This is a genomic window from Novosphingopyxis iocasae, assembly GCF_014334095.1.
GTDB classification, from domain to species: Bacteria; Pseudomonadota; Alphaproteobacteria; order Sphingomonadales; family Sphingomonadaceae; genus Novosphingopyxis; species Novosphingopyxis iocasae.
Genome location: NZ_CP060495.1, coordinates 2,542,501 through 2,598,723, shown reverse-complemented (window position 1 = coordinate 2,598,723; position 56,223 = coordinate 2,542,501). Strand labels below are relative to the sequence as shown.

Annotated in this window: 51 protein-coding genes, 3 tRNA genes and 1 pseudogene (1 of these 55 only partly in view); 22 read left to right on the top strand and 33 right to left on the bottom strand. The window is 64.4% G+C overall.

Annotation, left to right across the window (positions count from 1 at the left end; all coding sequences use genetic code 11):
- Both argE and H7X45_RS12435 read right to left on the bottom strand, forming a co-directional pair.
- On the bottom strand, positions 1-300 hold the beginning of the coding sequence (gene argE / locus H7X45_RS12440; RefSeq protein WP_187335160.1) for an acetylornithine deacetylase. The gene continues 861 nt to the left of window position 1, outside the view; the window shows 300 of its 1,161 coding nt (coding positions 1-300); the start codon lies at positions 298-300; its stop codon lies beyond the left edge, outside the window.
- The gene (locus H7X45_RS12435; RefSeq protein ID WP_187335159.1) at positions 297-1,400 is read right to left on the bottom strand and encodes a fatty acid desaturase family protein; all 1,104 of its coding nucleotides are present in this window, start codon (positions 1,398-1,400) and stop codon (positions 297-299) included. Before H7X45_RS12435 ends, argE begins: the two co-directional genes overlap by 4 nt.
- A gap of 313 nt (positions 1,401-1,713) precedes the next feature.
- On the opposite strand from H7X45_RS12435, the gene H7X45_RS12430 reads away from it, so the two are divergent.
- Both H7X45_RS12430 and H7X45_RS12425 read left to right on the top strand, forming a co-directional pair.
- Positions 1,714-2,478, top strand: a complete 765-nt coding sequence (locus H7X45_RS12430; RefSeq protein ID WP_187335158.1) for a restriction endonuclease subunit S domain-containing protein — start codon at positions 1,714-1,716, stop codon at positions 2,476-2,478.
- A complete protein-coding gene (locus H7X45_RS12425) occupies positions 2,468-4,336 on the top strand; it encodes a type I restriction-modification system subunit M (RefSeq protein WP_187335157.1) in 1,869 nt (622 codons plus the stop codon). The genes H7X45_RS12430 and H7X45_RS12425 overlap by 11 nt, the downstream gene beginning before the upstream one ends.
- 4 nt (positions 4,337-4,340) lie before the next feature.
- Here H7X45_RS12425 and H7X45_RS12420 read toward each other — a convergent pair whose 3' ends face one another.
- Positions 4,341-4,850: a DUF3833 family protein gene (locus tag H7X45_RS12420; RefSeq protein WP_187335156.1), complete on the bottom strand. Its 510-nt coding sequence runs from the start codon at positions 4,848-4,850 to the stop codon at positions 4,341-4,343.
- A gap of 54 nt (positions 4,851-4,904) precedes the next feature.
- On the bottom strand, positions 4,905-5,645 hold the full coding sequence (locus H7X45_RS12415) for a prolyl hydroxylase family protein (protein ID WP_187335155.1): 741 nt from the start codon (positions 5,643-5,645) through the stop codon (positions 4,905-4,907).
- A gap of 164 nt (positions 5,646-5,809) precedes the next feature.
- On the opposite strand from H7X45_RS12415, the gene H7X45_RS12410 reads away from it, so the two are divergent.
- Both H7X45_RS12410 and H7X45_RS12405 read left to right on the top strand, forming a co-directional pair.
- On the top strand, positions 5,810-6,292 hold the full coding sequence (locus tag H7X45_RS12410; protein WP_187335154.1) for a pyridoxamine 5'-phosphate oxidase family protein: 483 nt from the start codon (positions 5,810-5,812) through the stop codon (positions 6,290-6,292).
- 83 nt (positions 6,293-6,375) lie between these two features.
- Complete coding sequence (locus H7X45_RS12405) at positions 6,376-7,146, top strand: SDR family NAD(P)-dependent oxidoreductase (RefSeq protein ID WP_187335153.1); 771 nt, start codon at positions 6,376-6,378, stop codon at positions 7,144-7,146.
- A 22-nt stretch (positions 7,147-7,168) separates the two neighbouring features.
- Here the strand turns inward: H7X45_RS12405 and H7X45_RS12400 are convergent, their stop codons facing one another.
- The gene (locus tag H7X45_RS12400; protein WP_187335152.1) at positions 7,169-7,693 is read right to left on the bottom strand and encodes a GNAT family N-acetyltransferase; all 525 of its coding nucleotides are present in this window, start codon (positions 7,691-7,693) and stop codon (positions 7,169-7,171) included.
- 93 nt (positions 7,694-7,786) lie between these two features.
- On the opposite strand from H7X45_RS12400, the gene H7X45_RS12395 reads away from it, so the two are divergent.
- Positions 7,787-8,179, top strand: a complete 393-nt coding sequence (locus tag H7X45_RS12395) for a YkvA family protein (protein ID WP_187335151.1) — start codon at positions 7,787-7,789, stop codon at positions 8,177-8,179.
- Positions 8,180-8,195: 16 nt separating this feature from the next.
- On the opposite strand, the gene H7X45_RS12390 is transcribed toward H7X45_RS12395, so the two are convergent.
- A complete protein-coding gene (locus H7X45_RS12390) occupies positions 8,196-9,416 on the bottom strand; it encodes a polyhydroxyalkanoate depolymerase (RefSeq protein ID WP_187335150.1) in 1,221 nt (406 codons plus the stop codon).
- 227 nt (positions 9,417-9,643) lie between these two features.
- Here H7X45_RS12390 and H7X45_RS12385 point away from each other — a divergent pair, with 227 nt between their 5' ends.
- The 4 genes from H7X45_RS12385 (at position 9,644) to H7X45_RS12370 (ending at position 14,402) form a co-directional block, all read left to right on the top strand.
- Positions 9,644-11,428 (top strand): ABC transporter transmembrane domain-containing protein, encoded by a 1,785-nt coding sequence (locus H7X45_RS12385; RefSeq protein ID WP_187335149.1) that lies wholly within the window; start codon positions 9,644-9,646, stop codon positions 11,426-11,428.
- A gap of 52 nt (positions 11,429-11,480) precedes the next feature.
- Positions 11,481-12,533: a PAS domain-containing protein gene (locus H7X45_RS12380; protein ID WP_187335148.1), complete on the top strand. Its 1,053-nt coding sequence runs from the start codon at positions 11,481-11,483 to the stop codon at positions 12,531-12,533.
- 7 nt (positions 12,534-12,540) lie between these two features.
- The gene (locus tag H7X45_RS12375; RefSeq protein ID WP_187335147.1) at positions 12,541-12,921 is read left to right on the top strand and encodes a response regulator; all 381 of its coding nucleotides are present in this window, start codon (positions 12,541-12,543) and stop codon (positions 12,919-12,921) included.
- 116 nt (positions 12,922-13,037) lie between these two features.
- Complete coding sequence (locus H7X45_RS12370) at positions 13,038-14,402, top strand: serine hydrolase domain-containing protein (protein WP_187335146.1); 1,365 nt, start codon at positions 13,038-13,040, stop codon at positions 14,400-14,402.
- Positions 14,403-14,673: 271 nt separating this feature from the next.
- Here H7X45_RS12370 and H7X45_RS12365 read toward each other — a convergent pair whose 3' ends face one another.
- The 4 genes from H7X45_RS12365 to H7X45_RS12350 form a co-directional block, all read right to left on the bottom strand.
- Positions 14,674-15,120, bottom strand: a complete 447-nt coding sequence (locus H7X45_RS12365) for an ExbD/TolR family protein (protein WP_187335145.1) — start codon at positions 15,118-15,120, stop codon at positions 14,674-14,676.
- A 63-nt stretch (positions 15,121-15,183) separates the two neighbouring features.
- Positions 15,184-15,726, bottom strand: coding sequence for an ExbD/TolR family protein (locus tag H7X45_RS12360; protein WP_187335144.1), 543 nt, complete (start codon positions 15,724-15,726; stop codon positions 15,184-15,186).
- 96 nt (positions 15,727-15,822) lie between these two features.
- The gene (locus tag H7X45_RS12355; RefSeq protein ID WP_187335143.1) at positions 15,823-16,650 is read right to left on the bottom strand and encodes a MotA/TolQ/ExbB proton channel family protein; all 828 of its coding nucleotides are present in this window, start codon (positions 16,648-16,650) and stop codon (positions 15,823-15,825) included.
- A 74-nt stretch (positions 16,651-16,724) separates the two neighbouring features.
- A complete protein-coding gene (locus H7X45_RS12350) occupies positions 16,725-17,429 on the bottom strand; it encodes an energy transducer TonB (RefSeq protein WP_187335142.1) in 705 nt (234 codons plus the stop codon).
- Between the two features lie 307 nt (positions 17,430-17,736).
- On the opposite strand from H7X45_RS12350, the gene H7X45_RS12345 reads away from it, so the two are divergent.
- The 3 genes from H7X45_RS12345 (at position 17,737) to H7X45_RS12335 (ending at position 20,647) form a co-directional block, all read left to right on the top strand.
- The gene (locus H7X45_RS12345) at positions 17,737-18,612 is read left to right on the top strand and encodes a hypothetical protein (RefSeq protein WP_187335141.1); all 876 of its coding nucleotides are present in this window, start codon (positions 17,737-17,739) and stop codon (positions 18,610-18,612) included.
- A gap of 89 nt (positions 18,613-18,701) precedes the next feature.
- Positions 18,702-20,024, top strand: a complete 1,323-nt coding sequence (locus H7X45_RS12340) for a homoserine dehydrogenase (protein WP_187335140.1) — start codon at positions 18,702-18,704, stop codon at positions 20,022-20,024.
- Entirely contained in the window at positions 20,021-20,647 is a 627-nt protein-coding gene (locus H7X45_RS12335) for a DapH/DapD/GlmU-related protein (protein WP_187335139.1), read from the top strand. Before H7X45_RS12340 ends, H7X45_RS12335 begins: the two co-directional genes overlap by 4 nt.
- Before the next feature lie 16 nt (positions 20,648-20,663).
- Here the strand turns inward: H7X45_RS12335 and H7X45_RS12330 are convergent, their stop codons facing one another.
- Positions 20,664-21,089 (bottom strand): GFA family protein, encoded by a 426-nt coding sequence (locus tag H7X45_RS12330; protein WP_214645496.1) that lies wholly within the window; start codon positions 21,087-21,089, stop codon positions 20,664-20,666.
- Positions 21,090-21,223: 134 nt separating this feature from the next.
- Here H7X45_RS12330 and glpX point away from each other — a divergent pair, with 134 nt between their 5' ends.
- Together glpX and H7X45_RS12320 are read left to right on the top strand one after the other, a co-directional pair.
- Entirely contained in the window at positions 21,224-22,195 is a 972-nt protein-coding gene (glpX, locus tag H7X45_RS12325) for a class II fructose-bisphosphatase (RefSeq protein ID WP_187335138.1), read from the top strand.
- A gap of 39 nt (positions 22,196-22,234) precedes the next feature.
- Complete coding sequence (locus H7X45_RS12320; protein ID WP_187335137.1) at positions 22,235-22,387, top strand: peptide ABC transporter permease; 153 nt, start codon at positions 22,235-22,237, stop codon at positions 22,385-22,387.
- A gap of 3 nt (positions 22,388-22,390) precedes the next feature.
- Here the strand turns inward: H7X45_RS12320 and H7X45_RS12315 are convergent, their stop codons facing one another.
- Entirely contained in the window at positions 22,391-22,882 is a 492-nt protein-coding gene (locus H7X45_RS12315; protein WP_187335136.1) for a flavodoxin family protein, read from the bottom strand.
- Between the two features lie 95 nt (positions 22,883-22,977).
- Here H7X45_RS12315 and recJ point away from each other — a divergent pair, with 95 nt between their 5' ends.
- From recJ to H7X45_RS12300, 3 genes are all read left to right on the top strand, one after another.
- Positions 22,978-24,744, top strand: a complete 1,767-nt coding sequence (gene recJ / locus H7X45_RS12310) for a single-stranded-DNA-specific exonuclease RecJ (RefSeq protein WP_187335135.1) — start codon at positions 22,978-22,980, stop codon at positions 24,742-24,744.
- Between the two features lie 42 nt (positions 24,745-24,786).
- Positions 24,787-24,861: transfer RNA gene (locus H7X45_RS12305), tRNA-Glu, on the top strand.
- Positions 24,862-24,893: 32 nt separating this feature from the next.
- Positions 24,894-24,968: transfer RNA gene (locus tag H7X45_RS12300), tRNA-Glu, on the top strand.
- Positions 24,969-24,989: 21 nt separating this feature from the next.
- On the opposite strand, the gene H7X45_RS12295 is transcribed toward H7X45_RS12300, so the two are convergent.
- The 10 genes from H7X45_RS12295 to H7X45_RS12250 form a co-directional block, all read right to left on the bottom strand.
- Positions 24,990-26,234 carry a cation:proton antiporter domain-containing protein gene (locus H7X45_RS12295; RefSeq protein ID WP_187335134.1) on the bottom strand — a complete coding sequence of 415 codons (1,245 nt, stop codon included), beginning with the start codon at positions 26,232-26,234 and terminating at the stop codon, positions 24,990-24,992.
- Positions 26,235-26,243: 9 nt separating this feature from the next.
- Positions 26,244-28,007: a complex I subunit 5 family protein gene (locus H7X45_RS12290; protein ID WP_187335133.1), complete on the bottom strand. Its 1,764-nt coding sequence runs from the start codon at positions 28,005-28,007 to the stop codon at positions 26,244-26,246.
- Between the two features lie 25 nt (positions 28,008-28,032).
- Complete coding sequence (locus tag H7X45_RS12285) at positions 28,033-28,383, bottom strand: sodium:proton antiporter (RefSeq protein WP_187335132.1); 351 nt, start codon at positions 28,381-28,383, stop codon at positions 28,033-28,035.
- Positions 28,380-29,174, bottom strand: a complete 795-nt coding sequence (locus H7X45_RS12280) for an MnhB domain-containing protein (RefSeq protein ID WP_187335131.1) — start codon at positions 29,172-29,174, stop codon at positions 28,380-28,382. Before H7X45_RS12280 ends, H7X45_RS12285 begins: the two co-directional genes overlap by 4 nt.
- Complete coding sequence (locus H7X45_RS12275; protein WP_187335130.1) at positions 29,171-29,422, bottom strand: Na(+)/H(+) antiporter subunit B; 252 nt, start codon at positions 29,420-29,422, stop codon at positions 29,171-29,173. Before H7X45_RS12275 ends, H7X45_RS12280 begins: the two co-directional genes overlap by 4 nt.
- A complete protein-coding gene (locus H7X45_RS12270; protein ID WP_187335129.1) occupies positions 29,419-29,703 on the bottom strand; it encodes a monovalent cation/H(+) antiporter subunit G in 285 nt (94 codons plus the stop codon). Before H7X45_RS12270 ends, H7X45_RS12275 begins: the two co-directional genes overlap by 4 nt.
- Entirely contained in the window at positions 29,700-29,954 is a 255-nt protein-coding gene (locus H7X45_RS12265; protein ID WP_187335128.1) for a monovalent cation/H+ antiporter complex subunit F, read from the bottom strand. Before H7X45_RS12265 ends, H7X45_RS12270 begins: the two co-directional genes overlap by 4 nt.
- Entirely contained in the window at positions 29,951-30,418 is a 468-nt protein-coding gene (locus H7X45_RS12260) for a hypothetical protein (protein ID WP_214645495.1), read from the bottom strand. The genes H7X45_RS12265 and H7X45_RS12260 overlap by 4 nt, the downstream gene beginning before the upstream one ends.
- 121 nt (positions 30,419-30,539) lie before the next feature.
- Positions 30,540-32,696: a prolyl oligopeptidase family serine peptidase gene (locus H7X45_RS12255; RefSeq protein WP_187335126.1), complete on the bottom strand. Its 2,157-nt coding sequence runs from the start codon at positions 32,694-32,696 to the stop codon at positions 30,540-30,542.
- A 46-nt stretch (positions 32,697-32,742) separates the two neighbouring features.
- Positions 32,743-34,245: a S10 family peptidase gene (locus H7X45_RS12250; RefSeq protein ID WP_187335125.1), complete on the bottom strand. Its 1,503-nt coding sequence runs from the start codon at positions 34,243-34,245 to the stop codon at positions 32,743-32,745.
- Positions 34,246-34,552: 307 nt separating this feature from the next.
- Here H7X45_RS12250 and proB point away from each other — a divergent pair, with 307 nt between their 5' ends.
- The gene (gene proB, locus H7X45_RS12245) at positions 34,553-35,665 is read left to right on the top strand and encodes a glutamate 5-kinase (RefSeq protein WP_187335124.1); all 1,113 of its coding nucleotides are present in this window, start codon (positions 34,553-34,555) and stop codon (positions 35,663-35,665) included.
- A gap of 150 nt (positions 35,666-35,815) precedes the next feature.
- A complete protein-coding gene (locus H7X45_RS12240; protein WP_187335123.1) occupies positions 35,816-37,072 on the top strand; it encodes a glutamate-5-semialdehyde dehydrogenase in 1,257 nt (418 codons plus the stop codon).
- Between the two features lie 122 nt (positions 37,073-37,194).
- Here H7X45_RS12240 and H7X45_RS12235 read toward each other — a convergent pair.
- The 3 genes and pseudogenes from H7X45_RS12235 to H7X45_RS12225 all read right to left on the bottom strand — a co-directional run bounded on the left by H7X45_RS12235 (position 37,195) and on the right by H7X45_RS12225 (position 44,250).
- Positions 37,195-40,575 (bottom strand): annotated as a pseudogene (locus H7X45_RS12235) (amidohydrolase family protein).
- An 83-nt stretch (positions 40,576-40,658) separates the two neighbouring features.
- Positions 40,659-41,942, bottom strand: a complete 1,284-nt coding sequence (locus H7X45_RS12230; RefSeq protein ID WP_187335122.1) for a glycoside hydrolase family 130 protein — start codon at positions 41,940-41,942, stop codon at positions 40,659-40,661.
- A 40-nt stretch (positions 41,943-41,982) separates the two neighbouring features.
- Positions 41,983-44,250 carry a glycosyltransferase family 4 protein gene (locus tag H7X45_RS12225; protein ID WP_187335121.1) on the bottom strand — a complete coding sequence of 756 codons (2,268 nt, stop codon included), beginning with the start codon at positions 44,248-44,250 and terminating at the stop codon, positions 41,983-41,985.
- A gap of 354 nt (positions 44,251-44,604) precedes the next feature.
- Here H7X45_RS12225 and H7X45_RS12220 point away from each other — a divergent pair, with 354 nt between their 5' ends.
- Positions 44,605-45,612 (top strand): zinc-dependent alcohol dehydrogenase family protein, encoded by a 1,008-nt coding sequence (locus H7X45_RS12220; RefSeq protein ID WP_187335120.1) that lies wholly within the window; start codon positions 44,605-44,607, stop codon positions 45,610-45,612.
- A 144-nt stretch (positions 45,613-45,756) separates the two neighbouring features.
- On the opposite strand, the gene ileS is transcribed toward H7X45_RS12220, so the two are convergent.
- The 8 genes from ileS to H7X45_RS12180 form a co-directional block, all read right to left on the bottom strand.
- Entirely contained in the window at positions 45,757-48,915 is a 3,159-nt protein-coding gene (ileS, locus tag H7X45_RS12215) for an isoleucine--tRNA ligase (RefSeq protein ID WP_214645494.1), read from the bottom strand.
- Between the two features lie 97 nt (positions 48,916-49,012).
- Complete coding sequence (locus H7X45_RS12210; protein WP_187335119.1) at positions 49,013-50,365, bottom strand: ABC1 kinase family protein; 1,353 nt, start codon at positions 50,363-50,365, stop codon at positions 49,013-49,015.
- Between the two features lie 20 nt (positions 50,366-50,385).
- Positions 50,386-50,631: a hypothetical protein gene (locus tag H7X45_RS12205; RefSeq protein WP_187335118.1), complete on the bottom strand. Its 246-nt coding sequence runs from the start codon at positions 50,629-50,631 to the stop codon at positions 50,386-50,388.
- Positions 50,632-50,652: 21 nt separating this feature from the next.
- A complete protein-coding gene (locus tag H7X45_RS12200) occupies positions 50,653-52,155 on the bottom strand; it encodes a CoA-acylating methylmalonate-semialdehyde dehydrogenase (protein WP_187335117.1) in 1,503 nt (500 codons plus the stop codon).
- 145 nt (positions 52,156-52,300) lie between these two features.
- On the bottom strand, positions 52,301-53,137 hold the full coding sequence (gene fghA / locus H7X45_RS12195) for an S-formylglutathione hydrolase (RefSeq protein WP_187335116.1): 837 nt from the start codon (positions 53,135-53,137) through the stop codon (positions 52,301-52,303).
- A 3-nt stretch (positions 53,138-53,140) separates the two neighbouring features.
- Entirely contained in the window at positions 53,141-53,524 is a 384-nt protein-coding gene (locus H7X45_RS12190; RefSeq protein ID WP_187335115.1) for a VOC family protein, read from the bottom strand.
- Positions 53,525-53,570: 46 nt separating this feature from the next.
- Complete coding sequence (gene purU, locus H7X45_RS12185) at positions 53,571-54,404, bottom strand: formyltetrahydrofolate deformylase (protein ID WP_246449899.1); 834 nt, start codon at positions 54,402-54,404, stop codon at positions 53,571-53,573.
- A 41-nt stretch (positions 54,405-54,445) separates the two neighbouring features.
- Entirely contained in the window at positions 54,446-55,552 is a 1,107-nt protein-coding gene (locus H7X45_RS12180) for an S-(hydroxymethyl)glutathione dehydrogenase/class III alcohol dehydrogenase (RefSeq protein ID WP_187335114.1), read from the bottom strand.
- Positions 55,553-55,780: 228 nt separating this feature from the next.
- On the opposite strand from H7X45_RS12180, the gene H7X45_RS12175 reads away from it, so the two are divergent.
- Together H7X45_RS12175 and H7X45_RS12170 are read left to right on the top strand one after the other, a co-directional pair.
- Positions 55,781-55,857: transfer RNA gene (locus H7X45_RS12175), tRNA-Arg, on the top strand.
- Positions 55,850-56,065 carry a hypothetical protein gene (locus tag H7X45_RS12170; protein WP_187335113.1) on the top strand — a complete coding sequence of 72 codons (216 nt, stop codon included), beginning with the start codon at positions 55,850-55,852 and terminating at the stop codon, positions 56,063-56,065. Before H7X45_RS12175 ends, H7X45_RS12170 begins: the two co-directional genes overlap by 8 nt.
- The last annotated feature ends 158 nt before the right edge of the window (positions 56,066-56,223 follow it).

The window sequence follows — 56,223 nt, the reverse complement described above, 5'->3', positions numbered from 1 at the left end:
CAGCCTGCCGTCCCGCTCCGTCACCGTCCACGGGTCGCTCGACCAGTCCTGCCCGTCGATCGGCACGACATCGCTGTGGCCGGACAGGATCACCCCGCCCTCCACATCCGGGCCTACGGTGGCGTAGAAGTTCGCCTTGGTGCCGTCCGCATTGGGCACGCGGCGGCCGGTGATGCCGAAGCCGGAGAGGTACTCCTCCACCCATTCGATCAGCGCCAGATTGCTGAGCCGCGAGGTGGTGTCGAAGCCCACCAGCGTCTCCAGGATCGACCGGCCCTTGGCCGCCAGATCGGCGCTCATGCCGCGCCCCCCGCCATCCGCAGCACCGCGACGTAACCGGGCGCGATGGTCATGCGGCTCGTGAGGCCCTTTGCGGCCAGCAGGCGGTGCGCGGCGGGCAGGCGGTAACAGGGGACGGCCATGAACAGATGGTGCTCCGAATGGTAGTTGACCCAATAGGGCGCGACGGTGGCTCGCTCCGCCCAATTGGCATGGGTGGTGCGCGCATGGGTGAACGGATCGTCCGATCCGGTGGCGGTACAGGCATGTTCGGCGATGTTGCGCACGCGCAGGAACAGCTGGAACGTGGTGGCCAGCGCGGCAATCCAGATCAGGAACGGCCACGGCCCCGCGCCTAGCGCCCATGGCACAATCAGCAGCAGCGCGTTGACGGCGAGGAAGCGCAGCATGGCGACACCGGCAAAGGACTTCACTTCGCCATCGCCGCCCTCCTTCTCGGTTCCGTTCGCGCTCCCTTGCCCCTCATCCGTAGTCCTGAGCCTGTCGAAGGACGCCTCTCCTGCGCTTACCTCACCCGCGTCCGCGAAACGCCCTTCGACAGGCTCAGGGCTTACGGTCTTCGGTCGTTGCTGCTTCAACGCCGCCCATGCCGCCGCGAGCTGCGCGCCCCGCGTGCGCAGGAAGGTGCGGCCTGTCAGATCGCGCCACACCTTGCGCCGCAGGCTCGCGCCACTGGTCGGGAAGGGCTTGGAGAGGATGAGGTCGGGGTCCTCCTCCTGCTGCGTGTAGCGGTGGTGGGTGAGGTGATAGGTGCGGTAGGCCTTGAGATCGCTGCCGACGGGCGCGCCGGTCAGCCATTCGCCCAGCCGGTTGTTCCACCGGCGATCGGGGCTCAGCAGACCATGCGCGGCGTCGTGCATCAGGATGGCAAGCCCCAGCTGCCGCCCGCCGACGATGACGATGGCGAGCAGCACCGCCGGCACCCCGGCGAGCGGCCCCAGCGCATCCCAGCCCCACAGCGCCACGCCGATGACGAGCGCGATCACCGCCCAGCAATGCACCACCAGCCACGTGCCCCGCCAACGCGACACCCGTGTGAGCGCGCTCCACTCGGCACGGCTGAACAGCTCCAGCGGCCGCGCCGACTTCACCTGCGCCATAGCGACCCTCCCCGCGCCCACAGGACGCCAGCTTCACACACTTCACACTGTCCAGAGCTCCTATTTTTCACCGCCCGAAGCGGCAAGCAAATGGAGCGGATCGAAAAGCGCATTTGTGAAACCATGAGCACAGCATACCCCATGCAGGCCCCTGTAGGACAGGGTCTTGTCCTGCCGTTTGCCATGGCCTTGCCCAGCCATGCACCTTCAACTCCAGAATGGAGCAGAACCTCGCCACATCGGATCAGCTTCCCCGTGCATCGCGGAACCCTTTGAGGAACATGCCAGCGCGTTCACTTCGGGGGAGATTATCTTGGCCAGTCGCAGCGAAGTCGAAGAGGCGCTATTTCCCGAGAGTGGCGCACTGGTGGAAGCGCTGGTTGCGCCCGAAAGCTGGTGCATTCCGCTGGAACGGATCGTATCTGAGGCGGCCACGCGGCTCGATGCAGAACATTATGAGCCGAAAATTCTCGCCAATTCCGATGCGCTCGATGCGTCCGGCCACGACCTGATACCGCTCGCAGAGCTTGCCGAAATCCGCCTGCCGAGCCTGTTCACGCGCATCTGGGCCAAGAATGCCGATCATGGCATCCCCTATCTGAATGCTACCGATCTGATGAGCATAGCCGCCACGGGCCTGCCCGCGCAGGCACGCTTCGTTTCCCATGCCTCTCGCGTGAACCTCGATAATTTGCGCATCCGGATGGGCTGGCTGCTGGTCACATGTTCGGGCACCATCGGGCGGGTGTTCGAAGTGCCGCCTTCGCTTGATGGCTGGGCAGCCACGCATGACATCATCCGCATCATTCCGCATGACGAGCGCCTGCGCGGCTATATCCGCGCCTTCCTGACGTCCGAATTCGCGCAGGTTCAGATCCTGAAGCACACCCATGGCGGCCAGATCGATCACATCACCGATGATCAGATCGGCTCCTGCCTGGTCCCCATGCTGCCCGACACGGTAATGCACCGCCTTTCTCAGGCCATGGACGATGCAGAAGCCGCCCGTCAGCGCGCGGCACAGCAGGTCGCCGATACGCTGGCAACGATCAAGACGGAGATGGCTGATGCCCGATAACAGCAACATCATCCCGCTGATCCCGCCGGGCAAGATCCGCTGCTTCATCACCGGGAAGCTTCGCCCAGACACGCCGGAAGAAAATGTGCGCCAGCGCTGGGCGCGCAGTCTGGTCGACGAATATGGCTATGACAAAAGCGATATCGGTGTGGAGGTCCGCATCGTCATGGGACGCGCCAGAAAGGCGGCGGATCTGGCGATCTTCAAGGCTGGCGCAAAACATGCGCAGGAAAACATCGTCACCATCATCGAAGCCAAGCGTGACGACAAGAAACCGAGCGCGAAGGATGACGGGCTCGATCAGCTGAAAAGCTATATGAGCGCGTGCAGCTGCTGCCGTTTCGGCATGTGGGTGGGCCAGACGCTGGTCGCCTATGAGCGCTCGCTTAGCGACGGCACAATCAGCGAGGTCGCGGATATTCCGCGTGCGGGAGAAGATTCTCCCCGGCGGCCAACCCATCAGGACCTGCAGCCGGTGCAGGAGCTGACGAGCATCTTCAAGCGGTGCCACAATTACATTCACGCCAATAGCGGGCTGCAGAAGGCCGAAGCATTTCACGAGATGCTGAAGTTGATCTTCTGTAAAACCTATGAGGAAAGCGAGGGCGGGAACGAGCTGCAATTCTCGATCGATCCCAGCGAGCGCCGCTCTGCCGCCGGCCAGCGCAGGCTGCTCGACGACCGGCTCGCACCGCTGTTCGAGCAGGTGAAGGACCAGTACGAACATATCTTCAAGCCGGACGAGCGCATCACACTTCGCCCCGAAGTGGTCGCCTATGTGGTGGCCGAGCTGCAATATATCTCGATCCTGCGCAGCACGACCGATGTGAAGGGCGAGGCCTATGAGCATCTCGTCGGCGACAATCTGCGCGGCGACCGGGGAGAATATTTCACACCCCGCAATGTCTGCGACATGGCGGTGAACATGATCATGGCGCTTTATCCGATGACGCGCTTATCTTCCCTCAAAGTGGTCGACTGCTGCTGCGGCACCGGCGGCTTTTTGGTCAGCTGGATCGCCAATCTGCGCGATCGGATGCGGGAGCAGGAGGTGCAGCGCGGCACTGTCGATGTGCAGGCGCGGGTGCGCGAACGAGTGCGCGAGACCTGCCGCCGGCATCTTTATGGACTGGATATCAATCCGGGGCTGGTGCGCACGGCCCAGATGAATCTCGTGATGCATGGCGATGGCTCCACCAATGTGTTCGAGGCGAATACCGTGAAGCGGCCGGGTGAATGGCCCGATCAGACGCGCGAACATGTTCCCTATGGCCAGTTTGATGTGGTGATCACAAACCCGCCCTTTGGCGAAGAGGTACGGATCGACGATGCCCATATTCTTGATCAATATGAGCTGGGCCAGTGGGAGAGCGAACGCAAACGCAGCTCCATGCCCGCCGAACAGCTGTTCGTGGAAACCGCGCTCAACTTCCTGAAGCCGGGCGGTATTTGCGCGCTCGTGCTGCCCGACGGCATCCTCAACAATCCGGGGCTCGCCTTTCTTCGGCGCTGGCTGACACAGCGTGCCAGGATCGTTGCATCGGTGGCGCTTCCCAAGGAAACCTTCGGCCGCAACAAGGGCGTCAACAATCCGTCCGTGCTGATTGTCCGCAAGTTCACCATGCGGGAACTGGAGGATGCACGGGAGCGCAATATGGTCGATACACGCGCGGAGCTATTCCTCTCGATGCCGCGCACCGCTGGCATCGACAAGCGCGGAAGCACCTTGTTCTTGCGCCATCCCGACGGCCGCATCATCGAGGACAGCGACGGAATCCGTTTGATCGACGATCAGATCGGGCAGGTAGCATCTGCCTTCAGCCAATCGACGGTAGCCTTGGCAAACCGCGTCAGCTGAAAATTCACTCCTTGCGGATCGTCTCGTCCAGCTTGGCGACGGTGATGCCGAGCTTGCTCACTTTCATGCGGTTGAGCGCCACCTTGCCGCCGGGCTCCAGGTACAGCCACTGGTCGACACCAAGGCCGCCTTTCATGGTGTAGGCGAGGTGCAGGCGGTTGCCTTCGCTGGAGCCGGTGACGGGGCCGTCGGCATCGGTCAGCGTGCCGGCATAGCGGCCCGGTGCGGTCTCATGAATCACCCAGGTGCGTTTGCGCTCCGGCTTGTCGCCTTCCTCGATATGCTGGACGAGGCGCAGGCTGCCGTCGTCCAGACGCGTGCCGTCGCTCGACACGCGGGTCTGTTCGGTCTTGCCGACGATTTTGTCGAGCGTACCGACGCCTTCGCTATGCCCCTCGAAAAAGGCCAGCGCGTCGAAGGGCGGCGCGGGTGCGGCGAGACTTGGTTCGCGGACCTGCCCCAGGCAGGCGGTGAGCGCCAGCGGCATCAGCGCGGCAAGGATCGGCTTTTTCATCGTCACCCTTTCTTCGTACGTTAAACGCACGGGGGCGTTGAAAAGCTGCCGGGCTTACTGCCCCTCCGCATTGGCATAGGCCAGCTTCAGCCAGTTGTTCTGCCGAAACCATTTGGTGATGATATATTTCGTGCCGAGCCGCGGCGGCGTGCCGGCGTGCAGTGTCTTCATGTTGGGCGTGCCGTCGGGCCGCATATTGTTCCACATCAGCATCATGCCTTTGCGCGGCGTCACGCCGATGCCGAGCTGCGGAAATTCGGTCTCTCCGCCGTCGGGTACATCATTCAGGAAGATCATCGCGGTCCAGCTGCGCTGCCCGCCCTGATGGCGCTCCTGCTGCCAATAGCCTTCGCCCACATGGAAGAAATCATGATGCGGCTTGAACTCCTGGCCGATATGATAACGCTGGCCCTGCATCGTTTCCGAAAAATCGTTGGATAGGCCCAGCACCTCGGCAATGCGCGTCTCGATCCGCGAAACGTCCGCATCACGGCCATTGAGGTGGCAGCTGTAGCTGGTGCGGAAATTCTCCTGCTTGGTGCCTTCGTAAAGCGTGCTCGGCACCGCTTCGGCATCGATCCGCGCGATCAGCAGATCGCAGTCCGCATCGGGCAGGAAATTCTGATAAACATAGACCTGCGCACCCTCCACATCGACATGCTGGACATAGGGGTTGGCGTTCAGCTTGCGCGTGGCGACCTGGCCGATCTTCTTCAGCTTGGCGGGGTTCGCCGCCGGATCGAGTTTCTTCTTGCGGCGTGCCTGCGCGGCCCCCGCGGTACTTTGTACGTTCATCTCGCTCCCCGGACTGGCCGTCGATTCCGTGGTGCCGGAGTCTCGCCGCTGGGACGCGCTTTTTCAAGAGGGCGTTGGAGGCGCCAATCACGCGGATCGTTCGCCAGCGGGAACGATCCCGGCGGGCCGCACGTTCGAAGGGGCAAACGCAAAGGAGATTTATCATGGACAGCAAGGAAATCGTCGAAAAATTCTGGAAAGCGCTCGACAAGAGCCCGTTCGTCATGATCGGTATTCCCGCGCAGAATGCGCATTCGGAGCCGATGACCGCACAGTTCGACGACGACATCCCGAATTCGCTGTTCTTCTTCGCCGGCAAGGACAATCGCCTGGCAACCGGCCTCGTCTCCCACCCCGAAGCGATGGTGGAATTTTCCGGCAAGGGCCATGATTTCTTCGCCTCGGTCAGCGGCACGCTGTCCGTCAGCGACGATCGCGACCTGATCGACAAGTTCTGGTCCAACGCGATCGAAGCCTGGTTCGATGGCGGCAAGGACGATCCGAACCTTACCCTGCTGCGCTTCGACATGAAGAATGCCGAAATGTGGGAAGCCGATCTTTCGGCGGCGAACAAGCTGAAGATGCTGTTCGGCGGCGACATCAATTATGGCGATCCCAAGGAAAAGCACGTCGAAACGACGATGTAATCGTCTTCGAGATCTCAAACGATGGAACCCCGCTCCGGCGGGGTTTCTTGTATCCATGGGGCAGGCAAACATCGGAGACATTTATGGACCAGCAGCCCCAGACTCTTAGCGGCAAGGTCGCACTCATCACCGGCGCGGCGGGCGCGATCGGCACCGCCACCGCGGCGCTGATGGCCGCGCGCGGCGCGAAAATCGTCGCGGTCGATATCGAAGGCGCGGACACCGCGGCGCTGGAAAAGGCCGTGCCGGGCGAACAGCTCAAGATCGTGACCGCGGATGTCACCGACGAGGCTTCGGTGCGCGATTATGTGAAGGTTACGCGCGAAGCCTTTGGCGGGCGGATCGACATCTTCCACAACAATGCCGGGATCGAGGGGCCGGTAAAGCCCATCGGCGATTATCCGCTCGACGATTTCAAGAAGGTATTCGACGTCAATGTGAACGGCGTGTTCCTGGGCCTGAAGCATGTCGTGCCCGTGATGCTGGAACAGGGATCAGGCGCGATCGTGAACAGTTCCAGCGTGGCCGGGCTCAGCGGAGCGCCGGGCATGAGCGGGTACAACGCCTCGAAGCACGCCGTGCTCGGCCTTACCCGCGTGGTGGCGCTGGAAGTGGCGGGCAAGGGAGTGCGCTGCAACTGCATCAATCCCGGGCCGATCGACAGCCGCATGATGGATTCGCTCGACAAGGGCGGGGATACGACGCAGGAAGCGCGCGAAAAAGGCGTGCCCGAGGGCCGCTATGGCCGCCCCGAAGAGGTGGCGCGGCTGGTGGCTTTCCTCGCGTCGGACGATGCGGAATATATCAACGGCGCGTTCCATTCGATCGACGGCGCGCTGCACGTTTCGACCTGAACGCCGCGTTCGTGCGCCGGGCTCAGCCGCCCGGCGCAGGCCGCTCCAGCACTACCGTTTCGCTGCCGTGATAATCGGCGCGCCGCGTTTCGGCGAAACCATGGCGCGCAGCGAGGCGGAGCGAGGGTTCGTTTTCCGGCGCGATGATGCAGCAGAGCTTGCTGTTCAGCTGCGCATCGGCCCAGCGAAGCGCTGCCGCCAAAGCTTCGCCGCCATAACCTTTGCCATGGAAGTCGGGGCCGAACACCCAGGCGCCCTCCGGGATGGCGGGCAGTGGCGGGTCGATTTCCCGCTCGAACCGGCCAAAACCGATCTGCCCGACATAGGCGCCGCTCGCCTGCTCCTCGATCGTCCAGAGGCCGTAGCCGAGGAGCGACCAGAAGCTGGGGCCGCGCAGAAACTTCTCCCACGCCTGCGCGCGCGTCAGCGGCCCGCCGATATAACGGTGCACGCGCTCTTCCTGCCCGGCGGCATAGGCCGCGTCGAAATCGGCGAGCGTCTGCGCGCGCAGAATCAGCCGATCGGTGGTGATGAGCGGGGCGTCCATGCCTGCCATCCTAGCGCGCCGTCCGCGCTTGCCTAGCTTGGCGCTTGCCGGGAGCGGCGGTCTGTTTAGGTTGCTCGCGGAAAAGGACCACCGATGCCGCAGCCGGACAAAACCGACAAACCCAGTCTTGCGGAGCGCTTGGCGATCGAGCTGGTCGCGATTTGGCTGGCGGTGCGCGATCCACGCACGCCCATGCTCGCCAAGATCGTAGGCTGGCTGGTCGTCGCTTATGCGGTATCGCCGATCGATCTGATCCCGGATTTCATTCCGGTGATCGGCCTGCTTGACGACGCGCTGATCGTACCGGCGGGTCTGTGGCTGGTCGAACGATTGACCGGCGCGGCGCTGATGGCGGAATTCCGCGCGGCGGCTCGCAAGGGCGGCGAACATCCCGCGATGCGTTGGGGCGCGCTGATCGTCCTTGGACTATGGGCTGCGCTGCTGCTGGCGGCGCTTTACGGCTGGCACGTCGCCGCCGAGAACTAAAGCGCCCCTTGCCGCCTCAATCGTTGTGCTTGGCGATCCATTCCTCGACCACGGGCGCGATCTTGGTGCGCCATTTGCTGCCGTTGAAGATGCCGTAATGGCCCGCGCCCTCGGCCATATAATATTTCTTCTCCGCCTCAGGCAGCTTCTTGGCGAGCGTCAGCGAGGCCTTGGTCTGGCCGAGGCCGCTGATATCGTCATTCTCGCCCTCGATGGCGAGCAGCGCGGTCTTGGTGATGGCGCCGGGATCGACCAGGCGACCGCGGTGCAGCCATTCGCCCTTGGGCAGGGCATGGCGCTGAAACACGATCTCGATGGTCTGCAGGTAGAATTCGGCGGTCATGTCGCAGACCGAGCGATATTCCTCGTAGAAATCCTTGCTGGCGCTGGCGCTTTCCTCATCGCCCTTCACCAGATGCTTAAACATCTCATAATGGCTGTTGAGATGGCTGCCGAGGTTCATCGACATGAAGCCCGCCAGTTGCAGGAAGCCGGGATACACCTTGCGCCCCGCGCCGGGATACAGGCCGGGCACGGTGGCGATCACATTCTGCGCAAACCAGGCGTGGGGCCGCTCGGTGGCAAGCGTGTTGACCGCGGTTGGTGCCTCGCGCGTGTCGATCGGCCCGCCCATCAGGGTGAGCGTGCGCGGCACGCAGGGGTTCTCGTCCTGCGTCATAAAGGCGGTGGCGGCGTAGCAGGGCACCGAGGGCTGACAGACCGCGAGCATGTGCGCGCCCGGGCCGATCTCTTCCAGAAACTCGACGATATAGTCGATATAATCGTCCAGATCGAAGCTGCCCGCTTCCACGGGCACGTTCTTCGCATCGCGCCAGTCGGTAATGTAGACGTCATGGCCAGGCAGCATGCGCTCCACCGTGCCGCGCAAAAGCGTCGCGAAATGGCCGGACATCGGCGCCACGATCAACAGGCGCGGCTGGTCTTTGACGCCGTCTTTTACGAAATGCTTCAGCTGGCCGAAGGGTTTGCGCAGCGCGATCTCTTCCGTCACCGCCACGGTCTTGCCGTCCAACTCCGCGGCGTCGATTCCGAAAGCGGGTTTGCCGCGCGGGCTGGCGGCGTGCGCGAACACGTCCAGCGCCGAGGCGACGACAGGGCCGGCCCCCACATAGCTGAGCGGATTCAGCGGGTTGGTGAGCAAATTTGCGCCCATGTTCGCAAACACGCTGGCACCGGCCAGAAGTGAGCGCTGAAATTCGTAGCTGGCGTAAAGCATGAGAGGCCTTCGAATATTCGGTATGTCGGACGACGCAACGTAAGCGCGAAAGGTTAATGTTGCAATGCAGTGCACGGTTTGCCGGTGCGCGTGCTGTTTGTGCAACGTCCGGAGCCGAACCAGCGAACGGGTATGCGGGAGGGTGGACTGGCAGGAATATGCGGGGAAACTCTCAGCGCGCCATTGCCACTAGGCTAACCCCCCTCCCCCTGCTAACCGATCCGCCCATGGCACGGCGTCCCACGAAAGCTGCGATCGAACCGGGGTCCGCCCGCAAGCTCGGCAGCCTCAAGATCGTTTTCCGTTATCTTCTGAATTACCCGAAGCAGCTGGCCTTTGCCGCCGCCTCGCTTCTGCTGGCGGCGCTGGCGACGCTCGCCATCCCGCGCCAGTTGCAGCAGATGGTGGACAAGGGCTTCGGCTCCTCCACCGGCGATATCGCGCCCTATTTCCATTACATGTTCATGATCGTGGGCGTGCTGGCCATCGCCACCGCCGCGCGCTTCTATTTCGTCAGCTGGCTGGGCGAGCGGGTGGTGGCCGATATCCGCCGCGCGGTGCAGGACAATCTGCTGCGACAGGCGCCCCGCTTCTTCGAGGAAAACCGGCCGAGCGAAATTGCCTCTCGCCTCACCGCGGACACCTCGGTGATCGAACAGACCGTGGGCACCACCGTTTCCATCGCGTTGCGCAATATCGTGCTGGGCATCGGCGGGATCATCTATCTGTTCGTGCTCGCCCCGGGCCTGGCCGCCATGCTGCTGATCGGCATTCCGCTGATCATCGTGCCGATCGTGCTGATCGGCCGGAAGGTGCGCCAGATCTCCCGCCACAGCCAGGATCGGATCGCCGATGTCGGCGCGATGGTGTCCGAAACGCTGGGCGCGATGAAGATCGTGCAGGCCTTCGGGCAGGAACCGCGCGAGCGCAACCGCTTTGCCGTCGCGGTGGAAGACAGCTTCGATACGGCGCGGCGGCGGATCAAATGGCGCGCGGGGCTGACGCTTGTCGTCATCAGCATGATTTTCGGCGCGATCACCGGAATCATGTGGGAGGGTGCGACGGACGTTGTCTCCGGGCAGCTGACCGGCGGCACCATCACCGCCTTCATCTTTGCCGGCGTGCTCACCGCCTCCAGCTTCGGCGCACTGACCGAAGTGTGGGGCGATATTCTGCGCGGTGCGGGCGCGGCGAGCCGTCTCGGCGAACTGCTGCAGGCCGAACCGGACATCGCGCGGCCCGCCAAGGCCGTCGACATGCCCGCCCCGCGCGGCAGCCTGGCCTTCGATCACGTCACCTTCCGCTATCCCACCCGGCCGGACGACCGCGCGCTCGACGATTTCACCCTGACCGTGGAGCCCGGTGAGACGGTGGCCGTCGTCGGCCCCTCGGGCGCGGGCAAGTCCACGCTGTTCCAGCTGGCCTTGCGCTTCTACGATCCGCAGCGCGGCAGCATCCGCATCGATGGCGTGCCGCTCGCCAATGCCGATCCCGCGGAACTGCGCCGCCGCATTGCCTATGTGCCGCAGGAAACCGTGCTGTTTGCCGCCAGCGCGCGCGACAATCTGCGCTATGGCCGCTGGGACGCGGAGGACGAGGAATTGTGGGAAGCCGCACGCCTCGCCAATGCCGAAAGCTTCCTGCGCGGCCTTCCGCAGGGCCTCGACACCTATCTGGGCGAAGGCGGCGCGCGGCTTTCCGGCGGGCAACGCCAGCGCATTGCCATCGCCCGCGCCATGCTACGCAAGGCGCCGATCCTGCTGCTGGACGAAGCCACCAGCGCGCTGGACGCGGAGAGCGAGCGGCTGGTGCAAGACGCGCTCGACCGGTTGATGGCGGACCGCACCACTGTCGTGATCGCCCACCGCCTGGCCACGGTGCGCTCGGCCGACCGGATCGTGGTGATGGACGAAGGCCGCATCGTCGAACAGGGCAGCCATCTGGAGCTGGAAGGCGCGGGCGGATTGTACGAACGGCTGGCCCGTCTTCAGTTCGAACATGGTTCCGCCTGAGGGCCGCTTTTTGTTCGCTGGCGTTCGCGTTCCATTGTGTTAACTGTCGCGAATGGCAGAGAAATACGACCAGTCCATGGAAGCGTTCGACGATTCGCCCGGCCGATTTCGCAGCGTCCAGAATACGGAGCGTTTCTCCGGCGCTTCCGGCCTGTTGTTCGAACAGGCGATGGCGCAGACGCGCATGGCGATCTGCCTGACCGATCCGAACCAGGAAGACGATCCCATCGTTTTCTGCAACCGCGCGTTCCGCGAGCTGACCGGCTATGACGAGGATGAGATCGTCGGCCATAATTGCCGCTTCCTGCAGGGCCCGGACAGCGACCCCGAAACCGTGGCTCGCCTCCGCAAGGCGGTGGAAAACCGCGAAGTTACCGTGGTGGAGCTGCTGAATTACCGCAAGGACGGCACGGCCTTCTGGAATGCGCTGCATGTCGGCCCGATCTATGACGACGACGACAATCTGAAATATCTTTTCGGCAGCCAGTGGGACGTCACCGATGTGCACGCCGCGCGCGCCGACGAACGCCATGCCAAGATGATGGCGCGCGAGCTCAGCCACCGCGTGAAGAACATGTTCTCGGTCATCTCCGCCATCGTCAACATGGCCGGGCGCGACCGGGGGCAGGAGGAGATGGCCGACTGGATCACATCGCGTATCCAGGCGCTGGGCCGCGCGTACGAAACCACGCTCGACGAGGCGAGCTCGGGCAGTATCGGCGTCGGCCAGATGATGCGCGCGGTGCTTGGCCCTTATGACGGCGGCGGCGAGAATATCAGCTATCGGGGTGAGCCGATAAAGCTGGACACCAACATCGTATCGATGCTCGGCCTGACGCTGCATGAGCTGGCGACGAACGCCATCAAATATGGCGCGCTCAGCACCGACCACGGCAAGGTGACGATCGAATGGGAAGCCGAAGACGGCGAGCTCGCGATCGACTGGCGCGAAAACGGCGGCCCCGCGGTCACCGAGCCGCCCGAAGGCAAAGGCAGCGGATCGAACATCGTGCGCCGCCTGCTCGCCGCCGCCGAAGGCACCATCCGTTACGACTGGCAGCCGCAGGGCCTGCATGTGTGCGTGCGCGTTCCGCTGGATGACTGAGAGCGACATGGCCAACACAATGCGTGGAGACGCCCTGAAGGGGCGCGATATCCTCGTGGTCGAGGACGAGCCGACGATTGCGCTCGATCTGCAGATCGCGCTGGAGGACCATGGCGCTTCGGTCCGCACCGCGCGGACATTGGCACGTGCGCTGGAACGCGTGGAAGCTCAGGCACCGGATGCGGCGATCCTCGATGTGACATTGGGTCAGGAAAAGACCTGCGAGCCGGTGGCGCGCGCGTTGCAAAAGCTTGGCGTTCCCTTCCTGCTGCATTCGGGCGATCTGGACCGGCAGGGCGAGCTGATCCACCGGCTTGGCGCGCCGGTTATCGCCAAGCCTGCCGCGAACCGCGAATTGATCGAACGACTGAGCGAGCTGCTCGCCTGAACTTTTAGGCTTGAGCGCCTCGGCTGAGGCTCCAGTTCCTGAACCCTCGCCGATAAGCCGCTCGCGCAGCGGCTCTGCGTCTGTCAGACTACGCCGGTCAACGCAGGAGCGAGATCATGGTGCGAAAAGCAGTGACGTTGGGCTTGGCTCTGGCAGTCACGCCCCTGGGAAGCGCGGCGCAGGCCGAACCGGCCCGCCAGCTCTTCGATGAATGGCTCGGCGCGTTCAATTCGGGTGATAGTTCGGCGATCAAGGCCTTCTCTCGCGCGCATCTGGACGATCCGCTGGCGGTGACCCAGCGAAATCAGCGCACCGAAACCTGCGGCTTCGATCTGGTGCGCGTGGAGAAAGACGAGGGCACCGCCTTCAGCGCGCTGCTGGCCGAGCGCTGCTTTCCGACGCTGTCCCGCCTCTCCTTCACCGTGGCCGACGACGGCGAGACGCTGCGCGAATTCAATTTGCAGCCGTTCGCGATGGCACCGGAGCGAGCCTGGGCGGCAACAACGGACATCGCGAAAAGGCTGGCTGAGCGGGACGAATTCGCCGGATCAATCATCGTGGTGCGGGATGGCGAGGCACCGTGGATGCTGTCCCGTGGCAGCTTTTCACATGACGATCCGCGGCCGATCACAGCTGATACGCCCATGTTTCTGGCCTCGGCGGGGAAAATGTTCACCGCGGTCGCGATCCTTCAGCTGGTCGAACAGGGCAAGGTGGCGCTGGACGCGCCGCTGTCACGTTATCTGCCGGACTATCCGAACCGGGAGATGGCGAAGGTGACCATCCGGCAGCTGCTGAACCATCGCGGCGGCACCGGCGATGCAGGGATATTGCAGCGCGAGGATGCGGCCAACCGCGCCTGGGTTCGCACGATCGACGATCTGATCAAACTTAACGGCAACCGGGCTCCTGCTTTCACGCCAGGCAGTCAGAGCGATTATTCGAACTACGGCTTTATCCTGCTCGGCGCGGTGATCGAGCGCGTGTCCGGCGAACGCTATCCGGACTTCATCCAGACCCATGTCTTCGCACCCGCGGGAATGACCGAAGCGGGTTATCCCGACCGCGATCACATGGCGGACGTCCCGGTGGGCTACTCCACCTTTTTCGAGAGCGAGCCTGAAGCCATTCCTAGCACCGAAGCGCTACCCTGGAGCGGATCCGCGGCGGGCGGCGGCGTCGCGAGCGCCAACGATCTGGTTCGCTTCTTCGCCGCGCTACAGGCAGGCAAACTGGTCTCCGCGGAAACGCTCGCGATGGCCACGGTGCCCGGTGACACACCCTGGTACGGCCTGGGCTTCGTGGTGCAGGAGGGCAAGCATCCGCTCTGGGGCCATGGCGGCTTCTCCTACGGCATGAGTGTGGCCGCCCAGCGCTTTCCGAAAGACGGGCGCACCTTTATCTGCATCGCGACGCGCGACATGGCCTGCGACCGTCTGATCTACGCCTGGTTCGACCGCACGTTCGGCCTGACCGAATGACGGCATGTCGAACTGTCGATCCTGGATTAGCGGGCTTGCGAAGCTGGCGCGCAGTGCGGGGGGGGGCGCCCGCTCATGCAAGCCGGGCACTTGCGTCAACAGGGGCGCGCCTCGAGGCACTAAATAGTCCCGTATGAGCCGCCGATCGCTGGCCCGCCTGCCCGTATCTCTCTTGGCAAAGACGCGATCCGGGCGCGAGAGGAGCCTTCGACCACCGAAAAAAAGGCGGCACCTTGCGGCACCGCCTTTCTGTATTCCGAAAGGAGTCAGCTTATTTGGGCATGACCGCAGCTTTGCCAAACTGGCGGAACTGCTCATTTCCGACAAACCCGAACTTGGTGATGCCCGAGCGCTTGATCGACGCCAGCGCCTCGTCGACGATCACATAGCGTGTGGTCGCGGAAGGCTGGAACTGCAATTCAGGCTCCGGCGTCATCTGCCGCGATTCCTGAAGCAACTGGTCGAACTGCTGCAAGGTAATCGGCTGGCCGTTCCACTGGATGACGTCGTCCGGCGTAATGATCACTTTGTTCACCACGGGATCGACCAGCGGCGGCGGGTTGCTGCTATCGACCGGCAGATCGATCTTCACCGCGTGCGTCTGTACCGGAATGGTGATGATGAACATGATGAGAAGCACGAGCATGACGTCGATCAGCGGCGTCGTGTTCATCTCCATCATGGGGGCGCCGTCGTCGCGACCACCGCTCATTGCCATGACATTTTCTCCTAAATTGGTCTCTGCGGGACGCCGCTGGCGCCCCGAGCTAACAGGTCGCGATTACAGGGCGGTCTGAATCTCGATCGGCGTGGAAATGAACCCGACCTTCGAGAAACCGGCAGATTGCATCTGGTAGATCGCACCGCCGATGCAGCGATACGGGGTGTTGATGTCACCGCGGATGTGCACCTCCGGCAGATCTTCCGGAGCGACCTGACCCGATTCAATCGCAGCCGGCCCGCCTAGTGCATCGATCTCGGCCTCAAGCTTCTTGACGGCGCGGTCGACCAGCTCGGTCGAATCGATCGGCGTCACGTTCCAATAGACCCGGCACTGGCCGTTCGGCGATGCACCTTCGAAACCCGGCTCACCAGGATCGATACCGTTCACGTCCGTCGCGCTGACCGCGAGCAGAACGTTCTCCGGCTTCGTGATGGTCGGCTCGAACTTTACAACCGGCAATTCGAGATCAACCGTCTGGATCACGACCGGAATAGCGATGAGGAAGATGATGAGAAGCACCAGCATGACGTCCACGAGCGGCGTCGTGTTGATGTCGGACATCGGCGTCTCTGCGCCTCCGCCTCCCGAACTGATGGCCATTGATTAAATCCTCTGATCTTCTCGGCCGTGTCCGGCCATTACGTCTTGCGTCTGAAGCTTGCGGGCGGGGTAAGGCCCCCGCCCGCCTGCCTTGAATTAACGCTTCGTCGTGGTCGTGCCGGGACGCTCGGTCGTGCCGGGCTTCACCGCCGGGGACTGTACGCCCCCGGCCTGACCGGAAGACTTGGTCACCGGCTTAGTGGCAGTCGACGTGTTGGTAGCGATCTGCGGCTTCACGCGGCCATCCGAACCCATATAGGCGAGGAGGTCGTTGGAGAAGCTGTTGAGATCACGCAGGATGTACTTGTTGCGGCTCTGGAGCCAGTTGTAAGCAAGCACCGCAGGAACGGCCACGAACAGGCCGAGCGCCGTCATGATGAGCGCCTCACCAACCGGGCCGGCCACGGCGTCGATCGATGCCTGACCGGCGATACCGATCTTGATGAGCGCCGAGTAGATGCCGATCACGGTGCCGAGCAGGCCGACGAACGGTGCCGTTGCACCCACGGTAGCGAGAAACGCTAGACCGCTGTTGAGCTTGGTGTTGATCGACGCTTCCGAACGAGCGAGCGAACCATGCAGGTAATCATGCGCTTCCTGCTGGTCGGTCATCTGGCCGTGACGCTCTTGCGCATGCAGGCCGTCATCGACGAGCTGCTTGTAAGCACTGTTCTTTTCCAGCTTGGTCGAGCCTTCCTTCAGGCTGGACGCACGCCAGAAACCGGCGCGGGCCTTCTTGCCCTGATTGATCACCTTCTGCTGTTCGAACAGCTTGGTGAACAGGATGTAGAAGGAACCGACCGACATAATCACCAGGACGACAAAGATCGCCCAGCTGATGAAACCGCCTTCGTTAAGAGCCTCCAAGAGGCCGAACTTGTTCTGCGAGCCACCGGCTGCAGCGCTCAAGAGTTCAATGGACATGGTGTGACTTTCCTCTTCGAAATATATTCAAGCTGCGTCGCGGAGCCGGCCCCGGCAGGCCCCGCGCACTGATCTTAATCCGGAATTTCCCAGCGAACGCGCGTGGTATAGCTGCCCGTTGTGGGATTGCCCTGTGAATCCAGCGCCGGCTTGAAGCGGGCACGCCGGGTTGCGTTACGGCACGCCGCATCGTCGAGCTCACTACTTCCGCTCGAGCTGGTGATGGAGCACCCGCTCACGCGGCCGTTAGAGCCCACGGTCAGACGGAAACCGGTGGTGCCGGTCGCTCCTTCACGTAGCGCACGCGACGGATAGTCGTTCTGCGTAACCCAGCCGCCAGGATTGTTCGACGGCTCCGGGTTCGCGCGCTGCGGAGGCGGCGGCGGGGGCGGAGGCGGCGGAGGTGGCGGCGGCGGAGCCAGCTTCGGAACCGGACCGATCTTGTTAAACGTCGGCGTCACAGGCGCTGCCGGCGGGATATCCCGAACGGTAGCAACCGGCGGCGGCGGCGACGGTGTCTTCACGATCGGCGGCGGCGAGACGATCGGCGGATCGACTTGCGGCTGCGGATCGGGCTCCGGTGGCGGCGGCTCTTCCGGCGGCGGTGGCGGCGGCTCCTCTTCCTGAACCTCCACGACGTTCAGATCTTGTGCCACCTTTTTCACCGCCTGATATGCCAGACCGGTGATAACAGCATACCCGATCAGCACATGGATGATGACAACGATTACGATCGAAACGAGCTTAGTATTGCTCATTTCCTGGTCTGCATAGGCCATTCGGCTGCGTTGCTCCTTCACTTCCCCGCAGGACACGAACCAACACTGCTAAAGCAGCAATCGGCCCGCGCGCAACGGCTTTCTCTCCTCAGGCATCCTCGCCTTAACCGCGCTCCCCGGCTGGGGCAATGCGCTTAATGCATAGGGTATGCCCAGTCTCCCAAGCGCAGACTGACCTGTATTGTACGTCCGGCCCGCAAAATGGATGCGGTGCACGGTTCATACGATTGACAGGGCACATCGGACATGGGCCTTTAACCACAAGCGTATGACAGATCAGGGGCAGTAGTCCATGCGGAATGTAAGAATGTATCAACTCATCGCGTCTACGGCGATGTTTCTGGGCGGCTGCGCCAGTGTGCCGAGCGCGGCCTATGACCGCGCGGCCGAAGAAAATCCGCCCAGCTATGTCGCCGTCGCCGATCAGGTGACGCAGGCCCCCGCAATCGTCGATCTTAGCATCACCCGCGCCACCGAACTGGGCGCAGACCGGGCCGGGCCACTGCCACCGGGGATCGCGCGCGTTTATGTGGAGGCGGATGTCAACAGTCTGATCCGCGGATCGAGCGCCTTGCCGCCGCAGATTCGCTTCCTAGCCGATGTTCCGCGCGATGCCCGGGGGCGTGCGCAGAAGCTGAAAGGCGGCCGCTACTTCGCCTTTGGCCGCATCACCGGAAATGGAGAGCTGCAGCTTTCGGGGCCGGCATCGCTGCTGGCTTATGGTCCGCAGACCGATTCGTTGGTGCGGCAGGTTGCACGCGAGGCGGTGGCGATCGATGCGCCCGCGCCGATCACCGGCGTAACCAGCGCTTTTCACGTGCCGGGCAATATTCCGGGCGAGGGCGAGACGCAGATATTCCTCTCGACCGCAGAAAAGCGCCCGATCGCGATCAGCGTGCTCAGCCGTCCCGGCCAAGAGAAACGCTGGTCCGTATCGCTGACCGAAATTGTGGACGAGGCCGCAGAGGCACCGCGGCGCGACACGCTGTTATGGTATCGCCTTGCCTGCAACGGCCTTCCGAACCAGCTGCCCTCTTCCGCTTTGTCGAGCGGCGATCCGGTGAACGATGCGCGCGCGCGCGAGGATTATCAGTTCGTGCGCCGCTCGGTGGGGCCATGCAGCGCCAAGGCACCGATATCGGATGCGCCGCTGATCATGGATCGGCCGCGCGATATCAGATAGAATATAGGAGAAAGAGCTGGGGCTGGCCATGAAGCGTCCCACAGGGTAACCGCCGCCTCACAAAAATCAGGCGAAAAGGCAGCTCTCCCATGACTCAGCCCTCCTCGAACCGCCCTTCCGAAGCGCAGCCGCTGCGCGTGGCTCTTGCCGGTCTCGGCACGGTCGGCACCGGCGTGGTCCGCCTGATCGAGGAAAACCGCGATCTGATCGCGCGGCGCGCGGGGCGGCCGGTGGAGATCGTCGCGGTGAGCGCGCGGGAGCGGAACCGGGATCGCGGGATCGACCTTAGCTCCTACCGCTGGTGCGACGACATGGCCGCCTTCGCGCAGGACGAGGACGTCGATGTGGTGTGCGAGCTGGTCGGCGGATCGGACGGCCCGGCACTGGCGCTGGCGCGCGCGGCGCTAGGCAACGGCAAGGCGCTCGTCACCGCGAACAAGGCGCTGATCGCCCATCATGGGCTGGAACTGGCGCAGATCGCCGAGCAGTCGGACGCGCCGATGCTGTTCGAGGCGGCCGTCGCAGGCGCCATTCCGGTGATCAAGGGCCTGCGCGAAGGCGCCGCGGCGAACCGGATCGAGCGGGTTTACGGCATCCTTAACGGCACCTGCAATTATGTGCTCTCCGCGATGGAGGCTAAGGGCGAGGATTTCGGCAAGGTCCTCGCCGATGCGCAGGCCATCGGCTATGCCGAGGCCGATCCCGCCTTCGATATCGAAGGCACGGACGCAGCGCACAAGCTGTCCATCCTCGCCTCGCTCTGTTTCGGCACCAAGCTCGATTTCGCAGGCGTGGAAACGCGCGGCATCACGCAGGTGCGCGCCGAGGACATCGCCCAGGCCCGCGCGCTCGGCTATGTCATTCGCCTGATCGGCTTTGCCGAAGCGGATGGCGGCAAGCTGTTCCAGCGCGTGCACCCCTGCCTCCTGCCCCTCGCCCACCCGCTTGCGCGGATCGACGGGGCGACCAATGCGGTGGTGGCCGAAGGCAATTATTCGGGCCGCCTGCTGTTTCAGGGCGCGGGTGCGGGCGACGGCCCCACCGCCAGCGCGGTGGTCGCCGATTTGGTCGACCTCGCGCGCGGCCAGACGGGGCACAGCTTCGCCATGCCCGCCAGCGCGCTGGAGCCTGCGGAGACGGCGGAAACCGGCCACCGCTCGGGCAAGGCCTATCTGCGCTTCGAAGTGGCCGATAAGGTGGGCGTCCTGGCCGAGATTGCCGCCGCCATGCGCGACGCGGGTGTTTCCGTCGAAAGCTTGATCCAGCCCGCCCTTGTCGGCGGCGACACCGCGCTGATCGCCATCGTCACGCATGAGGTGGAGGAGCGCTGCATCGATCAGGCGCTCGCAAAGCTCGCCGGATCGGATAGCCTGAAGGCCGAACCAATGGTCATGCACATCATGAACGCATGAGCGCGGCCCCTGCCATTGCGGATTATGTTACCGCGTGGCGGGATTCCGCTTGGGGTGCCGAGGTTTCGGTGCCCTGGGAAGCCACCGCAACGGCGGAAGAGCTGATCGGGCAGGCGGTAGCCGATCTGGGCGAAGACTATATCCGCGAAGGCACGGTCGCGCGCCATCGCAGTGCCGTGGTGGAACCTGGCGCCATCCTGAAAGGGCCGGTGCTGCTGGAGGCGAACGCCTTCGTCGCGTCCGGCGCCTATATCCGCGGCGGCGTTCACCTCGGCGAGGGCTGCATCGTCGCCCCGCAGTGCGAGGTAAAGACCAGCTTCCTGTTCGGCGGCGCCAAGATCGCCCACTTAAGCTTCGTCGGCGATTCGATCCTGGGAAGCGGCAGCAATGTCGAGGCGGGGGCGATCATCGCCAATTACCGGAACGAGCGCGGCGGCGCGGCGATCAGGATCGCGACGGACGATGGTGTTATTGAGACGGGCACGACGAAGTTCGGCGTTTTACTGGGCGATGGAGCCCGTGTCGGCGCCAATGCGGTGATCGCGCCCGGTGCGCTGATCGCTCCCGGGGCGATCATTCCGCGCCTGACGCTTATCGACCAATGGCCGAACGGCGCAGGCTGACCGCCGCGCCTCAGCGCTAATTGCGCTGGTAAATCAGCACGCCCGCTTGTCGGGTTCCGGCGCCCGGCGGGCGGTCGTTCGGATGGGTCTGGCCGTCGTTCACCGCCACGCGGTCGAAGTCGAACGGGCTCAGCCCCTCCAGACAAGCAACGTTGACGCCGAGTTCGTCCGGGTTCGATCGGCGGCGATGGTGGGTGTAAATGCCGCAGACCGAGCAAAAATAATGCTCCGCGGTGCCCGTGCCGAACTGGTAGAGCGTCAGCCTGTCCGCGCCGTCCGTCACCGTCAGATCGCCGCGCATCGCGGTCACCGCCACCGCGCCGCGGGCCGCGCAATAGGAACAGTCGCATCGGCGCGCGCTCGCCAGTCCGTCGGCCAGCCGCACATCGAATCGCACCGCGCCGCAATGGCAGCGTCCTGCCCGCATTTCTTCGTCCGCCATCGCATCATCCTTTCGCCGGGCCCGCCCGCCATGGTCGCGCGCCATTCTCGACATTGCAACAACCCTCGCCTATCGCTCGCGCGCGGGCCCGGCCGGGCCAAAGCCGGAACAAGGCGAAAAATCAGGAGACCGTGATGCCCAAGCCCAGCGATATTCTCGACCGTGTCCTCGTGCTCGAAATGGTGCGCGTTACCGAAGCCGCGGCGATGGCAGCCTCCAAGATGATCGGTCGCGGCGACGAAAAAGCCGCCGATGCCGCCGCCGTGGAAGCCATGCGCCGCGCGTTCGACAATCTGGAAATGGATGGCACCGTAGTGATTGGCGAGGGCGAGCGCGACGAGGCGCCGATGCTGTTCATCGGCGAAAAGGTGGGCGGGGCGCCGGGCAAGGGCCCGAAGATCGACATCGCGCTCGATCCGCTGGAAGGCACCACCATCACCGCCAAGGCCGGCCCCAACGCGCTCGCCGTGCTGGCCGCCGCCGAAGAGGGCTGCCTGCTGAACGCACCGGACGTCTATATGGACAAGCTGGCCTGCGGGCCGGGCTATCCGGACGGGATCATCGATCTCGACAAGTCGGTGCGCGAGAATGTGGAGGCCGTGGCCAAGGCCAAGGGCGTGGAGCCCAATGAAATCATCGTCTGCGTGCTCGATCGGCCGCGTCACGAGCAGCTGATTTCCGAACTGCGCGAAATCGGTTGCGGCATTCAGCTGATCCCCGACGGCGATGTGGCCGGGGTGATCGCGACCACCGACGAAGACACCACGATCGATCTCTACATGGGTTCGGGCGGCGCACCCGAAGGCGTGCTCGCCGCCGCGGCGCTGCGCTGCGTGGGCGGCCAGTTCAAGGGCCGCCTGCTCTTCCGCAACGACGACGAACGCGCCCGCGCCGCCAAATGGGGCATCACGGACCTCAATAAGCAGTACGACCTCAAGGAACTGGCCAAGGGCGATTGCATCTTTGCCGCCACCGGCGTCACCGACGGATCGCTGCTGGAAGGCGTGAAAAAGCTGCGCCGCGGCGTCACCACCACCGAAAGCGTCGTCATGCGCGCCTCCAGCGGCACCGTCCGCTGGGTAAAGAGCGAACACAAGACGCAGTAATTGCGGAACGGGCCGGTGCCTGCGTCCATTCCAACGGACATGGACAAACAGAACCGGCCTACCGGCCCCAATATCGATGCCCGCGACGCGCGGGGCGGACAGATTATTCTGAAGAGCAAAGCCGCGCGCATCCTGTTTTTCGGCGCGCTGATCCTGCTCGGTATCGTCGCGATCTGGGGCTACACGAGCTAGCCCTTAGAACACGCCCATTTCCAGGCCAGCGGCCAGCGTTGCGCCGAGATTGTGGGCTTCGGCCAGCCTGTCTTCGGGGATGGTTTTGTCCGCCAGGATTTCCTCCGGCGTCTGCGCCTGGACATTGACGATCAGCGTTTCGGCGATGCGTTTCAGGCGCCAGCCGGTGCAGATGCGTTCGAGCTGCCTTTTGGCGTTTTCGCCGTCCGATCCTGCGCAGATGATCGCGGCATAGGGACGGCCCTCGATCTTTCCGAGCACCGGATAATAGCTCCGGTCGAAAAATTCCTTCATGCCGCCCGCGATCGCCGCCAGATTCTCCGGGCAGGCGAACAGATAGCCGTCCGCGGCCAAGAGATCGTCCGGCCCCGCCGCCCCTGCCGTCAGAAATTCCAGCTCGACATCGCCGGCATCCAGCGCGCCGTCCCGCGCCGCTTCGGCAAGCTGTCGGCTGCCGCCGGTGCGGCTGAAATGGACGATGAGCAGGCGTTTCATGCCGGCTCTCCTATCCGATTCTGCGCTTATGGTCGAACGGGGGCCGTGAGATTAGCGATTCACTACGCCTGCGGATTCCGCTAATCCCACGCACCATGCAATTCGTCTGTGATATCGAGCGGTCGCTTTCCGGCCAGCCCTGGCGCTGGCGTGGGCGCGGCGCGGATGCGCGGGCCGGGGATTTTCGCCCGGACGATCTCCTTACCCAGCTGATGCTGGCGCGCGGCTGCCCGCGCGAGGCACTGGACGCGCATCTCAGCCCGTCGATCACCGGCTTCCTGCCGGACCCTGCGATCTTCAAGGACATGACCCGCGCGGCGGAGCGAATCGCCGATGCAGTGGAGCGGCAGGAAAAGCTGGTCGTCTTCGGCGATTACGATGTCGACGGGGCCACCAGCGCGGCGCTTCTGATTCGCTTTCTCGGCCAGCTCGGCCTCTCCGCCTCCGCCTATATTCCGGACCGGCTGATGGAAGGTTATGGCCCATCCGGAGAAGCGCTGGTGCGGCTCGGCGCGGAAGGCGCGGACCTGGTGGTCACCGTCGATTGCGGCGCGATGGCCTATGACGCTCTGGCTGAAGCCAAGGCGGCGGGGGTCGAGGTGATCGTGGTCGATCACCACAAATGCGCCGCCGAGCTTCCCGCCGCGCTCGCGCTCGTAAACCCCAACCGTCTCGACGAATGTGACGAGGCGGCAAGTCATGGCCATCTGGCCGCGGTGGGCGTCGCCTTCCTGCTGGCCGTAGAAATCCGCCGCATCCTCTCGCAACGCGGCTTTTTCGCGAATCGCGCCAAGCCGCCGCTGCTGGACCTGCTCGATCTCGTCGCGCTCGGCACTGTAGCCGATGTGGCGCAGCTCAAGGGGCTCAACCGCGCGTTCGTGGCACAGGGGCTGAAGGTGATGGCCGCGCGTCGCAACACCGGGCTCAACGCGCTGATCGACGCCAGCCGCCTTAACCGCGCGCCGATCTGCAGCGATCTGGGCTTTGCGCTGGGGCCGCGAATCAATGCTGGCGGGCGCGTGGGCAAGTCCGATCTGGGTGTGCGGCTGCTGACCACCGAAGACCCGGATGAAGCGCGCGAGATTGCGCACACGCTGGACCTTCTGAACGAAGAACGCCGCGCCATCGAATCGGCGGTGCAGGAAGGCGCGGAGGCGCAGTTGCCCGGCCAGCACAACCGGTCGGTCGCACTGCTTTCAGGCGAAGGCTGGCATCCGGGCGTCATCGGCATCGTTGCCGGACGTATCAAGGAAAAGACCGGCAAGCCCGCCATCGTCATCGCCATCGACGATAAAGGCGTGGGCAAGGGATCGGGCAGGTCGGTCAGCGGCGTGGATCTGGGCGCCGCGATCATCGCCGCGCGCGAGCATGGCCTGCTTGTCGCGGGCGGAGGGCACGCCATGGCGGCGGGCCTCACCGTGGACGCGGACAAGGTGGAGGCGCTCGCGGAATTTCTCGACGATCGCCTGGCCGCTGCGGTGGCGCGGGCGGGGGACGAGCGCGCGATGTTGATCGATGCGCTGCTCTCTCCGCGCGGGCTCAACCCCGATTTCGTCGGCGCGGTGGAGCGCGGCGGGCCTTATGGGATGGGCTGGCCCGCGCCGCGCGTGGTGGCGGGGCCGGTGCGAATCGTAAAATGCGATGTTGTGGGCAACGGCCATGTCCGCGCGATCGTTTCGGGCGACGATGGCGGCCGGTTCAAGGCCATGGCCTTTCGCGCGGCCGACAGCGTTCTGGGCCAAACCCTGCTGCACGGGGGCCCCGGCACCAAATATTGGCTGGCCGGCCGGGCGAAGATCGACGACTGGGGTGCGCGCCCTGCAGCCGAACTTCATCTGGAAGATGCTGCGATCGCGGCTTGACCGATCGGTGCGCGTTCCCTAAGTGCGCAGCTTCCCGGCGGAGGCCCCTTCGTCTAGCGGTTAGGACGCGGCCCTTTCACGGCTGAAACACGGGTTCGATTCCCGTAGGGGTCACCACCGGGACTTTAGCGCTTCAGGCCACCGCGCATGGCCCCTTCGTCTAGCGGTCAGGACGCGGCCCTCTCACGGCTGAAACACGGGTTCGATTCCCGTAGGGGTCACCAGCCATTTCTTGCGCCTGTAGCTCAGCCCTTCGCCTCATCCTCATAACGCTCCAGCCGCCTGCCGAGTAGATTCGCGAGCGGCGTGGCGCTGATGCCGTGGATGATAACGGACAGGAAAATCACGAGGCTGGCGACCGGCCACAGCCATTCAATGCCCGTCTTGTCGTGCGCCAACATGGCATAATAGGCCGCCGCAACGCCAATCGGCCCGAAGAAGCCCGCGAACAATGTTTCATCGCGCTTCTTCAGCGAAGGAATGATCGGCGATAGCACCAGCCACCAGGGCAGCCGCCGGAGCAGCACGAGGGCCAGCGCCAGAAACAGGGCGTTCCAGCCCATCGCCAGCCATTCTTTCCATGGCAGCAGCACACCGATCAGGACGAACACCGGCAGATCGAAAAAGCGTGTGATCGCGCCGTGCAGATTGTGCTGGTGCGTTTCGATGTCCGAAATGCCGCGGTTGAACATGATCCCCGCCACAAACACCGCCAGGATGCCGTCCGTGCCGATCAGCTCCAGCCCGGCCAGCACGGTGAGCGACAGAGCTAGGCCGATGGTGAGCAGTGATTCGTCTTCGGAATAGGGTTTTTTCTTGGCCCAGACGAACAGCTTACCCGCCAGCCAGCCGATGATGCCGCCGATCAGGATTGCACCGCCTACTTCCCAAAGAATGATGCGGCTGGCCCATTCGCCCCAGGCTTCGGCTGCCGGCTTGGTGAGGAGCAAAATCGGCAGCATGACGAAGAGAAAGCCCAGCCCGTCATTCGCAGCGCTTTCCGCCTGAATCAGATGGCGCACACGGGCGGGCACCTTCGCATTGGCGATACGCCCGGTGACGATCGAGGCGGCCACCACCGGATCGGTCGGCGCTGTAATCGCGCCGATCAGCAGCGCCGGCAGCAGGCCCACACCCAGTAGCGCCGCCGCCATTCCCGCGCCGGTCAACCACATTAACGGCAAACCCAAAAGCAGCACGACGCCCATGTCCCGCCACCAGCTGCGTACATAGGACATCGGCAGGCGCAGCGCCGTGCCCATCACCGCGATTCCGAGCGTGATGCGCGCCACCTCTTCCAGCGTGTTCATGCGGTTGTCGCCGAAAAGCTGCGTTTCCGCGACATAACCCAGAAGCGGCCCCAGCGCGGCGCCGAACAGCAGGCACAGCGTCACTTCCGAGATCCACAGGCGGTTGCTGATGAGGCCGGCCAGCAGGCTCATCGTCAACACGACGCCGCCGATCGCGAATAGGAGGAGTTCCAGCGCCATTGCCCGCCTTTACTGCCAGCCGATCCACATCGACAGACCGGCCAGGCCCACCGCGGTCCAGACCACATAATCGCCGACCAGACCCGAGTGCACATATTCCAGCGCCGTAAAGGGCGCGCGTTCGGCGCGGGCCATCGTGCGAGCGATACGTGCCGTCGGGCGGCGGCGCAGCAGCGAAAGGCCAGCGATCAGGATGGCCAGCCCCACGGTCGACAGCGCGGTCCAGGGGACAGCGGCGGGCGGCGCCAGCTCGGCGAGCGAACCGAGGCCGCTCATGACGGCAAAGCCCTGCCCCGACGCTTCGGCCAGGCTGGCGGGCAAGATGATCGCCAGGGCGATCAACAGGGCCGCAGGCGCCAGCATCAGCGCGAAGGGACGGTCCGCCCGCTCACGCTCCAGCTCGGTCGGCGCGCTCGCTTCCACGCCGGGAGCACCGCTGAGCCCTGCGAAAATGCGCAAGGTGGCGCGCAACACCGCCGCGCCGGTAAGGACGGTGGCGAAGCTGACCGCCCAGAACAACGGGCCATGGCCGATGGCGTGATGGATCATCTCCTCGCCACCGTGCAGCGGGCCGAAGGGCAGGCCGGCAAGCATCAGCCCGCCAAGGCCCATAACGACACCGGCGGGCCACCAGCGCCGCCCCTGCCGATACAGCATGATCTCGTCACCCGAGGCGCCAAGCGCCAGCATGATGCCCGCAACCATGAACAGCGCGCCCTTCACCAGGCCGTGACCGAGCAAATAGAGCGCAAAGCCGGTCAATCCCTCGGACGACAGGCTGGCAACACCGGTTAGCATGATGCCGAGATGCGAAATGGTGGAAAAGGCGAGCAAGCGCTTCAGATGGCGCTGCCCCCACGCCATCAGCGCACCGACGATCGCCGTGACGCCGCCCATCGCCATCAAGGCGGGCTTGGCAAGGGTGATGATCGCCGCGTCTTTGGAAAATACCAGCAGCAGCAATTTCATGAAGCCGAACAGGCCGACCGAGACCATAGCGCCGGAGAACACCACCGAAACCGGGCTAGGCGCCACTGCATGCGCGTCGGCGAGCCAGAGGTGGAAGGGCACGATCGCCGCCTTGGTCAGCAAGGCGGCGGCCAGCAGGACCAGCGCCGCGATCAGCACCGGATCGGCCCCGCGCTCCGCCGCCAGCTGCCCCATATAGACCATGTCGAGCGTGCCGAGCCGCGCGTAAACAAGGCCCACCGCACCCAGCATCATGAAACCCGCAATGGCGTTGGTGACGACGAAATTGAATGCGCCGTCCAGCGCGCTCTGCCCCAGCGGATAGGCGGTGAGCGCAAAGGCGGAGATGCTCATCAGCTCAAACCAGACGAACAGGTTGAACAGGTCTCCCGTCAGGCAGAAACCCTGCATGCCAGCCAGAAACAGCAGCATCAACACCTGAAAGTGCGAATGGATGTGGTCGAAATAGCTCCAGGCGAACACGAAGGCGGCGGAGAACAGCAAGCCGACGAACGCGGAGACGCCCGCGCTCACCGGATCGGCGCGAAAGGCGATGCCCAAGATCAGGTTGCCGCTGCCATGGGCGCCGGGGCTCCATCCGCCGAACCAGTGCATGACCGGCGCACTTTGGCTCATGGCAACGCTCGCCAGCCAGCCCGACAGCAGCATGACGGCCAGCGACACGGCGAGCGCGGCGATATCCGCAATACGCGGCGGCAATATGTGCGAGACGGCCAGGATCAGCGCCGCCATGCCCAGCGGCAGCAGAACCGTGACCGGCAAGAGCAGTTCGGGCAGCGTCATGGCAGCGCCCGTGACCGAACAAGCTTCATTTCGGCTTGCGCAGCGCGCGCACGCTCTGCGGATCGCAGCAACCGGTGCGCTTCTGCACCTGGATGGCGAGGACGAGGAGCAGCGCGGACATCGCGGCACCGATGACAATGTCGGTCAGGATCAGTGCCTGAATCACCGGATCCACTGCCGGCGTGCCGGGCGGATGATCGAAAAACACCGGCGGACCCGCACCCCATTTGTATCCGAGGCTCAGCAGAAGGACATAGGTGGAGCTTTGGCAGACGGTAAGGCAGCCGACGAGGTGCACGAAATGGCGCGACGTCGCGATGCCGTAAAGGCCAATGCCGAACAGCCAGGCGGCCACGATCCACGGCAATATGCTCATTGCGTCTCATCCACTTCGTCGCCGTCGCCCTCGGCCGGATCGTCTTCCGACGGCTCTCGGGTTTCTTCCATGAATTCCACCATCAGCGCGCCGAAGCTGCCGGCCACCGCCACCGTCACCGCGAAATTGCCGAGGATCATCATGCCGCCCGAGATCATCGAGCGGAAATCGCTGGTCGGAATGATGTTCTCCAGCGCCGCCTTGCCCAGAAACAGGGGGAACGCCGCTGCGGCAACGAACACGAAACCGCCCGTCCCTTCCAGAAAGGCCATGACGGGGCTGGGGATCAGGCGGCGCCATCCGGCATAGCCGTCACCCAGATAGATCAGGATGAAGCTGGTGGCGCACAGTACCCCGGCCTGGAAACCGCCGCCCGGCGTCTCCGTGCCTTGCGCCACGATATAGATACCGAACATCATGACGATGCTGGCCGACAGGCGCGACATCAGCACCAAGGCATCCGACCGGGGGATGACGGGCCGCCCGCGCTTCTGATCGGCACGGTCGCTCGCATCCTCGCCCCGGCTGCCGCGCAACAGCATGACCGTGCCGGTTACCGCGCCCACCAGCATCATTTCCTCGCCCACCGTATCGATGCCGCGCACATCGAAGTTCACCGCGGTGATCATATTGGCGACATGGCGCAGGCCCGGAACGATGTCGTTCACCGCCTGCCCGTAAAGCTCGGTGGGAAAGCCGAAGGGCGGCAGCGCGTGCGCCAGGCTCCAGATGCCCGGCAGCAGCAGCGCAAAGGCGATGAACAGCAGCGAGAGGCGCGCCTTGGCGTTCATTTGCCGCGCCGCTCCCGATCGTTGTTGATCGCGGTGAGAGCGACCAGGAACAGCAGCGGCACGATCGCCGCGCCCACGCCGACTTCGCTGATCGCCACATCGGGCGCCTGCAAAACGAAGAAAAAGAGGGTAAGGATCAGGCCGTTGATGCCGAGGGCGTAGACCTGCTTGCGCGGATCGCGGGTGATGACGACCATCAGCCCGCCGACCGCCACCAAGAGCAGCACGAGGCCGATCAGCCAGCTCACCGCCGTTCGCCGCCTCGAATCTGCAGCGCGCGGGCCACGGCATGGTTGGCGAGCGCCCCGGTGACGATGAGCACGGCGAGGATGAGCACCATCTTCAGCGATCGGCCCGTCACGCCATCGGTGATGAAAGCCGCCGCAACGAAGCAGGCGGTGGCGGCGACGGCGACGAAGCTGGCCGCGTGCAGCCGCTCGAACGGTGTTGCGAGACGAAGAAAGGCGATCGCGCCGATGAGGGTTGCCAGCACGCCGAGGGCCAGCAGCAGCGCAAGCGCGATCGTCACAGCCAGCGCTCCTCGAACAGCGCATAGAGCAGCGTACCCGGAAGCGAGAGAAGCGCGAGCGACAGGGCGATGTCGATCGCGGCGGGCTGATCGAAGGCGAAATCCATGGCGACGAGCAGCAGCACCGCAATCACGCTGGCGAGCTGAACGGCGGCGAGGCGTCCGGCGATCGGCCCGCGCCAGATCGCGATGGCCGCCAGCGCGAAAGGCAGGATCAGCGCGATCGAGGCGGCAAGCCAGAGATCCGTCATGCCAGCCAGTCCGGACGGTTCGGCCCGTCGCCCTTCAGCAGCTTGTGCCCATAGGCACAGGCGCGTTCGGACGTGATATCGACGACGTAGAAATCGGGTGTGAGCGATCCCGCGATCACGGCAGTGGCGCGCCGCGCGGCCTCGGACGGGTCATCGACGGTGCCGAACCGGAACTTTGGCTCCACCGCGCGGCCCGGCGAACCGCCGACCAAGCAGGTTTTCAAAAGGACGCCGCCGATGCGCAGTGTATCACCCGGCAGGCGGAGGGCGGCACGGACCCAGGGGCTCCAATGCGCTTTCGAAAAGCTGAGACTTCTCTCGCTGCCGAACCGCCGAATGAGCATCGACCAGCCGAGGATCAGAACGGTGAGAATGGCGGCGGAGACGAACTGCGCGGTGCCCAGCGCGCCCGCCAGCAGCAGGTAGAATGCGAACAATATCGCGGCGGTCAGCAATCGCATCATCCGGATGTCGCCTCGCAAGTCCCCGATCCGTTTCGCCTGTGTAACGCATGGAAACTCAGGCGAACAGCTTGGAAAACGCGCAAAGCGCCATCCGGATGCGGGGCGCGCGGCCCCGCCCCGATTATTTGCCCTTCAGCACGCTGTTCAGATACACTGTAACCAGCGCCGCGCGCTGTGCATCGGCGATGCGGTCCGCGCCCGCGGCGTGGCCGCCTTCGGGATCTTCATAATAATAGAAATCGTCGCCGAAATTTTCGAGGCGGGCGGCGAATTTGCGCGCATGGGCGGGGTGGACGCGGTCATCCTCGGTCGAGGTGTAAAGGAACGGCACCGGGTAATCGACGCCCGCCTTCATGTTCTGATAGGGCGAATATTGCCCGATGAAGGCCCAGTCCTCCGGCTTGTCCGGATCGCCATATTCGCCGATCCAGCTCGCCCCGGCCAATAGGTGCGAATAGCGCTTCATGTCGATCAGCGGCGATCCGATGACCGCGCCGCCGTAAAGATCGGGACGCTGCACGATCGCGGTGGAAGTGAGCAAGCCGCCATTGGAACGGCCAGAAACGGCGATGTCGCCCTTTGTAGAAACTCCCGTGCGGATCAGATCTTCGGCCACCGCAGCCAGATCGTCGAACGCGTTCTGGTGCTTTTCGCGCATCGTCGCCTTGTGCCAGCGCGGCCCATATTCACCGCCGCCCCGGATATTGGCCAGAACGAAGGCATTGCCCTCCTCCACCCAGAACAGGCCGGCGGGGCCGGAACGATAGGGCTGGCCGGTCAGATAGGTCGGCGTCTGGGCAAGGTTGAACCCGCCATAAGCGTGGATCAGCGCGGGCACGGGGCCGCTTTCCCCCTTCTTGCGCACCAGGAAGTAGGGGATCTTCGTGCCGTCCTTGGAGGTGGCAAAGCGCTGCACCACGTCCATGGTCGCGGCATCGAAGCGCGCGGGCAGCGCGTCCACTTTCACCGGCGCGGCGCCGGGGCGCACGGCATCGAGCGTGGGCGGCGACAGGAAGCCTTCGACGGTGACGAAGGCGAGATTGCTGTCATGCGCCGTCGCATCCAGCGTCACGGTGCTGTTGGCGGGCAGCGCCATCGCCTGCTGCGACCAGGCACCGTCCGCACCGCGGGTCAGCGCGATCAGCTTGCCCGACACATCGTCCAGCAGCTTCACCCATAGCACCGACTGGCCGGACGCGACCTGCTCCACCGCCTGGCTGCGGCTGGGCATGAACACGCGCTCCACCTGCGGATCGCGGCCCGCGAGGACGTCCGGTACCGAATAGGCGACGATCGCTCCCGCCGGGATGCCATTCCAGTCGCTCTGCAGCGTGGCGAACAGGCGGCCGTCCAGCATCGCGTTGATTTCCGCGTCCTGCGGCACCGGCGAGGGGATCGGGCGGCCGTCCGGCGCGATATGGCTGACATCGCTGTGGTAGAAATCCACCGCCTTATTCAGGATCGGATAGCGCGTGCCGCCATCTTCGAACACGCCCACTCCGACACTCACATAATCCTTGGGGACGGTGGCGATTTCGGTGGCGGCGGACAGCGGCGCGCCGCGTTTCCAGAGCTTCACGGTGCGCGGATAGCCCGAATCGGTCAGGCTATCCGGGCCGAAATCGCTGGCGACGTACAACGCGTCCGGCCCGGCCCAGCTCAGCCGCGTCTTGGCCGTCGGCACGGTGAAGCCGCCGTCCACGAACCGGCCGGTGGTCAGATCGAACTCGCGCTCCAGCACGGCGTCGCCGCCGCCATTGGACAGAGCGACCATGCAGCGGGTGTAGTCCGGGGCCAGGCAGTCCGCGCCCTTCCACACCCAGCTCTTGCCCTCCTGCTTGCCCAGCGCATCGACGTCGATCAGCGTATGCCATTCGGGCTTGCCCGCGGTGAAGCTTTCCAGCGACGCGACGCGCCAGAGACCGCGCGGATTGGCCTTGTCCTGCCACAGGTTGAGCACGCGGTTGCCGATGATCTGATCGGGATTCGCGATCTGGCGATCGTCCTGCAGCAGATCGAGCGCGCGGGCCTGATATTGCTTGAACCCCGGCATCGCCTCCAGCGCGGCGAGCGAGCGGGCATTCCACTGGTTGACCTTGGCGAGCGCGCGCTCGCCATGAATGTCCTCCAGATAAAGGTTCGGGTCGGCTGCCTCGGCAGTGCTATCGGCAGCGGCGGGACCTGCTGCGGGCGCAGCGACGTCCGCCATGCCGGTCATCGGCGCGGTGCAGGCGGCAGGCAGAATCGCGGCGGCAGCAAGAAGAAGGGGATAACGCATGGAACACATCGCTTTCTGACAGGAAGGATAAGGGGTGCGGCGGCGTTCAGCCGCGCATATTGTAGATGGCGCGTGCATCGCGCTTGAACGCGGCACCGCTGTCGTCGCGGCTGTAGAACATGTGCCCGCCGGGATAGACATCCAGCTTCACGCGCTCGGCCATGCCGAAATCGGGCATCTGATCCACGATCAGCACGCTCGCCATGAACGGGCAGCTGAGATCATCCCAGCCATGCACGATCATCACCGCCATGTTCGGATCATTGGCGATCGCCTTGCGCAGGTCCTGCACCGGCTTGTCGTCCGGCTCGCCCCGGTCCCAAGCCTCGTTCACTTCATAGCTGAGCGCGTGATAGCGCGCGTCTGTCTTCCACCCCACCACGCGGGTGATGAAGTCCACCATCGCGCTGGTGGTCGGCGCGATCAGCGCGTCGAGGATCGGATCGTTGGACCGGCGCTGCGCAGACCAGGGGAAGGGATCGAAGGCGGTGACGTTGCTGTCATAGACGCTGCCGATCGTGCGATCTTCCCGGTGGACGGCGCGCAGATAGGTGCCCGAATCGATGCGCCCGCCCCGCTCGGCCACCAGATCGCGGTCCAGCCCGGTCAGCTCCGTCACATTATCGACGATCCGCGCGACCGCCGCCGGATCGGAGCGGCCCTGGAGCAGATCGGTCGCGAAGGGGCCGCGCGCATAGGCCACCACATCGGCCATTGCAGCCGGGGTCAGCCGCCCCTGCCGCTCCAGATTCGCGGCGGCCATGGACGGCAGATCGATGATCCAGGGCAGCGGCGAGAGCGCGGTCGCCCCGTCTCCGGATGCCGGATCGAGATAGGGCGAAACCATCACGATCCCGTTCAGCCCCACCCCGATCTGCGATTGCAGCTCATAGGCGATCCGCGGCGTGCGATATCCGCCATAGCTTTCGCCCATCACATATTTGGGCGAGCGCAGACGGCCCTCTTTCACCAGCCAGTCGTAGATCACCTTGGAAAGATATTCGATGTCCGGATCATTGGCGTAGAACGCTTTGTTCGTCTCCTCCTCGTCCACCAGGCTGCGGCTGAAGCCGGTGCCGATGGGATCGATGAAGACAAGATCGGTGAAATCCAGCCAGCTATTGGGATTGTCGGTCGTGATCGGCGCGTCGGACGGAGCATCGCCCTGCGCGCCGAATTGAAGGCGCTTCGGCCCCACCGCGCCCAGATTGAGATACACCGAGGACGCGCCCGGCCCGCCGTTGAAAGCGAACGTCACCGGGCGGTTCACGTCTGCACCCGGCACCGTATAGGCGGTGTAGACCACCTGCCCGATCGTCTTGCCCTTCCCATCGCGCACCGGGATCGTCCCGACCGTCGCATTGTAGGAAATGGTGCGCCCACCGATGACGGCGGACTGCTTCACCGTCTTGTCTGCGGGCAGCGGCGGCAGATCCATCCCCTCATCCACCTTTTCGGTGGTCTGCGTCACCTGCTTCTCCTGCGCGGCACCGGGCGCAGCGATCGATAGGGCAAGCGCAGCGGCGGCGATCCAGCGGAGCTTGGTCATGCAGTTTCCTTCGGAGGAAGCGTTGGTCATGGCGACTGCGACATGCCTGCAGAGGCGCGGCATCCGCAGCGTGGATTACGGGCGATAGTAGAGAGGGGAAAGCTCCGCTGGCAAGCGCCCTCGCCGCTCTTTTCCGGCTCCCGAAAGCTTGGCTGACGGCGGGCCGGATGTGCTGCACCGCGCAAAATTCGGCTCCCGGCCTCGACCTTCGCGGATTCGCTCCCTATGTGTGCCCCCGCCTGGCGCGCTGCCCTTTGGGTATCGCGGTGCGCCGCCCGTGACCTGAACTGTCCAAGAAGGATATCCCATGGCCTCCCCTTTCGATGGCGTGAAGCGCCTGGTCGTGAAGATCGGCTCCGCCCTCCTCGTCTCTCCCGAAGGCGAGGTGGAGCGTTACTGGCTTGCCAGCCTGATCGACGATCTGGAGACCCTGCGGCGTGAAAACGATATCGAGGTGATCCTCGTTGCCTCCGGCGCAGTCGCGCTCGGCGCGCGCATCCTCGATCTGCCCGCGGGCGGCAAGAGCAGCCTCGACGATGGCCAGGCCTCCGCCGCGACGGGCCAGATCGCCCTTTCCGGCCTGTTCTCCGAACTGTTGCGCGCGCATCGCCGCCGCGCCGCGCAGATTCTGGTGACGCTGGAAGACCTGCAGGACCGGCGCCGCTATCTGAACGCCTCGGACACGATCGAGCGGCTGCTCTCGCTCGGCGTCACCCCGATCATCAACGAAAATGACAGCGTCACCACGCGCGAGATTCGCTTCGGCGATAATGATCGTCTGGCCGCGCGCGTGGCGCAGGCAGCGCATGCGGACATGGTGTTGCTGCTGTCGAACGTCACCGGCCTGTTCTCGGCCGATCCGGGCAAGGACCCGGACGCGATCTTCCTGAAGACGGTGGACAGTGTGGCCGATCTCGACGTGGATCTCGGCCCGCCCACCGGGCCCGGGACCGGCGGCATGGGTTCAAAGGTGGAGGCCGCGCGCATCGCGGTTGCCAGCGGCATCCAGCTTGCCATCGCGGACGGGCAGAAGCCCAACCCGATCATCCGCTTCCGCGATACCGGCGACGGCACGGTGTTCACGGCCGAAGGCGGCGTGGACAAGCGCAAGGCCTGGATCGCGGGCAAGATCGACGTGCGCGGCACGCTGCACGTCAACGAAAACGCCAGAAAGCATCTGATGAACGGCGACAGCCTGCTCACCGAAGGCGTGACCAAGGTGGAAGGCGAATTTTCGCGCGGCGATTCGGTCGATATCCATGACGAGACCGGCCAGCTGATCGCCCGCGGCCTCATCAGCTATGACGATAACGACGCCAAGTCGCTGTGCGGCAAGGATGCGGACGAGCAGGAGGCGATCCTAGGTTATGCCCCGCGCGGATCGCTGATCGACAAGAACAACCTCGTCCTGCTCGTCTGAGCACGCCTCCGCGGCGTCGACGCGGACGGGCAACCATCTGCCCGCCCGATCATTGACGAAAGGAAACGTTCCCGCACGGCGGACTGCGTTCGCGCGCCTTGGCGCTGCGATGGCCCTCCGGCACCATCTATCGAAGGAGACCCATTTTTCATGGCCGACAATCATGACCAGCTGATCCAGGACATGGGCGAAAAGGCCCGCGCCGCCGCGATGCGCCTTGCCCTCGCCACGACGGAGGAGAAGGCGGCTGCGGTGAAGGCCGCCGCGCAGGCGATGCGCGACGACAGCGCCGCCATCCTGGAAGCGAACGCCAAGGACATGGAAAATGCGAGCGACCTTCCCGCTGCGATGCAGGACCGCCTGAAGCTGGATCAAGATCGGCTGAACGGGATCGCCGATGCCGCCGATCAGGTGGCCAGCCTGCCCGATCCGGTGGGTGAGATCATCAAGGAGTGGGAACAGCCCAACGGCCTGAAGTTCGAACGCCGCCGGGTGCCGCTGGGCGTGGTCGGCATCATTTACGAAAGCCGTCCCAACGTCACCGCCGATGCGGGCCTTCTGTGCCTGATGGCCGGCAATGCCGCCATCCTGCGCGGCGGATCGGAAGCGGTGCATTCCAACCGCGCAATCCACGCCTCCATCGTCAAGGGCGTCGAAAAGGCGGGCCTGCCCGGCGATGCGGTTCAGCTGATGCCGACGCAGGATCGGGGCGCCGTCGGCTCCATGCTGAAGGCCGCGGGTCTGATCGACATCATCATTCCGCGCGGCGGCAAGGGCCTCGTTGCGCGCGTGCAGGAAGAAGCGCGCGTTCCCGTGCTCGCCCATCTCGACGGCATCTGCCACGTCTATGTCGACGGCGCGGCGGACCCCGAAAAGGCGCGCGAGATCGCGGTCAACGCCAAGATGCGCCGCACCGGCATTTGCGGCGCGATGGAAACGCTGCTGATCGACGAAGCCGCGCAGAGCTTCGCGCCCGATGTGATCAAAGGCCTGCTGGATGCAGGTTGCGAGGTGCGCGGAGACGCGAAGGTCGAGCAGATGGACGCGCGCGTCAAAGCCGCCAGTGACGAAGATTGGGACACCGAATATCTGGAGCCCATCGTTTCGGCCCGGCTGGTCGACGGCGTCGACGGCGCGGCCCGCCACATCGCCGAACATGGCAGCCACCATACCGATTCGATCGTCACGGAAGACAAGTCCATCGCCGCCCGCTTCCTGCAGGAAGTCGACAGCGCCATCGTGATGCACAACGCCTCGACCCAGTTCGCCGACGGCGGCGAATTCGGCTTCGGCGCGGAAATCGGCATCGCCACCGGCCGCCTCCACGCCCGAGGCCCCGTGGCACTGGAAGGCCTCACCACCTACAAGACGGTTGTCCACGGCGAAGGCCAGACCCGGCCTTCCTGAGGTATCTTAGCGAATTCGAGAAGCTGACGGCGGCCTAACCGTTTGCCGTTCTAGCCAAACAAAAAAGCCGCCCCGCAATCGCTCACGGGACGGCTTTTTTTCGTGGGGATCGAGGCCTGCCCTCAATTCTCCCAGAAATAGGGCATGCGCTTCGTATCGCCGGTCTCGACCTCGTTCATGGTCACCGGGTCATACATTCGCCCACCGAGCATGACATAGGCAATGTCATCCGAATTGCGGATGTCGACCGTCGGATCTGCATCGAGCACCACCAGATCGGCGAGCTTGCCCTGTTCGAGCGAGCCGATATCGCGGTTCATGCCGAGCGACTGCGCGGCGACGATGGTGCCTGCACCCAGCGCCTCTAACGGAGTCATGCCGCCGCGCACGAAGCTCCACAGCTCCCAATGCGAACCGATACCCGCCTGCTGGCCATGCGCGCCGATGGCGACCTTCACGCCGCGCTGAGCCAGCTTCTGCGCCTCGCGGGCGTTGTCGTCGTCCGCGAACGCCTCTTCGGGTGCCTTGGTCACGCGCTTGCCCGCGGCGGCCAAAGCGGCAGGCGGAGTGTGCGCCTTCAGCAGCGGATGCTCATAAATGTTCATCGCCTGGCGCCAATAGGGATCGCCCGCCAGCCCGCCATAGGTGACGACGAGCGTGGGCGTATTGTTGGTATCCGACTGGCCGAAGAACTGCAGCACGTCTTCGTAAAAGGTTTCGAGCGGAACATTGTGCTCCAAGGTGGAATTGCCGTCCGCGACCAGGTTCATGTCCATGCCGTAGAGCGAGCCGCCCTCGGCCACGACCAGCATGTTTTCGGCGCGCGAGGCGGCAACCACCATCTGGCGCTGTTCGCGCCGGGGTTGGTTGTAGTTCTTCACCGAATAAGCGCCTTGCGCTTTCAGCCGCCGGACATGATCGAGCGCGTCCTGATATTTGTCGATCTCCGCATAAACGCCATAAGCCTTCGCACCGTAGATCACCTCTCCGGTCGAAAAGATGCGCGGGGCGAGCAGATCGCCCGCCTGCTGCATTTCGCTCGCGACGAAAATCTCGCTCGCCGTGCTGGACGGGTCGTGGATCGTGGTGGTGCCGAGGGCAAGGTTCTGGACCGCCGACCAGTTCTGCTGCGGCACCAGCTCATCCGTGCCCTGCGGCCCGTGCGCATGCGCATCGACCAGACCGGGGATGATGGTCTTGCCCGTCACATCCACCGTCTTCGTGCCGGCGGGCACCCGCACGGAGGCAGCGGGGCCGATGGCGGCGATACGGTCCCCGTCAATCAGCACCGTGCCGTTCTCGATCACGCCGCCGTCCGCGCCCGCCATGGTGACGATGCGCGCGCCGGTGAGCGCGATGCGGCCCTGATGCTTGTCCGCCCGCACCGTCCGCGCCAGTGACACACCGGAGCGCGGCGGCGTGAAGGCCACAGGATTCTGCCCCTCGGCCGGCGGCCAGCTGGGAAACAGGTTGGCGATATCGGCGGTGTAGAGCGTCGGCCCCATCGACCAGTGGAGGCGCGATCCGTCGCCTTGGAAATGGATATAGTCCGCCCCGCCCTCGCTCACGCGGACCACCGGCAGCGCCTTGGCATCGGGCGAGAGCGACACATTCTGCCCGCCCGGCAGCAGCGGTGCCACGAACGCCTCGTAATTCTGACGGAAGGCGAGATAATCCCCGTTCGGCCCCACCGCGAAGTCGTTGATCAGCTCCCCTTTGGCGTGGACGCGCTTGTCCTGGCCATTCAAATCGGTGCTGAACAGCTCGGTCTTGTCGGCGGAACGGTCGATCATGAAGATGCGTGCGCCGTCCGCGGCGAATTGCCCGCGCGCGGCATCGCGGTTGATCAGCTTCGGCGTGCCGCCCGATGCGGGAACGGTATAGACGCCCGGATTTTCGGACCATTCCGGCGCGGTGAGATATCCGCCTTCATGCTTTTCGAACACGATCAGCTTGCCGTCCGGCGACAAATGCGGGCGCGCATAATGGCCCGGCTGGCTCGTCACCTCGCGGCCGTTTCCTCCATTGGCGGAGATGGTGCGGATCGTGCCCAGCCCCTCGTCCGTCCAGTCAACATAGACGATGCTGCTGCCGTCGCGCGACCAGCTGGGAAACAGCTCGCGGCTACCACCCTCACCGCTGGTGAGGCGGCGCGGCGTACCGGCGCCCATGTCCTTCACATAGAGCTTGCCGAGGCTTTCGAACACCACGCGGCGCCCGTCGGGCGAGACTTCGGCAAAGCGCGGCATCTTGGCCGTGAAACTGTCCGGCCCCACCGGGATCATCGGATGCGGCGCCTTGGAGACACCGCGCGTGTCGTTCACGCGGAACGGGATGATAGCGGCATTGCCGCCATCCGCATCGATGCGGCGGATCTTTCCGCCCGCCCAAAAAACGATCGAATTACTGTCCGGCGTCCAGGCCATGTTCGGATAGACGCCAGTGACCGCCCAGGTTTCCTGCACATCGCGGTCGAGATCGCCATAGATCTCCTTCACCGCGCCCGATGTCATGTCCTTCACCCACAGCTTCGACTTGCCGTCCTCGCGCCGGACGAAGGCGATGCGCTTGCCGTCGGGCGAAGGCTGCGGACGCACCGCGCCGCCCAGGCCGCTGATCGCGGTGGTCGTCTCGCCGGTTTCCAGATCGTAGCGCAAGATATCGAACAGATCCTGGTTCGAATCCTGCGCATATTCGAAGATCGGCCCGGGCGTAACGTTCTTGGTGTAGTAGACCGCGTTGCCGTTCGCCGCGAAGACAGGCTCGCCCAGTTCCTTCTGCCACTGCTCGCTGGGCCGTTCGACCAGCTGCACGCCCGATCCGCCCTACACATGGTAGAGCCAGATTTCGCCCGTGCCGAGCGAACGGCCGGTGGTGAAATGCTTCTTGGCAGCGATGTAACGTCCATCCGGGGACCAGCTCGGCTGGTTCAGAAGGCGAAACTCCTCCTTCGTCACCTCGCGCTTGTCAGAGCCATCGGCGTTCATGATCCAGATATTGTCGCCGCCGCCCCGGTCCGAGGTGAAGGCGATGCGGCTGCCATCCGGCGAGAAGCGCGGCTGCACTTCCCAGGCCAGCCCCTCGGCGATGCGCACCGGCGTACCGCCCGATATCGGCATGGTGTAGATATCGCCCAGCAGCGCAAAGGCGATGGTGCGGCCGTCCGGGCTGACGTCGAGATCGATCCAGCTGCCTTCATCCACATTGATCGGCACCTGAGTGATCTGGAAACCGGGCGGATTGTTCACGTCCCAGATGTCCACGCTGGCCGGATCGACCGCGTTCGCAGCCGGCGTGGCGGCGGGCGCAGGTGCTTCGTCCGACTGCGGGAGCTGCGAGGGATCCTCGTCCTTCGCCGTGCTGGAGATCACCTCATCCTCCGGCCCCTCGGTCTGCTCAAGCGGCGGCGGATCGCCATATTCCTGTGCCCAGGCCGCAGACGGGGCGGCGGCGGCAGGCATAGCGAGGAGCGCGGCGATGACGCCGTGCAGCGCGTAGTTCATGATTGTCTCTCCCTCTCGGACTTTGCGCCACCGTAGCGAGGGAGTGCCCGGGGACAAGCGGGATCGACGCCGGCCCCCGAAAGCTATTTCAGCCGCGCCAACAACTCCTTGATCGGCACGAACGCGAAGGCGACCGAGCTGTCGGCAATGCCGTAGGGCAGGAATAGCGTGTCGCCGAGCCGCATGGCGCCGCAGGTGTAGACCACATTGGGCACATAGCCTTCGCGGTCCGCATTGGCGGCGGTCAGGATCGGTTCGTCGGCGCGGGCGATAACCTTGGACGGATCGTCTTTGTCCAGAAGCACCGCGCCGATCGCATATTTGCGCATCGCGCCGACACCGTGGGTCAGGAGCAACCAGCCCTCGTCCAGCTCGATTGGTGAACCGCAATTGCCAATCTGCACGAACTCCCAGGGATATTTCGGCTCCAGCAGCTTGTCGCCGCCATCCCAGCGCTCCAGCGAATCCGATTTCAGCAGGAACAGATTCTCCCCGTCCTGCCGGCCGATCGCCATATAATGATCGCCGATCTTGCGCGGAAATAGCGCGATGCCCTTGTTGCGCGAGGCCGCGCCCGCAATCGGTTTCAGGTCGAAATGGCGCCAGTCGCGCGTGCGCAACAGCTCCGACTGAATCTCGCGTCCCGAATAAGCGGTGTAGGTGCCCAGCCACTCGGTCGAGCCGTCCTCATGCGTGAACTGGACGAGGCGCAGATCCTCCAGCCCGTTGCGCTGCGCATCGGTGATCGGAAATATGACGGTGCCGGACAGGGTGCTGTCCCGATGGCGGATCACGGTAACAGGGCCCTCGGGCACCTCTTCCTCGCCCTGCGCGGTATCGGTGGCGGTGGCGAAGGGCGGCTCGGGTGCCAGCCGCAGCTCGCCATCCTCCGTCGCGATCCCCTCCCGAAAGGCGACGGAGCTGATATGCCCTTCGCCCACCGTGCGCAGCGACATGATGAAGCGGCAGCTGCCTTCGGGCATACCGGATTGGTCCCAGTGCGGCACCACGCTGGGGTTCATGATCGCCGCCGCGGCATAGCTATATTCATGGCAGAAATAGGCGCCGATCAGCTGGCGCTTGGTATCGCCGATGTCGCCCATCGGCTCTTCCATCTGCGCGTCGATTTCCTCGAAACGGGTCATGAACACGCGGCGGGTCTGCCAGTGGCGCGGCTCGAAATCGCGCAGCACGGCTTCCAGCTGCTTGGCGGCCTCGCGGTCCTCCATCTCCAGCACTTCGGCTACCAGCCGCTCGGACCGGCTCTTGTTGATGCCGCTGGCCTGCCAGGCAAGGTGAAAGGGCCGCACGACCACGCGCGAAGGATCGGCGTGGAGGCGGAGATCGTGATCGAAGCGCTTCAGCATATGGCTCGATTGCCGGTTGGGCCGCGCAATCTCAACCGCTTTATGCGACGTTCGCCTCTATCGGTACGGTGCCGAGCGAGGGCAGCACTGCAATCGCGCAGCTCGAAAGCTGCAATGCCAGGATCGATTCGGCTCCCTGATTGCGGTTCACCCCGGTGGGCATCAGCCCATCATGGCAACTGCTCTCCTGCGGGCTGGCCACCATCAGGCCGAGATCGTTTTCGCCCAGAAACCAGCGATAGGCGCGGTGGGCGGCAGCGGCCCAGCGTTCCTCTCCGGTGGCGCCAAAGGCGGCGGAGCAGGCGTCGATCACCGCCTGCGCCTCCAGCGGCTGCTGATCGAACCGTTGCGGCGCCTGATAGACACGGCCGAAGCTGTCCGAGCCTACGGCGCGGAAATGGCCTTCGGGTGCGTGCTGCTGTTCCAGGATCCAGTCCAGCGTCTCCAGCCCGCAATCGCGATAATCCTGCCGATCCAGAACCTGGCCCGCACGGATCAGCGCCTCGGGCAGGCGCGCATTGTCATAGGCCAGCATCGCCTCGAACCAGGGCCAATCCGGCCGCCGGGCGGCCTCCAGCAGGCGCAGCAGCTCGTCGCCGAAATGGGTAAGCAGTCTTGCCGAGATATCATGGCCGGGCTTTGCCTCCATCATCGCCGCCGCGCCTAGCATGGTAAACGCCATCGCGCGCGGGGAGCCGGCCTTCTCCATCTCCGGCGCTGCCTGATCGTAGAGCCAGCAAGCCCAATCGCGATGCCGCGGTTCCGGCGCTTCATGGCCGGCAACGCCCAGCGCCCAGACCGCGCGGCCCGCGCTGTCCTCGCTCCCCTCATCCTCCAGCCAGCGCCTGTCGAACCCCATGAAGTTGCGGAAGCGGCGTGTCTCGCCATCCCAGGCGTGCTGGACGAAGGCGGCGTAGACATTGGTCCAGCGAGCGCGCATGTCCGCGGCCATCTCCGGCATGCGGCACATCAGGATGAGCGCGCGGGCATTATCGTCCAGGCAATAGCCATGATCGCGATCGGGGATGGAATAAAGCCCGTGCTGCAGCATGCCGGTGGCATCGCTCATACGGATCACCGCTTCCGCATCGGGCGCGAGATAGCGCACGCCCTGGCTTTGCACCAAACGGATACGCTTGGCCCTCAGCATCTCCTCGAACAGCCCAATGACGCGGTGGGCAAGCCGCTGCCACACCATCGTGCGGCCGAGCGCATAAGCGCGGCGAGCGAGCGCCGTGCGCGCATCGTCATCGGCCAGCAGCTTCGAGATTTCGCAAGCGAGTGCTTCGCTATCGGCGAAATCGACCAGCACGCCATGGTCGCCGCGCAGGATCTCGCGCGCATGGATATAGGGCGTGGACACCACCGGCTTTCCGAGCGCTACGGCGTAGCTGAGCGTGCCGGACGTGATCTGCCCTTCCTTCAGATAGGGCGTCACATAGACATCCGCCGCCTCCAGCCAGTCGAGCAGATCCGGCGTGTCGACGAAGGCGTCGATGAAGCGGACATGCGCCGACATGCCAAGCTCATCCACCTGGGCGATCAACCGCTCGCGATAGGCCTCGCCTTCGTGGCGTTTCAAGTTGGGATGGGTGGCGCCCAGCACGATGTAGAGCGCATCGGGATGCGCCGTGACGATGGCCGGCATCGCCGCAATCATCGTCTCGATGCCCTTGTCCGGAGCGAGGAGGCCGAAGGTGAAGATCAGCTTCCGGCCGTCCAGATCGAAACGCGGCTTGGCATTGGCGGGATCGACATAGGGCCGGTCCGGCACGCCGTGCGGGATCACGTCGATCTGGGCGGGATCGACACCATAGGTTTCGATCAAGATCTTGCGGCCCTTGTCGGCCATCACGATCAACTTGGCCGAACGCGCGATCAACCGGTCCAGCACCTGCCGCTCATCGGCGGACGGCTGCTCCAGCAGCGTATGCAGCGTCGTCACCAGCGGGATCGACAGCGCATTGATCAGATCGAGCAGATAATCGCCCGCCGCCCCGCCATAGATGCCATATTCATGCTGCACCCACAGCATGTCCGCACCGGATGTCGCGATGTCGCGCCCTGCGGTGGCGTAGGCCGAGCGGTCCTGCATGGGGATGGTGCGGATTTCGGCGGGATATTCGATGCCCGTGCCGTCATCCATTGCATAATGATCGAGCGTGATCTCCGGAAACGCCGCGCGCACCGCATTGGCCGTATCGCTGGTGAACGTAGCCAGCCCGCAGCGGCGCGGCAGCGCGTTGCCGATCAAGGCGATGTGTCGCACTTTGGCGGGGACGCCGAAAGAACTGGTTCGCGATTCCATAAGGCCCGATCCAAATTGAAGGGGCCGGCCCAAGAGACGAAACGCCTCGGGTCGGACGGAATGATAATGCCGGTAGCGCGCTTTGGTTGCGATGCAGCATAGATCAACTCAGGCGGTGCTTCCCCTCCAGTTTCCGGAAATGCTGACGTGAAAACAAAGACCTACTGGTGTAATTCAGTTTTGGGTGAAGGCGCTGACCGAAAACACCGGAACAGCACTCGGCGTCTTTTTCGGGCACTTCGGCGCAACGGCTCTCGCAGCGCCATTCGTTCCGCTCGGGCAACGCAACGGCTGGCCTTGCCGACCGTTGGCCCTCCGCACCTTATAGCGAACTGAGCCGGAAGGACCTTCATCATGAAAATCTATCGCCACCGCAAGGATGGAGACCATTTCATTCCCACAGCGGAAGAGGCCAATCGGCCCCAACCCGGCCATGGCGAAGTACTGGTGCGGATGCGCGCGCATTCGTTGAACTATCGCGATCATATGGTGCGGCTCGGCCAATATGGCGGCAACGATCCCGAAGGCGCGGTGCCGCTCTCCGATGGCGCCGGCGAAGTGGCCGCGATCGGCGACGGCGTGGACGGTTTTGCCGAGGGCGACCGCGTCGTGTCCTGCTTCTTCGCCGATTGGGCCGAGGGTCCTCCCACACCCAAAGCGCTCGGCAGCGCTTATGGCGGGGGCGGCGATAGCGGGCTTCTTGCCGAATATGTCGCGGTCCCCGCGGGCGCGCTGACGCCGATCCCGGACTCGCTCAGCTTCGCGGAGGCCGCCACCTTGCCCTGCGCCGCGGTCACCGCTTGGCACGGCCTGCAAGCCTGTCAGGTCACCGCCGGATCGCGCGTGTTGCTGCTCGGCACCGGCGGGGTGAGCATGTTCGCGCTGCAGATTGCCAAGGCGATGGGCGCGGAAGTGTGCATCACGTCCTCATCCGACGACAAGCTGGCGATGGCGAAAAGCGATCACAGCGCGGACCATGGCGTGAACTACAAGACGCATGACGACTGGCCGGCCAAGGTGCGGGAAGCGTTCGGCGGCCAGGGCGCGGACGCGGTGATCGAAGTCGGCGGGCCGGGCACGTTCGACAAATCGGTGCAAGCGCTGCGCGTCGGCGGCCAACTCGCGATGATCGGCGTGCTGACGGAAGGGGACAGCCATGCGCGGCTGCTCGTCCAGAAAGCGGTGACCGCGCATGGCATCCTGGTCGGCTCCACCGCCATGCTGCGCGACGTGGCGCGCGTGATCGATCTGCACGGGCTGAAGCCGGTGATCGACAGCACTTACGCGTTCGACGATGCGGCGCAGGCGTTCGTGGACTTCGCCGAGAAGGACCATGTCGGCAAGGTCGTGATCGAGCACTGATCGCCGCGATCACTCGCCACGTCATTGCGAGGAGCGAAGCGACGCGGCAATCCAGGGCGACAGCAGCGCTGCACCCGCCCTGGATTGCTTCGTTGCCCTTCGGGCGCCTCGCAATGACGTACCTTTGAGACCGATAAGGTCCTGTCAGACCCTCGTCACCTCGACGGTGACGGGTTCGCCATCAATCTGATGCGCGGACCCCGCTTCCACACCAAGCTCCAGCTTTTCCGCCAGCGTTTCGCCGCGAATATAGGCTTCGTGCTCGCGTAGCGCCGCCAGCACGGCATCGCTGCCGCCCGCACGGATGGTGATCCGATCGGACACGTCGAAGTCCGCCTCCTTGCGCGCATCCTGCACCAGCCGCACGAAATCGCGCGCCTTGGCTTCGGAGCGCAGTTCATCGGTCAGTTCGAGATCGAGCAACACGGTGCCCCGGCCGGCATCGAACATCTGTGCGTCCTCGTCGCTGCCGCCGGTGGTGACGAGCAGATCATAGTCGTCCTCACCGATCTCCACGCCCGCGATCTCGACCGTGCCGTCCTCGCGGCGACTCCAGTCACCCGATTTGGACGCGGCGATCACGTCCTTCATCTTCGGCCCCAGCTGTTTGCCGAGGCGGCGCGGATCGACCTTCAGCACCAGCTCGCCCACCGCTGCGGGATCGGTATCGAAGCCCACCGCTTTGACGTTGAGCTCGTCCGCAATGGTGCCCTCGAACGGGCGCAGACGGTCCACCTCAGGGTGCGCGATGGTGAGCTTTTTCAGCGGCTGGCGCAGGCGCTGCTGCTGACGCACGCGGATCGACAGGCCCGCGCCGCAGATATCTCGCGCAAGGTCCATGTCGCGGATCAGCTCGGCCTCCTGCGGGAAGGCGGACACGTCCGGCCAATCGGCCAGATGCACCGATGTTTCGCCGGTCAGGTTGCGATAGATCGCTTCCGTCACGAACGGCATCAGCGGGGCCAGCGCCTTCGTCAGCGTCACCAGCACGGTGTAGAGCGTGTCAAACGCATCGCGCTTGTCGTCGGTCACTTCCGCGCCCCAGAAGCGCGCGCGGTTGCGGCGGATATGCCAGTTGTTGGAGACGTCGAGGAACGGGCTGACCAGGCCGTAGGCGCCCGGAATGTCGTTCGCCTCCAGCCGCTCGGTCAGCGTTTCCACGAACTCGCGCGTCTTCGCCAGGATATAGCGGTCATGCTCGTTGCGGCTGTCGGTGCGCAGCTGCGCCTTGTAGCCGTCTGCATTGGCGTAGAGCGTGAAGAAATAGCTCGCGTTCCATAGCGGCAGGATGGTCTTGCGCAGCGCTTCCTGGATGCCGCGCGCATCCGAATGGATGATGAGATCGCCGCCTGCCAGCAATGAAGAACTGAGCATGTAGACGCGCAGCGCGTCCGATCCATGTTCGGCCAACACCTTGTTGGGATCGGGATAGTTTTTGAGGCGCTTGGAGAGCTTCTGCTTGTCATCGCCCAGCACCACGCCGTGGCAGATGCAGTTCTGGAACGGCGCCTTATCGAACAAAGCGGTCGACAGCACCATCAGCGTGTAGAACCAGCCGCGCGTCTGCGCCATATATTCGACGATGAAGTCCGCGGGGAAGTTCTTCTCGAACTTCTCCTTGTTCTCGAACGGATAATGCAGCTGTGCGAACGGCATCGAGCCGCTGTCGAACCACACGTCGAGCACTTCGGGCACGCGGCGCATCATGGCCTTGCCGCTGGGATCGTCCGGATTGGGACGCACGAACTCATCGATATGCGGGCGGTGCAGATCGTCCGGACGGCGGCCGAAATCGGCGGCGATCTCGTCGAGCGACCCATAGACGTCGATACGCGGATAGTCTGGATCGTCGCTCATCCAGATCGGGATCGGGCAGCCCCAGAAACGGTTGCGGCTGATGTTCCAGTCGCGCGCATTTTCCAGCCAGTTGCCGAACAGGCCGTCCTTCACATGGCCCGGAATCCAGTCGATCGTCTGGTTCAGCTCGACCATCCGGTCCTTGATCGCGGTAACTTCCACATACCAGGCGTCGATCGCCTTGTAGATGAGCGGCGTGTCCGTGCGCCAGCAATGCGGATAATTGTGGAGATAGGTCTCGTGGCGGAGGACCTTGCCCGCCTCCTTCAGATCCTTGATGATCTCCTTGTTCGCGTCGAAGATGTTGAGGCCCGCATAAGGCGGCACTTCCTTGGTGAAATTGCCCTGATCGTCGACGGGGGCCACCAGCGGGATGCCGTTGGCGCGGCCGAATGCAAGGTCATCCTCACCGAAGGCAGGCGCGGTGTGGACGATGCCGGTGCCGCTCTCCAACGTCACGAAATCGGCGGCCAGCACGCGGAAGGCGTTCTCGGTATCCGCGAAGAAGGGGAACAGCGGCTCATAAGCGCGGCCCGCCAGTTCGCTGCCCTTCAGCGAGCCGACCTTTTCAAAGCCTTCCAGCTCCTTGGCATAGGCCTCGACCAATGCGTCGGCGAGGACGACATGCTCGCCATCCTTTTCCATGATCGCGTAGTCGAATTCCGGCCCCACCGCGCAGGCGAGGTTGCTGGGCAGCGTCCAGGGCGTGGTGGTCCAGGCGGCAACGCTTGCGGGCTTGCCGTCTTTCAGCGGCTCCTTCAGCCGGAACAGGACGGTGAGCGCCGGGTCCTGGCGCTCACGATAGGAGTTGTCGAGCCGCGTCTCGAAATTCGAAAGCGGCGTCTGCATCGCCCAGCTATAGGGAACGACGCGGCTGCCACGATAGACCAGCCCCTTGTCGTACAGCGTCTTGAACGCCCACAGCACGCTTTCCATGAACGTCGGATCCATGGTCTTGTAGTCGTTCTCGAAATCGACCCAGCGGCCCATTCGCTCGACATAATATTGCCAGTCATTGGTGTAGCGCAGCACGCTTTCCCGGCAATAATCGTTGAATTTGTCCATCCCGTAATCAAGGATGGCGAGGCGCCCGGAGATGCCGAGCTCCTTTTCCGCCGCCATTTCCGCGGGTAGCCCGTGGCAGTCCCAGCCGAAGCGCCGCTCCACGCGCCGCCCCTGCATGGTGCGGAAGCGCGGGACCAGATCCTTCACATAGCCTGTGGCCATATGCCCGTAATGCGGCAGGCCGTTGGCGAAAGGCGGGCCGTCATAGAAGACGAACTGGTTGGTCTCGCCGTCCACCTCTGCCGGGCGCTGATCGATCGACGCCTGGAAAATCCCCTCGCGCTTCCAGAACTCCAGAACGTCCGCCTCCATGCGCGGCACGTCGGGCGAGGGATCGATCGCGGGATAGGGCGTGGACTTGGTCGATGCGGACTGGGTCACGGGGAGAGCTTTCGCTGAAGGCTTCGGGAAGTTTCAGCAGGTAAGCGGCGGCGCGATGCAATGCAACAAAGCGCGTAGGCGCAGGTCCTCCTCGCGATCAGGCTTGCGGAACGTCTTCCAGATAAGGTGCACACAGCGCGCGGATATCGACCACCGCCTTCAGCCGCGCGGCAAGGAGCGCGGTGCCGCTGATCTTGCGCTGGACGAAGATCATGTCGGCGGGCGGCACATGCCAGGTTTCGCGGTCTTCGGCCATTTCCTGGCCCATTTCGGCCAGCGTCGTGACGAAAGCGCGGTCGCCGAAATCGAAGCGCTCGGGCGTGCCGATCTCACGCAGCACGATGTCGATCATGCGGTCGACAAGGGCGCGGTGCTTTTCGGCGGCGGCGGGGCCTAGGAAGCCGGCATCGATTGCGCCTTGCCGCACGGCGTCGCGGTCACCGGCAAACAGCGCGCGCAGCAAATTGCGGTAATTGGCCGACACATGCCGCTCGACCGCGCGCGAGGCGCCGAAATCCAGCAGCACGAGCCGACCGCCATCGGCCTGATAGCGATAATTGGCGAAGTTCGGATCGGTCTGCATATGGCCGAATTCGAACAGCTCGCGCAGCACCAGTTCGATGAGGCGCGTCATCACCTCGTTGCGCACATCCTGCGGCTCGTCCGCGATCCCCTCGATCGGGGAGCCTTCGATGAAGCTCATGGCAAGCACGTTCGGGGTGGTGAATTCGTCATCGCGGCGAGGGACGACATAGCGATCATCGCCCTCCAGCAGCTGAGCGAAGCGCTCCATTTCCGCGCCCTCGCGCTCATAATCGGCTTCTTCGTGCAGCTGCTTCTTCGCCTCGTCGAGCAGCGGCGCAAGGTCCAGTTCCTTGGGCACCAGCCCGCTGATGCGCAGGAGCGTCACCACATTGTCGACATCGCTGTCGATGCTCTTGGCGACGCCCGGATACTGGATCTTGATCGCCAGATCGCGGCCGTCCGGCGTCTGCGCGCGGTGGACCTGGCCGATCGAGGCGGCGGCAACGGGCGTTGGGCCGAAGCGCTTGAACCGGCGGCGCCAGTCCTTGCCCCATTCCTTGGCCAGTACCGTCTTCAGCTGTCCCGGCGGCATGTGCTGCGCCTGATCGCGCAGCCGGGCCATGATCTCGGCCAGTTCGGGCGGCAGCAGATCGCCCGCATCCATCGAGATCATCTGCCCCATCTTCATCGCCGCGCCGCGTAGATGGGCGAGGCGATCGGCAAGCCGTTTGGCATTGCCGGGGGTGAGGACGAGATCGCTGACACGCGGCCGCTCGCCCGCGGCCAGACGGCGCGCGCCCTCGCCAATCACATTGCCGGCAACGCCCCCAGCGAGGCGGCCGAAGGTGCCGAGGCGCGACAACCGCCCACTCGGCACCGCCCGCTGGCGCGAGCGATCGGTGAGGAAATCGTCATCCTCTTCCATCGCCCGCGCCCAGCGTCCGCTTACTGCGCTTCAGCGGCGGGCGTCGCTTCCGACGTAGAGTCCGCGCCGGGCAGGACGTTGTCCTGAACTTCCGTTTCCACCGGCTGATCGGCCGTCGTGGCGTTTTCATCCGCCGCGGTGGGATAGTTCATGCCTTCCTGCATGCCCGCTTCTTCGGCATCGGCGGTGGCCGCTGCGTTCTCGTCCTTCTGCGAACAGGCGGAAAGGCCGAGGGCCAGTGCCACGATGGGAAGCATGTAGCGCATGCAAAACGTTCCTTTTCTTGCTCAGCCCATCGTCGGGATGACGAAGGCGTCCTTGTTGTCGGCTTCGGCAGTACCGTCGGGCCAGCGCTGGGTCACGGTTTTCACCTTCGTCCAGAACTTGATGCCCTCCATGCCGTGCTGGTTGGTATCGCCAAAGGCGGAGCGTTTCCAGCCGCCGAAGCTGTGATAGGCCACGGGCACAGGTATCGGAACGTTGATGCCGACCATGCCGACATTCACGCGCTGCGCGAACTCGCGCGCGGCATGGCCGTTGCGCGTGAAAATGGCCACGCCATTACCATATTGGTGCTTGGAGGGGAGCGTGAGGGCTTCCTCGAAATCCTTGGCGCGCACGATCTGCAGCACGGGGCCGAAAATCTCTTCCTTGTAGCTTTCCATGTCCGGGCGCACATGATCGAACAGCGACGGGCCGATGAAGAAGCCCTCTTCATGACCCTGCAGCGTGAAGCCGCGGCCATCGACCACCAGCTCCGCGCCCTCGTCCACGCCCTTCTGGATCCAGTCCTCCACGCGCTTCTTGTGCGCGGCGTTGACGACGGGGCCGTAATGCGCGTCCTTGTCGGTCGACACGCCGACGCGCAGCGCCTCGATGGCAGGCAGCAGCTTTTCCTTCAGCCGCTCCGCCGTGCCCTCGCCCACCGGCACCACGACGGGCAGTGCCATGCAGCGCTCGCCGGCCGAACCATAGGCCGCGCCGGACAAATCGCTCACAACCTGGTCGAGGTCCGCGTCGGGCATCACGATCCCGTGGTTCTTCGCGCCGCCCATCGCCTGCACGCGCTTGCCGGCTGCAACGCCGCGCTTGTAGACATAATGCGCGATGTCGGAGCTGCCGACAAAGCTGACGCCGCCGATGGCGGGATGATCCAGGATTGCGTCGACCATCTCCTTGTCGCCCTGCACCACCTGCAGAATGCCTTCGGGGCCACCGGCCTCGACGAACAATTCGGCAAGGCGACGCGGCACGGAGGGATCGCGCTCGGACGGTTTCAGGATGAAGGCGTTGCCCGCCGCGATGGCCGGGCCGAACATCCACATCGGGATCATGGCGGGGAAGTTGAACGGCGTGATACCGGCGCCGATGCCCAGCGGCTGGCGCATCGAATAGACGTCGATGCCCGGCCCGGCGCCTTGCGTATATTCGCCCTTCAACACATGCGGAATGCCGCAGCAGAACTCGATGACGTCGAGGCCGCGCTGCACATCGCCGCGCGAATCCGCGATCACCTTGCCATGCTCGCTGGAGAGCATCTGGGCGAGGTTTTCCATGTCCGCTTCGACCAGTTCCTTGAACTTGAAGAAGACGCGCGCGCGGCGCTGCGGATTGGTGGCCGCCCATTCGGGCTGCGCCGCCTGCGCGGCATCGACGGCGCGGTCCAGCAGCGCGGCATCGCCGAGCGGAACCTTGGCCTGCACGGTGCCGTCATTGGGGTTGAACACGTCCGATGTGCGCGATCCCCCGCCGCTGGTCTCACCGGCAATAAAATGATCGATGGTGCGCATGGGGCTCTCCTGAAGATTTGGCCTGGAAGTTGGGGATTTGATCCTGTGAACGCATGTCGGCCAAAGGCGTTCGATTGCAAGCGCTGCAAAGCGTCCGGAGCTTGAAACCCGGTCGCCCCAGCGAAACGAATTTACGAAGGCTGGATCAGCGCTTCAGACGCTCAGCGTGCCAGCGGATATGATCGCCGAGGAAGGTCGAGATGAAATAATAGCTGTGGTCGTAGCCTTCGCGCATGTTCAGCGTCAGGTCGATGCCGGCCTTTTCGCATGCCTCGCGCAGAAGCTCCGGCCGCAGCTGTTCGTCCAGGAACTGATCCGCCGTGCCCTGCTCCACGAGCAATTCCGGCACGCGCGCGCCATCGGCAATCAGCGCGCAGGCATCATATTGCCGCCAGGCCGCGCGGTCCTCGCCCAGATATTTGCTTAGCGCCTTCTGGCCCCAAGGTACCCCGATCGGCGCCACCACCGGCGAGAAAGCGGAGACCGAGCGGAAGCGCTCGCCGCCGCGCAGACCGATGGTGAGCGCGCCATGGCCGCCCATGCTGTGCCCCGTGATGGACTGGCGGGCCATGTCTGCCATCGGAAATTCGGCGGCGATCAGCGCGGGCAGCTCATCCTCGATATAGCTGCGCATGCGGTAATACTGCGCCCAGGGATCCTGCGTGGCATCGAGATAGAAGCCTGCGCCCTTGCCGAAATCATAGCCGTCCTCGTCCGGCACATCATCGCCGCGCGGGGACGTATCCGGCGCGATGAAGATCACGCCTTCTTCGGCGCAGGCCGCGCGATATTCGCCCTTTTCGGTGACGTTCGAATGATCGCAGGTGAGGCCGGACAGATACCAGAGCACCGGCAGCTTCGCGCCAGCCTCGTGCGGCGGCACGAACACCGAGAAGATCATCTCGGTGCCCGTGCTGTCGCTGGCATGCTTGTACACGCCCTGCTCGCCGCCATGGCTCTTATTGATCGAGACCGTGTCCATCGTTCAGGCGGCAGGCCTGTGCATGGCGCAGATCTTGTTGCCCGCGGGATCGCGCAGATAGGCAAGATACAGCTTCATGCCCGCCCCTTCACGGATGCCCGGCGGATCTTCGATCGCCGTGCCGCCATGATCGAGGCCTGCCTTATGCCAGGCATCGGCCTGTTCAGGGCTGCTCGCAGCAAAGCCGATGGTCGAACCGTTGCCGCAGCTCGCCGGCTTCCCATCGATCGGCTTGGTCAGCAGGAATATCCCGCCATTATGCATGTAGATCACCCGCCCCTTGGGATCGACCCGACCGGGCTCTCCGCCCAGCGCTCCGATGACGGCGTCGTAAAAGGCCTTGGACGTATCGATATCGTCTGCGCCCAACATCACGTGACTAAACATGGAAATTTCCTCTCCTGCATGGTCCGGCAAGCGTGCCGGTTACAAATCATTCGAATACCACGGTGCGCGCGCCGTTCAGGAACAGACGCCGTTCGCCAACCGCATTCACGGCCTTCGCCAGCACGCGCGCCTCGATGTCCCTGCCGCTGCGGATCATGCTGCGTTCGGAATCGCGGTGATCGACCGGCTCAACAGCCTGGGCGATTATCGGGCCCTCGTCCAGATCGCCGGTCACGAAATGGGCGGTCGCGCCGATCAGCTTCACACCGCGTTCGAAGGCCTGGGCATAGGGATTGGCGCCCTTGAAGCCCGGCAGGAAGCTGTGGTGGATATTGATGCAGCGGCCTTTCATGCGATCGGCAAAGCCTTGCGTCAGAACCTGCATATAGCGCGCCAGGATCAGGTGCGAGGCGCCATAATCGTCCATCAGCGCTTCGATCGCAGCTTCCTGTTCGATGCGGTTGGCATCGCTCACCGGCAGATGGTGGAAGGGCACCCCGTGCCAGTCCGCGATCTCGCGCAAATCGTCATGGTTGGAAACCACCGCGGCGATCTCCACCGCCAGCGATCGGCTACGCTGTCGGTAGAGCAGATCGCTCAGGCAGTGCGATCCTTTCGAAACCGCCACCAGAACACGCGGCTTATCGTCCGCCCGCGTCAGCTCCAGTTCCATTTCGAACCGCACCGCCAGCGGCGCGAAATGGGTCCGCCAGCCGGCGAGATCGGACAGCCCGCCCTCACCGGCTGACTGGAAGCATATCCGCATGAAGAAGCGGCCGCTTTCCAGATCGGCATATTGCTGACTGTCCAGAATGAAGCCGCCCTGCTCGGTCAGCGCGCCGGACACGGCCGCGACGATACCGCTGCGATCCCGGCACATCAGCGTCAAAATCCAGCGTTCCGGCTCCACGGCGCGCGTGCTCAGTAAATGACCACGCCGCGAATGCTCTCACCCTTGTGCATCAGGTCGAAGCCCTTGTTGATCTCGTCCAGCGAAAAGCGGTGCGTAATCATCGGGTCGATCTCGATCTGGCCGTTCATATACCAGTCGACGATCTTGGGCACATCGGTCCGCCCGCGTGCGCCGCCAAAGGCACTACCGCGCCAGTTGCGCCCCGTCACCAGTTGGAAAGGCCGCGTCTCGATGGTCTGGCCCGCGCCCGCCACGCCGATGATGATGCTTTCGCCCCAGCCCTTATGGCAGCATTCCAGCGCCTGGCGCATCACCTGAACATTGCCGATGCACTCGAACGAATAATCCGCGCCACCGCCCGTCAGGTTCACGATCCGCTCGACGATATCGCCGCCGTCCTTGGGGTTAAGGAAGTCCGTCATGCCGAACTTGCGCCCCCATTCCTCGCGGTCCGGATTGAGATCAATACCGACGATCTGGCTCGCGCCCGCCAACTTGGCGCCCTGAATGACGTTGAGGCCGATGCCGCCCAGGCCAAAGACGACGACGCGGCTGCCCGGCTCCACTTTGGCCGTATGCACCACGGCGCCCACTCCGGTCGTCACGCCGCAGCCGACATAACAGGTCGTGTCGAACGGCGCGTCCTCGCGGATCTTCGCCACCGCAATCTCCGGCAGTACGGTGAAGTTCGAAAAGGTGGAGGTGCCCATATAATGATGGATCATCTGCCCCTTGTAGCTGAACCGGCTGGTGCCGTCCGGCATCAGGCCCTTGCCCTGCGTGGCGCGCACGGCCTGACAGAGGTTCGTCTTGGGGTTGAGGCAATATTCGCATTCCCGGCACTCGGCGGTGTAGAGCGGGATGACATGATCGTCCGGCTTCACGCTGGTGACGCCTGAACCCACTTCGCGCACGATGCCCGCGCCCTCATGGCCGAGCACGGAGGGAAACAATCCTTCCGGATCGTCGCCGGACAGCGTGAAGGCGTCGGTATGGCACAGGCCCGTCGCCATCAGCTCGACCAGCACCTCGCCCTCCTTGGGTCCTTCGAGGTCCAGTTCGACGATCTCCAGCGGCTTCTGAGCTTCAAAGGCAACGGCTGCGCGGGTCTTCATGGGATTCGGTCTCCGGCTGATCGGGAATATCCAGGCTTTGCGACGCAGCCGGATGGCATGTCAGCCCGCAAAATGTAAAGGCCGCGCGCCCGGCAGGGTCTCTGCTGCGATGAACCGCACCTAACGATGGAGTCACTGCACCTTCCAGCCCCGCTAAAGCCCGTGCTGCCCCGCCCACGCCAAAAGCACTGGCGCCGCGCCCAACCGAATGCTAGGCCCCGCCCGCAAGCACCCGTAGCTCAGCTGGATAGAGCGCTGCCCTCCGAAGGCAGAGGTCACAGGTTCGAATCCTGTCGGGTGCGCCAGTCTCGCCGCCTAATTTTCGATCTGGTCGATCAGAATATCAAGATCGGCGGCAAGCGGATGGTCCTATCGCCGGACCGCGCACAAGGCGGGCACGGACAGCACCTCAGTACCGATCCGAACGATATCGCCGATCGCCGCGCGTTCGCACCTGCCCAAGGTCTTTTGCCCCATGGGCGCGGCTGGCGGAAGTTCCCGCTACCGTCATGATGGGTATCACTGGCGCCGGCATCGGCGCCTGGGCGGCGATCGCATGGCAGGCGGCGGGCAATACGCTATTCGGCTACGGCGTCTGGGCGACGCTGCTCGCGCGCTACCCCGCGGCAACGATCGCCCCCCTTCGCGCCGCTGGTGCCGGTGTTCGGCAG

What these genes read in the sequence shown, in the direction of transcription:
- H7X45_RS12435 (WP_187335159.1), bottom strand. Translation starts at nt 1,400, where the DNA reads ATGGCGCAGGTGAAGTCGGCGCGGCCGCTGGAGCTGTTCAGCCGTGCC.
- H7X45_RS12425 (WP_187335157.1), top strand. Translation starts at nt 2,468, where the DNA reads ATGCCCGATAACAGCAACATCATCCCGCTGATCCCGCCGGGCAAGATC.
- H7X45_RS12420 (WP_187335156.1), bottom strand. Translation starts at nt 4,850, where the DNA reads ATGAAAAAGCCGATCCTTGCCGCGCTGATGCCGCTGGCGCTCACCGCC.
- H7X45_RS12415 (WP_187335155.1), bottom strand. Translation starts at nt 5,645, where the DNA reads ATGAACGTACAAAGTACCGCGGGGGCCGCGCAGGCACGCCGCAAGAAG.
- H7X45_RS12410 (WP_187335154.1), top strand. Translation starts at nt 5,810, where the DNA reads ATGGACAGCAAGGAAATCGTCGAAAAATTCTGGAAAGCGCTCGACAAG.
- H7X45_RS12405 (WP_187335153.1), top strand. Translation starts at nt 6,376, where the DNA reads ATGGACCAGCAGCCCCAGACTCTTAGCGGCAAGGTCGCACTCATCACC.
- H7X45_RS12400 (WP_187335152.1), bottom strand. Translation starts at nt 7,693, where the DNA reads ATGGACGCCCCGCTCATCACCACCGATCGGCTGATTCTGCGCGCGCAG.
- H7X45_RS12395 (WP_187335151.1), top strand. Translation starts at nt 7,787, where the DNA reads ATGCCGCAGCCGGACAAAACCGACAAACCCAGTCTTGCGGAGCGCTTG.
- H7X45_RS12390 (WP_187335150.1), bottom strand. Translation starts at nt 9,416, where the DNA reads ATGCTTTACGCCAGCTACGAATTTCAGCGCTCACTTCTGGCCGGTGCC.
- H7X45_RS12385 (WP_187335149.1), top strand. Translation starts at nt 9,644, where the DNA reads ATGGCACGGCGTCCCACGAAAGCTGCGATCGAACCGGGGTCCGCCCGC.
- H7X45_RS12380 (WP_187335148.1), top strand. Translation starts at nt 11,481, where the DNA reads ATGGCAGAGAAATACGACCAGTCCATGGAAGCGTTCGACGATTCGCCC.
- H7X45_RS12375 (WP_187335147.1), top strand. Translation starts at nt 12,541, where the DNA reads ATGGCCAACACAATGCGTGGAGACGCCCTGAAGGGGCGCGATATCCTC.
- H7X45_RS12370 (WP_187335146.1), top strand. Translation starts at nt 13,038, where the DNA reads ATGGTGCGAAAAGCAGTGACGTTGGGCTTGGCTCTGGCAGTCACGCCC.
- H7X45_RS12365 (WP_187335145.1), bottom strand. Translation starts at nt 15,120, where the DNA reads ATGGCAATGAGCGGTGGTCGCGACGACGGCGCCCCCATGATGGAGATG.
- H7X45_RS12360 (WP_187335144.1), bottom strand. Translation starts at nt 15,726, where the DNA reads ATGGCCATCAGTTCGGGAGGCGGAGGCGCAGAGACGCCGATGTCCGAC.
- H7X45_RS12355 (WP_187335143.1), bottom strand. Translation starts at nt 16,650, where the DNA reads ATGTCCATTGAACTCTTGAGCGCTGCAGCCGGTGGCTCGCAGAACAAG.
- H7X45_RS12350 (WP_187335142.1), bottom strand. Translation starts at nt 17,429, where the DNA reads ATGGCCTATGCAGACCAGGAAATGAGCAATACTAAGCTCGTTTCGATC.
- H7X45_RS12345 (WP_187335141.1), top strand. Translation starts at nt 17,737, where the DNA reads ATGTATCAACTCATCGCGTCTACGGCGATGTTTCTGGGCGGCTGCGCC.
- H7X45_RS12340 (WP_187335140.1), top strand. Translation starts at nt 18,702, where the DNA reads ATGACTCAGCCCTCCTCGAACCGCCCTTCCGAAGCGCAGCCGCTGCGC.
- H7X45_RS12335 (WP_187335139.1), top strand. Translation starts at nt 20,021, where the DNA reads ATGAGCGCGGCCCCTGCCATTGCGGATTATGTTACCGCGTGGCGGGAT.
- H7X45_RS12330 (WP_214645496.1), bottom strand. Translation starts at nt 21,089, where the DNA reads ATGGCGGACGAAGAAATGCGGGCAGGACGCTGCCATTGCGGCGCGGTG.
- glpX (WP_187335138.1), top strand. Translation starts at nt 21,224, where the DNA reads ATGCCCAAGCCCAGCGATATTCTCGACCGTGTCCTCGTGCTCGAAATG.
- H7X45_RS12320 (WP_187335137.1), top strand. Translation starts at nt 22,235, where the DNA reads ATGGACAAACAGAACCGGCCTACCGGCCCCAATATCGATGCCCGCGAC.
- H7X45_RS12315 (WP_187335136.1), bottom strand. Translation starts at nt 22,882, where the DNA reads ATGAAACGCCTGCTCATCGTCCATTTCAGCCGCACCGGCGGCAGCCGA.
- recJ (WP_187335135.1), top strand. Translation starts at nt 22,978, where the DNA reads ATGCAATTCGTCTGTGATATCGAGCGGTCGCTTTCCGGCCAGCCCTGG.
- H7X45_RS12295 (WP_187335134.1), bottom strand. Translation starts at nt 26,234, where the DNA reads ATGGCGCTGGAACTCCTCCTATTCGCGATCGGCGGCGTCGTGTTGACG.
- H7X45_RS12290 (WP_187335133.1), bottom strand. Translation starts at nt 28,007, where the DNA reads ATGACGCTGCCCGAACTGCTCTTGCCGGTCACGGTTCTGCTGCCGCTG.
- H7X45_RS12285 (WP_187335132.1), bottom strand. Translation starts at nt 28,383, where the DNA reads ATGAGCATATTGCCGTGGATCGTGGCCGCCTGGCTGTTCGGCATTGGC.
- H7X45_RS12280 (WP_187335131.1), bottom strand. Translation starts at nt 29,174, where the DNA reads ATGAACGCCAAGGCGCGCCTCTCGCTGCTGTTCATCGCCTTTGCGCTG.
- H7X45_RS12265 (WP_187335128.1), bottom strand. Translation starts at nt 29,954, where the DNA reads ATGACGGATCTCTGGCTTGCCGCCTCGATCGCGCTGATCCTGCCTTTC.
- H7X45_RS12260 (WP_214645495.1), bottom strand. Translation starts at nt 30,418, where the DNA reads ATGATGCGATTGCTGACCGCCGCGATATTGTTCGCATTCTACCTGCTG.
- H7X45_RS12255 (WP_187335126.1), bottom strand. Translation starts at nt 32,696, where the DNA reads ATGCGTTATCCCCTTCTTCTTGCTGCCGCCGCGATTCTGCCTGCCGCC.
- H7X45_RS12250 (WP_187335125.1), bottom strand. Translation starts at nt 34,245, where the DNA reads ATGACCAAGCTCCGCTGGATCGCCGCCGCTGCGCTTGCCCTATCGATC.
- proB (WP_187335124.1), top strand. Translation starts at nt 34,553, where the DNA reads ATGGCCTCCCCTTTCGATGGCGTGAAGCGCCTGGTCGTGAAGATCGGC.
- H7X45_RS12240 (WP_187335123.1), top strand. Translation starts at nt 35,816, where the DNA reads ATGGCCGACAATCATGACCAGCTGATCCAGGACATGGGCGAAAAGGCC.
- H7X45_RS12230 (WP_187335122.1), bottom strand. Translation starts at nt 41,942, where the DNA reads ATGCTGAAGCGCTTCGATCACGATCTCCGCCTCCACGCCGATCCTTCG.
- H7X45_RS12225 (WP_187335121.1), bottom strand. Translation starts at nt 44,250, where the DNA reads ATGGAATCGCGAACCAGTTCTTTCGGCGTCCCCGCCAAAGTGCGACAC.
- H7X45_RS12220 (WP_187335120.1), top strand. Translation starts at nt 44,605, where the DNA reads ATGAAAATCTATCGCCACCGCAAGGATGGAGACCATTTCATTCCCACA.
- H7X45_RS12210 (WP_187335119.1), bottom strand. Translation starts at nt 50,365, where the DNA reads ATGGAAGAGGATGACGATTTCCTCACCGATCGCTCGCGCCAGCGGGCG.
- H7X45_RS12205 (WP_187335118.1), bottom strand. Translation starts at nt 50,631, where the DNA reads ATGCGCTACATGCTTCCCATCGTGGCACTGGCCCTCGGCCTTTCCGCC.
- H7X45_RS12200 (WP_187335117.1), bottom strand. Translation starts at nt 52,155, where the DNA reads ATGCGCACCATCGATCATTTTATTGCCGGTGAGACCAGCGGCGGGGGA.
- fghA (WP_187335116.1), bottom strand. Translation starts at nt 53,137, where the DNA reads ATGGACACGGTCTCGATCAATAAGAGCCATGGCGGCGAGCAGGGCGTG.
- H7X45_RS12190 (WP_187335115.1), bottom strand. Translation starts at nt 53,524, where the DNA reads ATGTTTAGTCACGTGATGTTGGGCGCAGACGATATCGATACGTCCAAG.
- purU (WP_246449899.1), bottom strand. Translation starts at nt 54,404, where the DNA reads ATGTGCCGGGATCGCAGCGGTATCGTCGCGGCCGTGTCCGGCGCGCTG.
- H7X45_RS12180 (WP_187335114.1), bottom strand. Translation starts at nt 55,552, where the DNA reads ATGAAGACCCGCGCAGCCGTTGCCTTTGAAGCTCAGAAGCCGCTGGAG.